Origin of the sequence: Phaeobacter sp., assembly GCF_022825805.1 — a bacterium.
Taxonomy (GTDB): domain Bacteria; phylum Pseudomonadota; class Alphaproteobacteria; order Rhodobacterales; family Rhodobacteraceae; genus Phaeobacter.
On sequence record NZ_JAJDWC010000046.1, the window covers coordinates 1 to 43,342 of the forward strand.

Sequence of the window (43,342 nt, forward strand, 5' to 3'; positions counted from 1 at the left end):
GGCAAGACTGCCTTGATGAACTCCCACTCCAGATCGCTCATGTCCGAACGCGCCATTTTCACACCCCAGCATGTTGTTTTGCTGGAAATGAAGCACAAGCCAATACGAATGATAAGGAATTTATAGGTGTGCTGCCTAGACGAAGAGATCGCCAACCACAGCCGAATGATCTCCAGCGCACCCAAAATCTCCCTCGGCGGCAAAGCCCTGGTGGTCGAAGACAGCCTGATCATCGCCATGGACGTCTCAGCCATGCTGGAAGATCTCGGATTTTTCGCGGTCAGCCGTGCGTCTTCGATCAAATCGGCCCTGACCCAACTGCAGACCGACACGTTTGAATATGCGGTTCTGGATGTAAATCTGGGTGCAGAACAATCGCTCGAGGTCGCCAAGGTGCTGGCGGAATTGGGCATTCCCTTTGTGCTGACCACGGGCTATGGCGCCTCACCGGATGTGATCGACGCATACCCTCCCTGCCCGGTGATCCAAAAACCCATCTCCGAGGAGAAACTGGCAGAGGCGCTGACCCAGTCGGCGGAACTGATCAAAGGAAACTGAGCGCGGTAAATACCGGCAGCTCGACGCACTTGGCAGCCTGTTGCCACGATCAGCAGGCTGTCATCCCCTGCGGCGCCGCACAGTCGGCTGGTCGCCGATACCGCACGCCCCCAGTGATCCTCTTTGCTGGGATCACAGAGCTGGGGTGACAGAGCTGGGATCACAGATCGACTTCGATCACACCGTCCTTTTGGGCCGCACGTGACTGGCACAGGATCACGGCATCCTGACGCTGGGATTTCGACAGCACAAAATCGCGGTGCTCCACCTCGCCCGAGACCAAGCCGCATTTGCACACGCCGCAGATGCCATCGGAACATTTCACATCAATATGTATGCCATGTTCCGCCAGCACATCCGTGGCGGTCTTGTCGGCAGGCACCTGCAGCTCTTTGCCAGACCGGGCCAGCTTCAGCGTGAAGTCGTGGTTTTCATATTCCGGCACCTCCGGCACCGAGAAATACTCCAGATGACGGGCCTCCTCCGGGAAGCCTTGACGCTCGGCCGCCTCCATCACCCCGCTCATGTAGCGATCCGGCCCACAGGTATAGACATGACACCCCGGCGCATAGCCTGCCAGGATCTGGTCCAAATCCGCGCGGCTGCCTTCGTCGGAGACATGCACCTGTACCTGCGCGGCCCAGGGCATCGCTGCCAGATCTGCCAGATATCCCGCATCTTCCCGGCTGGACACCGAGTAGTGCAATTCAAACGGCCGCCCCAAAGCATGCAGTCGATGCGCCATGGCAATCATCGGTGTCACCCCGATACCGCCGCCCATCAGGAAACTGCGGCTGGCCGTCTCCTCCAGCGGGAAGTGGTTGATCGGGCGCGAGATAAACACCTTGCGACCTTCGGTGAAGATCCGGTGCAACAGCTTTGAACCGCCCCGCCCGCTCTCTTCTCGCAGAACCCCGATCTGATAGGTCGACCGATCCGCCGGATCACCCGACATGGAATATTGGCGCAGGAACTCCGGCGCGACCACAATGTCCAGATGGGCCCCAGCCGTCCATTCCGGCAGCGGGCTGCCATCAAGGCTTTGAAATTCGTATTTCGTTACACCCCGGCTCATCACCTCGACCTTGGACACCACGACCCGCAGCACAGGGCTGTCTCCGTCGCTGGTGTAGATGTGATCCCAATCGCCAGTTTCGCCACGGGCGCGGCGGGCCTTGTATTCCTCCGCCGTGACCATCGCCTGATAGGCCTCGATCCCGGCCTCCCGGTCCATCGGGAAGGGATAAGGCCAGGGATGCGGTGCCAGATGCGCGGGATAGACGGCCAGCGTCTGATCCTCGTAGCGCAGATCCAGATCCTTCTGCAGCTTGCGGGCGTTGACCGGGTGGCGCGTCGGGCGATAGCCGCCGTCCTCTTCCAGTTCCAGATCCCACCACCATTTCTTGGCCGGGTTCATCTCGCCGTTGCCCGCCATATCATCCAGCCGCGCCAGCGCAGGCGCCGCCGATGGCATGTTCATCGCCGCCCAACGGAAGGGTTTTTCCTTGAAGATCCCCTCTAGGTTCCAAGGGCAGGTCTTCATGCAGCGCCCGCACATGGCACCACCGGGCGTGGTGATCCGATAGGTGGTGCATTTCTGACTGTCCGATTTCCAAATCTCATAGCCGTTGAACATCAGTTTCGGCCCTGCCGTGATGGCACCGGACGGGCATTCGCGCGCACATTTGTTGCAAGCCTCGCAAAACGCCTGCAGGCCAAAATCAATCGGCTTGTCATGCGCCATCGGCATATCAGTGGTCACAACCCCGGATTTCAGCCGCGGTCCCAGGAACGGGTTCAGGATCACCTCGCCAATGCGGCTCACTTCCCCCAGCCCCGACAACAACAAAAGCGGCGGCTGCAACACCTCGCCATCCATCACAGTGTGCGCCTTTGCCTTATAGCCGAGGTTGCGGATCTGCCGCGCAATAACCCCGCCCAGCAACGAAAACCGTAGATAGGCCCGCATCGATTGCGCCACAGCGATCCAATCATCGCCCGAGGTGCCTTCGGTGGTGTCAAAGCCCTGATCAACGATCATCGAAATGGCCTGATCATGCTCCGGATGGATTTCGGCCCCGGTGGCATCATGGCTGTACCAGCTCCACTCCGGGCAGCGGCTGATCCCAACCGCATCAATACCGAGCCAATAGCTGGTCGCCTTCACATTTGCCGCGTTGCGTTCCGCATCGCTTGGCCGCAGACCTGGCACCGCAGGCACACCATCCTGCAGCAGCACAAACGCCCCCAGCATCCGCCGTTGCGCCATCGAGGGTGCCGCCTTGCGCACGTAAAACCCGCCGGTCGAGGCCTTTTGGTTGGTCTTGCCCATATCGCCGAACTGACTGCGGGCGAACATGTCGGCGCGTTTGGGCACGCGCGCCACCCGCGGCTCGTCAATATAGGTGGTGGGATCTTCCACCCGTTTGAGCGTTTCAAACGGATGCGGCCCATCGCGGAAATCCCGGCTCGCGAAAGGATCACCATTCAGCGCCGACCGCTGCGAATCGAGACCGAGCCACCATTTCGGCCCTTTCACCTGCATCACCGGCTGCTGCGCCTGGGGCAGCAACGGCTGATCCTGCGCCAGATCGAAATCTGTCGTGACCACCGCAACCCCAAACCGCGTGCCCAGATAGGGATTGACCAGCTTGCCATCCTCCACCGTCGCAAGCCCTGCCGCCACGGTCAGTTGGTTCAGATCCACATCTGACGATGTGCCGGTATGTGCCTTTGCATCCCAACCGAGCAGTCGAATGTAGTTGGCCAACACCACGGCCGTTTCCGCCGCACGCAGGCAGGCGCGGTGGCGCTCTGCCCCCTCCAGCCACTCGCAGCCCGCTTCATCAGGGCGCGGATCCCGTGGCATTTCATATAGAAAGACAATCGAATGGGTGTGATCGCCGATGGTGGTGGGCGGTGCCTCCATCGCATCGCGCAGATCCGCCATGATCATGTCGATGCCAGAGGCCAGCGTCTTGGTCTGCCGCGTTTTCAGATCATGGGCCAACCGGTCGATATCCGGGTTGCGATAGGGCACATCCAGCCGGGCAGAGGCAGGCATCGGACCAATGCCAACCATGGCAGCATCACAAAAATAGCCAAAGGATTTGATATGCTGGGCGCGCTGCATCGGATCGCTGGGGCAATCGGCCTGCGCCTTGTTCACCAGCCCATCGCGGATCGCATCCATCATCGCCTGATACTCGCCCATCGCATTCACGATGGAGGCCGGCGCATCGGGCCGCGCAAAGGTCAGCGGTTGAAACCGCGGCACAGCTGTCAGATCCGGCAAAGCCCCCGGCTGCAACCGCTCCATCGGAAATGGCCCCATATGCATGGGCCGGGAGCGGGTGGAAAACAAACGAAGGGGCATGGCGAAGACCTGTCACAGGATATGGCTGGTACAGGTTCTATCGCAGAACGGCGATGTTGGAATAGGCTCCAACATCCAATTTTTCAGATATTCATTTAACTATATGTTTTTATTACATACAATCTTGCTGCGATCATCGCGGTAGGAAAGGCACTTCTTGAACTGCTCCCCCCTCGATGATCAACGCGTACCCCGGTTGCACCTCAACCCAATCATCGGTCTGGCTGTCCAGCGGCTCTGAGGTGACGATGACACCATCCTCGTAGCAGCGATAATAAAGACTGGGCGCATGACGATCAGAGGCATAGCGCGCGGCAAACAAACGCGCGCCATCCGACCAGCAGGCCCCGAAACGCATATGCGGCAGGCTGCCAGAGCTGCGCGACAGCGCCTCGACCTGCTGCACCGCCATGGCGACAGCACCGATAGGATCTCGATCCAGCCCCAGGCCCAGCGCGATCAGGAAAATTGCCTCGCTCTCGGTGCCACCCAAACGGCTGTCATAGATCTGATCGGGGATCAGCATATCCAGCTGTTTGCGAAACTGCATATGTCCGCCCGCCTGCCCGTTGTGCATAAAACTCCAGCGCCCGCAGGCAAACGGATGGCAATTGTTGCGCGACACCGCAGTGCCAGTGGAGGCGCGGACATGGGCCAGAAACAACCCCGTCTTGGTGTGCCGCGACAGCTGCGCCAGGTTTGGATCGGACCAGGCCGGATGCGTGTCCTTATAGAGGCACGGCTCAGCCCGCTCCGAATACCACGCCAGCCCGAACCCATCGGCATTGATCGGCGTTTTGCAAATCAGCGCGTGACGGCTTTGATGGACCAGCGAATGTTCTGGCACAAACACCAGATCCTCCAGATATCGCGGGCTGCCCTGCCAGGCCAACAGTCGGCACATCAGGCCACATTCCGCTGAAACCGCGCAGTCGCAGGATCGGCCTGATAGGCGCCACTGTGCTGGCCGGGATCCAGCGCCAGTGCGCGCACCGCATCAATGATCACATCCGCTTTCTCATCGCTCAACAACGCCGAGAAGTTGAGCCGGGTCCACCCCGGTTTCTCCATCTCCTGCCCCGCCAGAATGGCCGCCCGCATCTGGGCCGAACGCGGCGGTTCGATATCAAGCAGACGATGGGCATAAGGACCCGCACAGGCACAGCCCCCGCGGGCCTGCACGCCATAGACATCCGACAACATCCGGGTGACCAATTGCTGATGCACCAGCGCACCACTGTTTGGATCGCGCAGCTGCAGCGAGAAGATCGGCAAGCGCTCGGTCGCGTCGGGATTGCCCAGGATCTGCAGCGTCTCCAGACCACGCCACCCCCGCAACGCGCGCTGGCGCAGCTCTTCCTGACGGCGGCGCAGAAAATCAGCGCCCATCGCCTCTTTCACCAAAAGACACAGGGCCGCGCGAATATCCCCCACCACATTGGGGGTGCCCGCCTCTTCGCGCACCACCAGATCCGGGTTGTAGTCATGCTGCCATGGCGACACGAAGGTCACGGTGCCGCCTCCGGGCAAGGTCGGCCTGCTGCGCACCGCCGCGTCGCGGCGCAGGATCATCACACCGGACGCGCCAGGACCACCCAGGAATTTATGCGCCGAAAACACGATCGCATCTTTTTCCGCGTCCGTGCCCGCGGCCATATCCATCGGCAGATAGGGCCCACCACCGGCATAATCCCAGACCACCCGCGCCCCATAGCGGCGCAACAGACGGCTGACAGCATCGGTGTCGGTGACAATCCCGGTGACATTGGAGGCCGCAGAAAACGCCCCAACGATCAACCGATCCGGCGATGCCGCCTCTTGCAGCAACTGCTCCAGCGCATCCAGATCCGGCCCACCTGTGGCGGCCTCGGGGACTTCGACCACCTCCGCGCCGCTCTCGCGCCAGGGCAGAATGTTGGAGTGATGTTCGTAAGGGCCCAGAATGATCAGCGGGCGACGGCCCGCTGTCACCGCATCCGACACGCCCAAAAGATGCACCAACCGGTTGAGCCCAGCCGTGGCCCCAGACCCGGTGAACACCGTGGCAAAGCGGTCATCCGCGCCACAAATCCGGGCAATCGTCTGGCGCGCCGCCTTGCGCATCCGGGTCATGAAACTGCCGCAATAAGACGCCTCAGTGTGGCTGTTGGCGTAATAGGGCAGCACCTCATTCAGCACGAATTCCTCCACCTGACGCAGGGCGCGACCGGAGGCGACATAATCGGCATAGACCAGCGCCAAAGGGCCATTTGCCCCCGGCACAGGCGCCCCCTCGCCAATCACCCCCTGCCGCAATCGGTCCAGACAATCGGGGCCGGACAAGGACGCGGCAAAACGGTCAAGCAGATCATCAGCGGGGGAAAAAGTGGTCATTTGATCGGTTCCTTATCGTAGAACCCAAAAAATACCCCGTGAGAGATGCAAGTTTGCTTTCAAAAACCACATCAAACTCAGAAAAATTTCACATTATGACAACGAAGATATATCTTCCTGCGATCAAACCCTGCCAAAGCTGACATTCCCCCGCTCATATGAACACGAAATTCGGGGGAATGCCGTTAAACCCTTCCGCGATCAGACCCGCTCGGGCAGCACCTGCTCCATCGCCAGCACCAGCTTGTCGGTGATCTCGCCGATCTGATCCTCGCTGAGGATGAAGGGCGGGGCCAGCAGGATATGATCGCCCTGCCGCCCATCACGGGTGCCCGACATCGGGTAGCAGATCAGCCCCGCCTCGAACGCGGCCTTCTTCAGCTTGCCTGCTAGACCAAGCGCCGGATCAAACGGTGTCTTGCTTTCGCGGTCCGCCACCAGTTCGACGCCACGGAACAACCCACGCCCCCGCAGATCGCCCACATGCGGGTGCTGCCCGAACCGGGCCACCAATGCATCATGCAGTTTCGCCCCCATGTCCGCGCTGCGCTGCACCAGACCGCGCTCCAACAGCGCCCGGACCACCGCCAGCCCGGCAGCGGTTGCGACCGGATGGCCAATATAAGTGTGACCGTGCTGGAAAAATCCGCTGCCCGCTTCGATCACCTGATAGATCTCGCGACTGCACAGCATGGCGCCAATCGGCTGATAGCCTGCACCCAACCCTTTGGCGATACACAGGATATCCGGTGCTACCCCATCTGCCTCACAGGCATAAAGATGACCGGTGCGCCCCATGCCGCACATCACCTCATCCAGGATCAGCAAAACACCATATTGGTCACAGATCTCGCGAATGCGCTTGAAGTACCCTTCGACAGCAGGCACCGCCCCGGATGTCGCGCCGACAACCGGCTCCGCCATGAAGGCCATCACCGTTTCCGGCCCGAGGCGCAGGATCTCTGCCTCCAGCTCATTGGCGACCCGCTGACCGTAGTCATAGCTGCTCTCGCCATCGCCACGGTCGACATATTCATAGCAGGGCGCGATGTGCGAGATGTCGATCAGCAGCGGCGAAAACTGCTGCCGCCGCCATTCATTGCCACCAGCCGCCAGCGCCCCAAGCGTATTGCCATGGTAGCTCTGCCGCCGCGCGATCACATGGCGACGTGTCGTGTCGCCGCGTTCCAGATGATATTGCCGCGCCAGTTTGATCGCCGCTTCCGTCGCCTCTGATCCGCCCGACACGAAATACACCCGGTCCAGCTCTCCCGGCGCCTGCGAGATCAGCAGGTCCGCCAGCTCCTCTGCCGGATCGGAGGTCAGAAAACCGGTGTGGGCAAAGGCCAATTTGCCCACCTGTTCTTGCACTGCGGCGATCACCTCCGCATCAGAATGACCAAGGCAGGACACCGCCGCGCCGCCGGATCCATCGAAGTAGCGTTTGCCGTTTGCATCAATCAGGTAACACCCCTCGCCCGTAACGGCGGTGGGCAGATTGGCTTTTGTATGGCGGGGAAACACATGGCTCATGACAGAGCTCCTTCATCAGTAGAAACAGGACGGGGAGAGACAGAATCGGCAGAAACAGAACCGCCAGAAACAGACATCGGTCGCGGGCAATGCCCTGCGGCACGGGCCGCGGCCACAAACTCAGCGACCGAGGCCGCATTGTCAGCATAGGGCGACCCATCCGCCCGTTGGGTGTTGTTTTCAAACCCAATGCGCAGCTGGCCACCGGCCTCCAACGCTGCCAGCAGACAGGCGTGTTCGTCGCGCCCAAACGCGCACAGACCCCAGCGCAGGTCCAGATCTGCGGTCGCGGCCAAAAACGGGCGCAGCTCCTGCGGTCGTGCCAGACGGGGGGGATCATATTTGCCCAGAACAAAGATCGCCGACCGCATGGTGGTGGGAATATCACCGCGGGCATAGGCCGCGCGCAGCTCTGCAATACAGTCGGGGCCATATAGAATGTGCTGCACCTCGGTTCCCGCCTCGGCACATAGCGCATAGGCCCGCGCCGCCAGGTCCCAGTCGCGGGCCATTTCCCGCACCGACACCGAAGCCGCAGCCGGGCGCAGCGCCTCAAGGCAGGCCAGCTGATCTGCAACCCCAAACAGGCCCGCGCTTTCGGTGGTGATTTGGATCGCCATCTGCGGCGCAGCGTCTGCGACCGCCGCCATCGCCTCGCGGTAGCGGCCTGCATCCAGCGAATGCTGGCCGGTTTCATCGCGCACATGCATGTGAATCGCCTGCGCCCCGGCTGCAAAACACGCCGCCGCCGTCTGCCCCAGCGCCTCCGCCGTGACCGGCAGCCCGGCATAATCCTGCGCCATGCGCCGCGCCCCGTTGGGCGCCACCATCAAGTCAAAGTCTGCCAAATCAAAATCTGCCATTTCCAAGTTCGTCATGGAGTTCTGCTCCATCACACATCCATCGCAAGAATCACGCCCCGCCCCATGCAGGTTGGATCACGCCCGTCGCTGACCCTGCCCCAGCGGCAAGCCGCGCCACAATTCCCCAAAGACAGAACAAATGTTTTGTTGTCACGACCATGGCGCCACCTCCCGCACCAACGCCTAGATCAGCGCGTCACGGCCGCCTTCTGGACACAAAGCGCACCAGCAACTGGACCTAGAGCAATCGCCGTATTTAGCGTTTCGTAACCACAGGGCGAGTCTGACCGGCTGTTCGGTGACAGTTCGCATTTTCAAACAGGATAGAAAGGACATGTCATGGACGGCACGTTCAACGAAAACGATCTGAGCCGCGTCATCGCCGCCGACAAAGCCAACGTCTGGCACCACCTGATCCAGCACAAACCCTTTGAAGACAGTGATCCCCGCATCATCGTCGAAGGCAAAGGCATGCGCGTTTGGGATCAGAACGGCAAAGAATGGCTCGATGCGGTCTCTGGCGGCGTCTGGACCGTCAACGTCGGCTATGGCCGCGAAGAGATCTGCAAAGCGGTCTATGACCAGCTGATGAAGCTCTGCTATTTCGCGCAGTCCGCAGGTTCCATCCCCGGGGCACTTTTTGCCGAGAAGCTGATTGAAAAGATGCCAGGCATGAGCCGCGTCTACTACAACAACTCCGGCTCCGAGGCGAACGAGAAAGCCTTCAAGATGGTGCGCCAGATCGCGCACAAGAAATATGGCGGCAAGAAAACCAAGATCCTGTATCGCGACCGCGACTATCACGGCTCCACGCTGGCCACGATGTCGGCCGGTGGCCAGGACGAGCGCAACGCCCAGTATGGCCCCTTCGCGCCAGACTTCGTGCGCGTCCCCCACTGCATGGAGTACCGCAAGCATGAACTCGGCCTGGAGCATCTGTCCGGCGAAGAGTTCGGCGTTGCCGCCGCCAACCTGATCGAAGAGGTCATCCTGCGCGAAGGTCCTGAAACCGTTGGCGCGCTCTGCCTCGAGCCAGTGACCGCAGGCGGTGGCGTGATCGAAGCACCCGAAGGCTACTGGCCGCGCGTGCAGGAAATCTGCAAGAAATACGATATCCTGCTGCACATCGACGAAGTGGTCTGCGGCATTGGTCGCACCGGCACCTGGTTTGGCTATCAGCAGTATGGCATCCAGCCAGACTTCGTGACCATGGCCAAAGGTGTGGCCTCCGGCTACGCGGCGATTGCCTGCCTTGTGACCACCGAAGAAGTGTTCAACATGTTCAAGGACGACGCTAGCGATCCGATGAACTACTTCCGCGACATCTCCACCTTCGGGGGCTGCACCGCAGGCCCGGCGGCGGCTCTGGCCAACATGAAGATCATCGAGGACGAAAACCTGCTGGACAACTGCACCGCCATGGGCGCGCGGATGAAAGCAAACCTCGAAGCGCTGAAGGAAAAGCACGCGGTGATCGGCGACGTGCGCGGCAAGGGTCTGTTCCTCGGGGCGGAATTGGTCGCAGATCGCGAAACCAAAGAACCCGTGGCAGAGAAACTGGCGCAGGCCGTTGTGGCCGAATGTGGCAATCAGGCGGTGATCATCGGTGTCACCAACCGCTCCATTCCCGGCAAGAACAACACCCTGTGCTTCAGCCCGGCTCTGATCGTGACGCCAGAAGATGTCGACCGGATCACCGACGCAGTGGATGTCGCGCTGACCAAAGTCTTCGGCTGACGCGGCACCTGCCCACGTCCCGCAGCAAGACCCGGCAACGCCACCGCCGGGTCATCTCTGCCGGGACGCATCTGGCCTGATAAAAAATGCGGAGGGTGGCCCTGTCCAACGGGCCACCTTTCTTGCATCTCAGGGGTCTCAGATCACAGATCACATCCGATCGCAGACCAAAGGTGTTTTCCCATGTGGGCCTCTCCAACCAACCTGACAGGCAATCGCGTCGCACTCGCGCCATTGTCCCACGCACATGCCCCCGACCTCGCCGAAGCAGCCGCAGACGGGGACCTGCATCACCTGTGGTACACATTTGTTCCCGCACCACAGGACATCAGCGCCGAAATCGACCAACGCCTGGCGCAGCAGGCACAAGGGACCATGGCCCCTTTTGCCATTCTCACTCCCAACGGACAGGCCGTCGGCATGACCACCTATATGAACATTGACGCCACCAATCAGCGGCTGGAAATCGGCTCCACCTGGTATCGTAAAGCCGTGCAGCGCAGCGGGCTGAACACCGAATGCAAATGGCTGATGCTGCGCCATGCCTTTGAACAGCTGGAGGCCATCGCCGTGGAGTTCCGCACCCACCGCTTGAACCGCCAAAGCCGCGCAGCCATCGAACGTCTGGGCGCACAGCTCGATGGGATCCTGCGTGCCCATGCGGTGATGCCAAATGGCACGCTGCGCGACACTGCGGTCTATTCCATCACCGATGCCGAATGGCCGGTCATCAAGGCGCACCTGACCCACCTGATGAACCGCTGACCTCCGAGCCTGACCGGATCGGGGCCAGCCCCATTTCCATCCTGTTCGGTCCGGTTCGGTCCAGTTCAGCGCGTTTCAACCCAGCTTACCCAGTCCAACCCTGCAACAGCAGTATTCTGCCAGATCAATGTAAGTCCAGATTGCACCTGACTTATGTCCAGCTTAAAGTGCCCCCATGGCCATTTCTGTCGACACCTTCTTTCTCAACCCCGATGCCCAGGGCACGCTGCAGGCGCAGATCCAGGAAATGATCGCCGAAGGCATTCTTTCGGGCCGCCTGCGGGTCGGGGAAAAACTGCCCTCCTCGCGCAAGCTGGCAGCGCATCTGGGGATCAGCCGGATCACGGTGACGCTGGCCTATACCGAACTTCTGGCCAATGACTACCTGATCTCCAAAGGGCGCTCAGGATACTATGTGTCGGAGAACGCCCCTGTGCCGCCGACCTATGCACCTTCGGCAAAATCCATGGACACCGTGAACTGGTCCGAAGCGCTGGTTGGCGATTTCAGCAGCGGCGACACCCCTCGCAAACCACAGAACTGGCGCGATTTCCGGTATCCTTTCATCTACGGGCAGGCCGATGCCTCGCTGTTTGATCATGCGAATTGGCGGCTCTGCGCGCTGCGCGCCCTGGGGCAAAAGGATTTTGCCGCGCTCACCAACGATTATTTCGATCAGGATGATCCGCTGTTGATCGAATATATCGCCCGCCACACCCTGCCCCGCCGGGGCATTTCCGCCCGACCCGAGGAGATCCTGATCACCCTGGGGGCGCAAAACGCGCTTTGGCTGGCGGCGCAGCTGCTGCTGGCACCGGGGCGCAAGGCCGCGCTGGAGGATCCGACTTATTACACCCTGCGCGATCAGCTGGTCTATCGCGGCTGCGAGATCGAGTGCCTACCGGTGGACCATGACGGGCTGCCGCCCGAGACGGTCTCGGACGACACAGATGTGATTTTCACAACCCCCAGCCACCAGAGCCCAACCACCGCCACCATGCCGATGGCGCGCCGCAAACAGCTGCTCGACCGCGCGCGAGAGATCGATGCCGTGATCGTGGAGGATGATTACGAATTCGAGATGTCTTTCCTCGGGGCGCCGTCCCCGGCGCTCAAGTCGCTCGACACCGATGGGCGGGTTGTCTACGTCGGCAGCTTCTCCAAATCGCTCTTCCCCGGTCTGCGGCTGGGGTATCTGGTCGGATCAGAACCCTTCATCCGCCAGGCCCGTGCGTTGCGGGCCAATGTCCTGCGCCACCCGCCCGGACATGTGCAGCGGACCGTGGCCTATTTCCTGTCGCTCGGTCATTACGATGCCCAGATCCGCCGCATGGCAAAGGTGCTGCACGACCGCCGCTGCGTGATCGAAGAGGCCATCGACCAGCACGGTCTGACGGTGGCAGGCGTTGGCGTCTATGGCGGCTCTTCACTGTGGATGCGGGCCCCGGATGGCGTCGACACCGCTGTCGTCTCTGCCGCGCTGAAACAGAAAAGCGTGATCATCGAACCCGGCGCGCCGTTCTTTGCCGAGGCCCATCGCAAAGCGAATTACTATCGCCTTGGCTATTCATCGATCCCGGCCAATCGCATCGAACCCGGGCTGGCCTTGCTGGCGCAGGCCCTGCGCCCCTCCCGCGCCAAAGCGGGCTGATCCCACGCCAGATTGAGCCCCAAGTGCGAGGCGATGCACGCTGCGGCCACCCCAGCCGCGGCGCTTTCGTGCCTGTAACGCTCAGCCGTGCAGGCGGCTCCCCGACCGCGCTTGGCCCAAACCAGTTCCAAGCGTGACCCAAAACCAGAACCCGCCGCATATTGGCGCTACTGGCATTAAGCGGGTTGTAGAACTGGCCCTAACCCGGCTCCTCACGGCAGCATAAACCAAGTTATCCCGGCCGCAGTGCCGGCTCTTTTTGGCGTCTCACCAGGAGCACACGCAATGAAAATGACCACCGAAGAAGCATTTGTCAAAACGCTGCAAATGCATGGCATCCAACATGCGTTTGGCATCATCGGTTCGGCCATGATGCCAATTTCGGATATCTTCCCTGAAGCGGGCATCACCTTCTGGGACTGTGCCCACGAAGGGTCTGGCGGCATGATGGCCGATGGCTACACCCGCGCGACCGGCAAAATGTCGATGATGATCGCCCAGAACGGCCCCGGCATCACCAACTTCGTCACCGCCGTCAAAACCGCCTATTGGAACCACACACCGCTGCTGCTGGTGACACCGCAGGCAGCAAACAAGACCATCGGTCAGGGCGGTTTCCAGGAAATGGAACAGATGCGCATGTTCGCCGACTGCGTCGCCTATCAGGAAGAGGTCCGCGACCCCTCCCGCGTGGCCGAAGTGCTGAACCGCGTCATCATGAACGCAAAACGCGCCTCTGCACCTGCACAGCTGAACATCCCGCGTGACATGTGGACCCAGGTTGTCGACATCGAACTGCCCGCAATCGTCGAGTTCGAGCGCCCCGCCGGTGGCGAAACCGCAGTGGCCGACGCCGCCAAACTGCTGTCCGAAGCAAAGAACCCCGTGATCCTCAACGGCGCCGGTGTGGTTCTGTCCAAAGGCGGCATCGCAGCATCGCAAGAGCTGGCCGAACGTCTGGATGCACCAGTTTGCGTGGGCTACCAGCACAACGACGCCTTCCCCGGCAACCACCCGCTGTTTGCAGGCCCGCTGGGCTACAACGGCTCCAAGGCCGGTATGGAACTGATCAAAGAAGCAGACGTCGTGCTCTGCCTCGGCACCCGTCTGAACCCGTTCTCCACCCTGCCCGGCTACGGCATGGAGTACTGGCCCGCAGACGCCAAGATCATCCAGGTGGACATCAACCCCGACCGCATCGGCCTGACCAAGAAGGTGTCGGTCGGCATCATCGGTGACGCAGCCAAAGTGGCGCAGGGCATTCTCGCCCGTCTCAGCGAAACCGCAGGCGACGAAGGCCGCGACGCGCGCCGCAACCACATCGCGGAAACCAAATCCCGCTGGGCCCAGCAGCTCACCGAGATGACCCACGAAGACGACGATCCAGGCACCACCTGGAACGAACGTGCGCGTGCCGACAAACCGGACTGGATGTCCCCCCGTATGGCATGGCGTGCGATCCAGCAGGCGCTGCCGCGCGAGGCGATCATTTCCTCCGACATCGGCAACAACTGCGCCATCGGCAACGCCTACCCATCCTTCGATGAGGGCCGCAAATACCTCGCACCTGGCCTGTTCGGCCCCTGCGGCTACGGTCTGCCTGCCATCGTTGGCGCCAAGATCGGCCAGCCTGACGTGCCGGTTGTGGGTTTCTCCGGCGACGGTGCCTTCGGCATCGCGGTGACCGAGCTGACCGCCATTGGCCGCGGCGAATGGCCTGCCATCACCCACATCGTATTCCGCAACTACCAGTGGGGTGCGGAAAAGCGGAACTCCACCCTGTGGTTCGATGACAACTTCGTCGGCACTGAACTGGACGAGCAGGTCTCTTATGCTGGCATGGCCAAAGCCTGCGGTCTGCAAGGTGTGGTCGCTCGCACCATGGACGAGCTGACCTCCGCCCTGGCGCAGGCCATCGAAGACCAGAAAAACGGCAAGACCACATTGATCGAAGCGATGATCAACCAGGAACTCGGTGAGCCGTTCCGCCGCGACGCCATGAAGAAGCCGGTCCGCGTGGCTGGCATCAACAAGGCCGACATGCGCGAACAGCAGGTCTAACGCCTATGCCCCTGCCTTTTGATCTCTCAATTGGCGAGGGCGCCTTTTTGGCCGCCGCCCTGTTTGCGGCGGCCTTTATTCGCGGCTATTCCGGTTTTGGATTTTCCGCGATCTTTATCATTCTGGCGGCGTTGATCACCAATCCGCTGCCGCTTATTCCCGTCGTCTTTGCCTGCGAAATTGCGATGACAGCGTTTCAGGCGCGGGGCATCCGGCCCCATATCGACTGGCGCCGCACCCTGGCCCTGCTCGCCGGAGCCGCCATCGCCACCGTGCCCTCCGTGGCGCTGATGGCGCGGCTCGATCCGGAGCAGGCCCGACTGGTGATTTCCGCCCTGATCCTCGCCCTCAGCCTGCTGCTGCTCAGCGGTTGGAGCCTGTCGCGCCCCATCGGCACCGGTGGCCATGTGGCCGTGGGCATGGCCTCTGGCATGGCCAACAGTGCCGGGGTCGGCGGTCTGCCCGCTGCGGCTTTCCTGACCGCGCAACCCATCCCCCCCGCCGTGTTCCGGGCCACCATGGTGGTCTATCTGACCGGCATTGACGTTATGGCCCTGCCAGTGATGTCGGCCCACGGACTGGTTGGCCCCGACACGCTCTGGGGCGTGCTGCTGGCCTTTCCGGTTCTGGGCGCAGGCGTCTGGGTCGGCTCTCGCGGGTTTGCACTGGCCTCTCCCACTCTGTTCCGCCGCTATGTGGTCACGCTTCTGGCCGGGCTTGCGGTGCTCAACATCGCAAAGGTAGCGCTATGACCCAGAATGAGACCAAAGCCCCCGCTCAGGCGAAGAAAAGCCAGGAAATCCTGATCCTTAACTCCGGATCGTCCTCGATCAAATTTGCCGTCTTTGATGGCCAGATCGAAGAACGCATTGCCGGCATGGCCGAAGGCATCGGCACGCCGCAATCCCGCCTGACCATCGGGGCCGACAGCAAGGACAGCAAATTTGCCACCCATGCCGGGGCCCTCGCCGCGATCCTGGCGGCGCTGCCCGACTATGGGATCGATCCCGACACGCTGGCCGCCGCAGGGCACCGCGTGGTGCATGGTGGCCGCAGGTTGACCGCACCGGTGCGCATCAGCCCGGAAATCCGCGCCGCCATTGCCGATTGCACCCCACTGGCACCGCTGCACAACCCCCACAGTCTGGCCGCCATCGACACGCTGGCCTCGCTGAACCCGAAACTGCCGCAATTTGCCAGCTTCGACACCTCTTTCCACGCCAGCAACCCCGATGTTGCCACCCGCTATGCGATCCCGCGTGTGGAAGAGACCAAAGGCATCCGCCGCTACGGGTTTCACGGGCTGTCCTACGCCTCCATGGTGCGTTGCCTGCCAGAGGTCTCGGATGCGCCGCTGCCATCGCGGCTGCTGGCCTTTCACCTGGGCAATGGCGCCTCGCTTTGTGCCATCCACAACGGTCGCTCCATTGCCACCACCATGGGCTATTCCCCGCTCGATGGGCTGACCATGGGCACCCGCTCCGGCGGCATCGATGCAAATGCGGTTCTGCGGCTGGTCGAAGACAACGGGCTGGAACGGACCAAAGCGATTCTGAACAACGAAAGCGGCCTGCTGGGCCTGTCTGGTGGCAAGTCCGACATGCGCAATCTGATGCTGGACCCAAGCGCAGACAGCGCCTTTGCCATCGAACATTTCTGCTATTGGAGCCTGCGTCATGCCGGCAGTTTGATTGCCGCGATGGAGGGGTTGGACGCCATCGCTTTCACCGGCGGGATCGGCGAAAATGCGGTCGCCGTGCGCGCCCGGATCCTGCGTGGTCTGGAATGGATCGGCGCACGCATGGATATCGATGCGAATCACGCCCGAAAAACCCGGCTTCATGCGGCCACATCCAAGGTCTCGATCTGGGTGGTGAAAGCCGAGGAAGAGCGCCAGATCGCCATGGATGCGCGCTCTTTGTTGGGGGCGCCATGATCAGCGCCTCCCATGTTTTTGACGACCTGAAATCCGATCAGATCTGGGCCACCGTCAGCACTGTTGCCGCCACGATATCGGCAACAGACGCGCCCCGGCTGAGATCGCAAACCGGCTTGGCAAAGCCCTGCAAGAACGGTCCCAGCGCCTGCGCACCGCCCAGTTCCTGGCAGAGTTTATACCCGATATTGCCCGCATCCAGCGTCGGAAAAATCAGCACATTTGCCGCCAGCGGCGCGATGCCTTTCTTCTCCGCGATCACCGGATTGAGCGCCGCATCCGCCTGCACCGGCCCCGCAAAACCGGTCGCTTCTGCAGCCTCTCGCACCAGCGCAACACTGTCGCCATCGCCGGATGTGCCGGTGGAAAATGACAGCATCGCGACCTGCGAACGCCCCAAAAGCGCCTCTGCCGAACGCGAAGAAGCGCGTGCAATATCAGCAAGTTGGCTCGCATCCGGTGCGACGTTCACTGCGCAATCGGCAAACACAAATTCGCGCCCATCGGGAAACACCATCAAGAAGAACGACGAGGCTGTGCTGACGCCCGCATCCAACCCGATGCCGATGCTGGCCGCCTCGATCACCCGGCGGGTTGGCGCATCTGCGCCCGCCACCATCGCCTCTGCCTCACCAGCAGCCACCATCGCGGCGGCGCGGTACAGCGGCTTTGCCAGCATCCGTTTGGCGATCGCTTCCTTCATGCCACGCGCCGAGACCAAAACATCCACATGCGCCTGCGACACAGGCGCCAACGGCACCGCCTCCACCAGCCCCTCACGGGTCAGCTCGTCCACGGCGGCCGCCACTCTGGGATCATCAATTTCCGGGAACACAACCCGGGCTTTGCGGTCCCGGGCAAGCGCATATGCGTTTTCAAGTACAGTCATTTCAATCTCCAATTTGGAGAAAAGGAGCCAGCAATGAGCGATAACGTCAAGATCAACCGTGGCCTAAAAGGGATCTACTTTGAGCGCTCAGGTGTGTCGGATATTGATGGGGCCAAAGGAGAGCTGAGCTATCGTGGATATTCGATTCACGATCTCGCCACCCATGCCACCTTCGAGGAGGTCTGCTACCTTCTGATCCACGGCGACCTGCCCACTGCCGCCCAATTGGCCGCCTTCGATGGCGCGCTGAAATCCGCGCGCGTGCTGCCTGATGCGGTGATGGATATCATCCGCGCCACCAAAGACGGCCACCCGATGGATGTGCTGCGCACCGCCGTGTCCGCCCTCGCGGCCATGGAGCCCGACAGCCAGAACGTGGGCGAAGAGGCTTTTGTTGCCAACGGCATCCGCCTGATTTCACAGGTGCCGATCATCATCGCCGCCCATGATGCCATCCGCAACGGGCGCGATCCTGTGACCCCGGACCAGACGCTCAGCCACGCGGGCAACTGGCTGTGGATGCTGAAGGGTGAAAAACCCACCCCCGAAGCCACCCGCCTTGCGGATGTGGATTTCATCCTCCACGCAGAACATGGCGCCAATGCCTCCAGCTTTGCCGCGCGGGTCACCATTGGCACCGAAACCAACCTGCACGGCGGCATCGTCACGGCGCTCTCCACCCTGGCCGGTCCCGCCCATGGTGGCGCGGCCGAGGACGTCATGAAGATGGTCCACGACATCGGCACCCCCGATAACGCGGCCGCCTACGTCAAGGCAAAGCGCGCCGCCAAAGAAGCCGTCACCGGCTTTGGCCACCGGGTCTACCGCAAGGAAGACCCCCGCGCCCGCCACATGCGCGAGGGCGTGCGCCAGCTGGGCGAAGAAATGGGTGCGCCGGAGTGGTATGAAATCCTGCAAGCGGTTGTGGAGGCGATGCAGCCCTATGCCCGCCACGGTCTGAACGTGAACGTCGATTTCTATTCCGGCGTGATCTACCAGCTGCACGGCATCGCCATGGACCTCTATGTGCCGATCTTTGCCATCGGCCGCATGCCCGGCTGGATCATCCAATGCATCGAACAGCAGCGCGGCAATATCCTGATCCGTCCGCTGACGCTCTACAACGGGCCAGAGCCACGCGCCTACACGCCGCTGTCGGAACGCTAAGCCTCGCTTTTAATCACCAAAGGGGAGACCGTTCCGGTCTCTCCACACTCATGCGAAAATTTTCCTCGCGCCCGCCAGAAATCCCCCCTAGCCTGAGCGCACGACCCTTACAGGACAGTTGATGATCGGACGTCAAGACAAGATGCCAACATGGTTTACTGGCACAGGCTTTGCCACACTCAAGGAACAGGGGCGTATTCTATTTCCCGGCATCACCGTTTCCGTGATCGTTGCGGTGACGGCCCAGTTTCTGGCAGAACATTATGCCACCCCTGCGATGCTGATGGCCCTGTTGCTGGGCATCGCGGTCAGCTTCCTTGGCGAAGAGGGGCGCACGGTCCCCGGCGTGGCCTTCTCGGCGCGCACGTTGCTGCGCCTGGGCGTGGCGCTGCTGGGGGTGCGGGTGTCGATGATGCTGCTCGCGGATCTTGGCCTGCCGCTGATCGCGCTCACCGTGGCGGGCGTGGCGGCCACCATCGCGTTTGGTCTGCTGGTGGCGCGATTTTTTGGTCACAAATGGCGGTTTGCCCTGCTGACCGCGGGGTCTGTTGCCATCTGCGGGGCCTCTGCTGCCATGGCCATTGCCGCCATTCTGCCGCGTGATGAACGCTCCGAGCAGCGGCTGATCTTCACGGTGATGGGCGTCACCGTGCTGTCCACCGTTGCCATGATCGCCTATCCGATCCTGGCCCGTATGCTCGAATTCGATCCGATCCAGGCGGGCGTGTTCCTGGGCGGCACCATCCATGATGTGGCGCAGGTGGTTGGCGCGGGCTTTTCGATCTCCGAAGAAACCGGCGACACAGCCACATTGGTCAAACTGATCCGGGTGTCGATGCTGGCCCCTGTGGTGCTGATCGCCTCGCTCGCCATCCGCCGCTTTGCCGAACCGCCAAGCGATGGCAAACGCCCGCCGTTGCTGCCCGGTTTCGTCATCGCCTTTATCGTGCTCGCCGCGCTGAATTCGGCAGGCCTCATTCCAGCGGCCCTGGAAGAGCTGCTCAGCAGCCTGTCGCGCTGGCTCCTGCTGATCGCCATCGCGGCGGTGGGCATGAAAAGCAATCTCAAACAGGTGCTCTCCGTGGGCGGTGCCGCCATCGCGCTGCTGGTCACGGAAACCATCTTTATCGCCGCTGTCATCCTCGTGGGGATTTCGATCCTGACCTGACACACAACAAAAACTAGGGAGGCCAGATGACATTCCAGCAACCCGAGGTGAACACCTCTCCCCCGGTCTCGGAGGAAATCCGCCAGACCACCTGCTACATGTGCGCCTGTCGCTGTGGCATCAACGTCCACATGAAAACCGATGAGGCCGGCAAGAAACGCGTCGCCTACATCGAAGGCAACCGGGACCATCCGGTGAACAAGGGCGTGCTCTGTGCCAAAGGCTCTGCCGGCATCATGCAGCACAATGCGCCCTCGCGTCTGCGCGCGCCGATGAAGCGTGTGGGCCCGCGTGGCTCCGGCAAGTTCGAGGAAATCTCCTGGGATGAGGCGCTGGACATCGCGGCCGGCTGGCTGGAACCGATCCGCAAGGACAATCCAGAAAAGCTCGCGTTTTTCACTGGTCGCGACCAATCCCAGAGCTTCACCAGCTTCTGGGCGCAGAACTTCGGCACCTGCAACTATGCGGCGCACGGTGGCTTCTGCTCGGTGAATATGGCCACCGCTGGCATCTACACCATGGGTGGGGCGTTCTGGGAATTCGGCCAGCCCGACTGGGACCACACCAAGCTGTTCATGTTGTTTGGCGTCGCCGAAGACCACGATAGCAACCCCATCAAGATGGGCATCGGCAAGATCAAGGCCCGTGGCGCGCGCGTCATCGGCGTGAACCCGATCCGCTCGGGCTACAATGCTGTGGCGGATGATTGGGTCGGCATCACACCGGGCACCGATGGTCTGTTCATCCTGGCGCTGGTGCATGTGCTGATGAAAGCGGGCAAGATCGACCTGGAATATCTGGCGCAGTTCACCAACGCGCCCGTGCTGGTCAATCAGGACCCTGACAGCCCCGACTATGGCCTGTTCCTGCGCGACGATCATGGCGCGCCGCTGGTCATCAACCGCGCCACCGGCAAGCTGGCTCCCTTCGACATGAAAGGCGTGCGCCCCGATCTGGGCGGTGCCTTCCAGATGGGCGACATCACCCATGTCAGCGTCTTCCAACTGATGGCGCAACGCTATCTCAGCGACGAATACGCCCCCGAAGCCGTGGCCGAACGCTGCGGTGTGCCTGCCAAACGCATCCGCGCCATCGCCGCTGAACTGGCCCGAGTCGCCTTTGACGAAGCCTTTGAAATCGAACGCGAATGGACCGATTTCCGTGGCGAGACCCACAAAACCATGAAGGGCCGCCCGGTGGCGATGCACTCCATGCGTGGGGTTTCGGCCCATGCCAACGGGTTCCAGACCTGCCGCGCGCTGCATGTGCTGCAGATCCTTCTGGGCACAGTCGAGGCACCAGGCGGCTTCCACTTCAAACCGCCCTACCCCAAACCCGTCTCAGCCCACCCCGCGCCCCATTGCCGGGTGACCCCGAACAAACCGCTGGACGGCCCACATCTGGGGTTCGTGCACGGCCCCGAACATCTGGCGCTGAAAACCGATGGCAGCCCCGCGCGCATCGACAAGGCGTTCACCTGGGAAAACCCGATGTCCAGCCACGGGCTGATGCATATGGTGATCTCCAACGCCCACGCCGGTGATCCCTACAAGATCGACACGCTGTTCATGTATATGGCCAACATGTCGTGGAACTCCTCGATGAACACCCGCGGCGTGATGGAGATGCTCACCGACACCGATGACAACGGCGACTACGTGATCCCCCGGATCATCTATTCCGACGCTTATTCCTCGGAAATGGTGGCCTATGCGGATCTGATCCTGCCCGACACCACCTATCTGGAACGCCACGATTGCATTTCGCTGCTTGATCGCCCGATCTGCGAGGCCGATGGCGCCGCCGACGCAATCCGCTGGCCGGTTGTGGAACCCGACCGTGACGTGCGCGGTTTCCAGACGGTGCTGGTACAGCTGGCAAATAAAATGAAACTGCCCGGCTTCACCCATGAAGATGGCAGCGCCAAATGGCAGGACTACGCCGATTATATCGTGAACCACGAACGCAAGCCCGGCATCGGCCCGCTCGCAGGGTTCCGTGGCGAAGACGGCAGCAAGGTCGGCCGCGGTGAGGTCAACCCCAAGCAGCTGGACCAATACATCGAAAACGGCGGCTTCTTCGTCGAACATATCCCCGAAGAGGCCCAGTATTTCAAACCCTGGAACATGGCCTATCAGGACTGGGCGGTGAACCTTGGCCTCTATGACAGCCCGCAGCCCTATCTGTTCCAGCTCTATGTGGAGCCTTTGCGCAAATTCCAGCTCGCCGCCGAAGGCCATGGCGAACGTCAGCCACCTGAGCATCTGCGCGAGCGGATCAAGGAGACGATGGACCCGCTGCCGATCTGGTATGAAACCGACCAGCACGGCAACGAGGGCTACACTGTCAATGCGCTGACCCAGCGTCCGATGGCGATGTACCACTCCTGGGGTACGCAAAACGCCTGGCTGCGCCAGATCCACGGTCGTAACCCGCTTTATGTTCCGACCAAACTGATGCGTGAAAACGGCCTCAGCGACGGCGATTGGGCCCGCGTCACCTCCCCCCATGGCGAAATCACCGTCCCGGTGATGGAGATGGCCGCGCTCAATGACAACACGGTCTGGACCTGGAACGCGATCGGCAAACGCAAAGGCGCCTGGGCGCTGGAAGAGGATGCCCCCGAAGCCACCAAAGGCTTCCTGCTCAACCACCTCATCCACGAGCTGTTGCCCCCCAAAGGCGACGGTCTGCGTTGGGCCAACTCCGATCCGATCACCGGCCAGGCCGCCTGGTTCGATCTCAAGGTGAAGATCGAAAAAGCCGCCGCCCCGGACGATCTGGCGGAAAGCCAACCCGCCATGCCCGCGCAAACCTCGCCCGTCGGCACCGGCCCCAAAGACATGGCTTGGAAGGTTGGCAAATGACCCATCTTCCTCTTGCTTCAAATATCCCGGGGTCTGGGGCAGCGCCCCAGTCCGACCTGAACACGCACGCGGAGGCACGCTGAAATGACCCAGCTCCCCACACACACCGACCGCAAAATGGGTCTGGTCATTGACCTGGACACCTGCGTGGGCTGCCATGCCTGCGTGATTTCCTGCAAAGGGTGGAACACTGAAAACTACGGCGCGCCGCTGTCGGATCAAAACGCCTATGGCAGCGATCCGTCGGGGACGTTCCTCAACCGGGTGCACTCCTATGAGGTGCAGCCCAGCCCCTGTTCCAGCCAGCCCGATCCGGCGGCGCAGCTGGTGCATTTCCCCAAATCCTGCCTGCATTGCGAAGACGCCCCCTGCGTCACCGTCTGCCCCACGGGTGCCAGCTACAAACGGGTCGAAGACGGCATTGTTCTGGTCAACGAGGACCATTGCATCGGCTGCGGCCTTTGTGCCTGGTCCTGCCCCTATGGTGCGCGTGAATTGGATCAGGCCGCGGGGGTGATGAAAAAATGCACCCTCTGCGTGGACCGGATCTACAATGAAAACCTGCCCGAAGTGGACCGCGTGCCCTCCTGCGTGCGCACCTGCCCTGCTGGGGCCCGCCACTTTGGCGACCTGGGCGATCCGGACAGCGATGTCTCCAAACTGGTTGCAGAGCGCGGCGGCATGGATCTGATGCCGGAATTGGGCACCAAACCCGTGAACAAATATCTGCCGCCGCGGCCGAAGGACCAGATCGATGATCAGATCGATGTTCTGGCCCCGCTGCTGACCCCGGTCGCAGAAGAGCCCAAGGGCTTCCTGGGCTGGCTGGACAAGGCGCTCGACAAACTTCCCGGCCACTCCGAAGGGGGATCGAACTGATGCATCCCGCACCCTCTGTCATCATCTTCACAACCCTCTCCGGTCTGGGCTTTGGTCTCCTGACCTTCCTGGGGCTGGGCAAACCGGCGGTCACGGGCTGGGTCGCCTTTGTCTTCTACGCGCTGGCCTTCGGCTTTGCGGTGGGTGGGCTTTTGGCCTCCACCTTTCACCTGGGCCGACCAGAGCGCGCCTGGCGTGCCTTCACCCAGTGGAAAACCAGCTGGCTGTCGCGCGAAGGCATCTGCGCGGTGGCTGCGCTGCTGATCATGGGGCTCTTTGCCTTTGGCGCTGTGTTTCTGGACACGCACTGGTGGATCCTTGGCTGGATCGGTGCAGCGCTGTCGCTGGCGACAGTCTTCACCACCTCGATGATCTACACCCAGCTGAAGACCATCCCGCGCTGGAACATGCCACTGACGCCCGTGATGTTTCTGACCTTCAGCCTCACAGGCGGGGCGCTGCTGGCAGGGGCCGAGGCCCTGGCGCCGTGGTTCCTGGCCATCGCAGGCGCGGTGCAGCTGGCCTATTGGGCCAAGGGCGATCAGGCCTTCGCAGCCTCCGGCACCGATATCGGCACCGCCACGGGCCTGGGGGATCGCGGCAGCGTGCGCGCGTTTGAGCCGCCCCACACAGGCTCCAACTATCTGCTGCGCGAATTCGTCCATGAGGTTGGGCGCAAACATGTGATGAAGCTGCGGGCGATTGCCATCACGCTGGGCTTTGCCCTGCCGCTGATCTGCCTGATTCTCCCGGTCGAGGGCTTCATGGCGAAACATCTGCTCGCCGGGCTGGCGGTGCTGCTGCATATCGCAGGCGTCGCCGCCTCGCGGTGGCTGTTCTTTGCCCAGGCCGAACATGTGGTCGGGCTCTATTACGGCAAGCGCTGAGACACCAAACGGGGGCCAATCTGGCCCCTGTTTCCATTACTCTGCCCCGATATCGCGCCGCCCTTTCCCGGCGATTTCCCGCAGAACATACTCCCGAAAAAGACCAGCTGGAAAAACCACCATGCAACAGGCTGGCGCGTGCCAACCTGTTGAAGCGCGGGGTCTTTCAAACGCAAACCTTGGCCGTTGCCAGCGCAGCGCACGCCGGGGCCAGGTTTCCTTCATTTCCCTATGGCAGTCTGTAACAGATCGCGATCTTGGCCGGGTCTGGCACCCCGGCCCCCAAGGAGACCCTGCAGGCGCTTGTGCCTGCGGACATTGTGCAAGACGTTTCGCACGCCAGGGTGGTGACGCGCCCTGATCCTCCTGCTTTCCCGGGACGATACCGGGGCGGCGCCGCTCTTTTTCGCTGAAGCCCCAATCAAACAGCGACAGACGAGACTAAATCGCTGCATCGACACCGCAGACCTCTGAACCGCAGCCCCCTGAACCACAGGATCTGAAACGAAAAAGACCGGAACGCATCCCCTGCGTCCCGGCCCAAATGTCGTTCTTGGCGTGTGCCCTGCAGGTCAGAGCAGACCCGCATGCACCATCGCAGCATCAATCGCCGCTTTGGTTTCATCGGTCAGACCGGTCAACGGCAGCCGTACCTCTTCGCTGCACAGGCCCAGCTTCGACAGGCCGTATTTTGCACCCGCCAGACCCGGCTCGATGAAAATCGCCTCATGCAGCGGCATCAGCTTGTCCTGATACTCCAGCGCCTTGGCGTAATCGCCTGCCAGCGTCGCAGCCTGGAACTCCGCACAGAGCTTGGGCGCCACATTGGCGGTGACCGAAATGCAGCCCACGCCGCCATGGGCATTGAACCCCAGCGCGGTGGCGTCTTCGCCGGACAATTGCACGAAATCCGCGCCACAGCTTGCACGCTGCTGGGACACGCGGGCGATATCGCCAGTGGCGTCCTTCACCCCGATGATTCGCTCCAGTTTCGCCAGCTCGCCCATGGTGGCCGGGGTCATGTCCACAACGGACCGGCCCGGAATGTTGTAGATGATGATCGGGATATCCGCACAATTGTGCAGCTCGGTGAAATGCGCCAGCAGCCCCCGCTGGGTAGGCCGGTTGTAATAAGGCGTGACCACCAATGCAGCATCGGCACCGACCTCGGCAGCAAACTGCACAAAGCGCTTGCCCTCGACGGTGTTGTTGGAGCCTGCGCCCGCAATCACCGGCACCCGGCCTGCAGCGGTTTTCACCACTTCGGCAATCACCGTTTCATGCTCTTCGTGGGTCAGAGTCGGGCTTTCGCCGGTGGTGCCAACCGGCACCAGCGCGGTCGAGCCCTGCTCGATGTGCCACTCGACCAGACGTTTGAGCGTATCCAGATCCAGCGCACCGTTGGAAAACGGGGTGACGAGGGCTGGCATAGAGCCTGTGAACATGAGCACGCTCCCTTTAGCTGTTCGTGTGGGCGGGCAAGTCGCCGCCAATAGGATGGACATGCCGATGATTTGAGTTGATACCGGCACGCCACGGTTTATCGTACATGGCTCTATCCCCGCAACATTGGAAAAAGGCAAGAGATGACACGCATTCTGGCCCTGATTGTCTTCATTTCTGCGGGTCTGGGCGTCGCCCCGGCCCTCGCGGTCGATCTTGGTCGTGCGCTGGAACAGGTGCGGGCCGAAGACTGGCGCGCTGCGGGGCGCAGTGCCGGGCGTGAAACCACCATTGCCCGCGACGTTGTCGAATGGCACCGGCTGCGCGCAGGCGAAGGCAGTGCCGCCGATGTCATGGCCTTTCTCAACCGCCGTCCCAGCTGGCCCGGGCTGCCCCTGCTGCGCCGCCGCAGCGAAGCGGTGATCGCCACAGCCGACACCAGAACAATCCTAGCCTTCTACGAAAACAGCCGCCCACGCACGGCCCGTGGCGCGCTCAGCCTGGCGCAGGCCCTGCGCAGCAGCGGACGCAGCCAGGACGCCGACGCCACCCTGGTGAAGGCCTGGCGCAGCCTGCCAATGGGGGCGGAGACGCAGAGTGATTACCTGTCGCGTCACGCCCGGCTGCTGGCACCGCATCACGACGCCCGGATCGACCAGATGCTCTGGGACGGTCACGAAACCAGCGCCACGGGCATGCTGCCGCTGGTCTCCGACGGGCAGCGCAAACTGGCAGAGGCGCGCCTGGCGCTGCAGCAGGATGAACCCGGCGTCGATGGGCGCATCGCAGCCGTGCCGGTGTCGCTGCGCGACCACCCTGGCCTCGCCTATGACCGTTTTGCCTGGCGCGACCGCAAGCGCCGTCAGGATGATGCGATTGACCTGATGATGGACCGGAGCACCTCGGCCAAGGCTTTGGGTGATCCCGCCAAATGGCTGCGCCGCCGCCGTGACTTTGCCCGCCAATTGCTGCGCGACGGCAAATACGAACAGGCCTATCAACTGGCCGCGCATCACTTCGCTACGCCTGACATGGGCTATGGCTACGCCGACAGTGAATGGATCGCAGGCTATATCGCCCTGCGCAAACTGCAGGATCCCGAACTGGCGGTGTTTCACTTCGATCGGTTTATGGCTGCTGTCAGCTCACCCATTTCCATTGGCCGCGGCGGCTATTGGCTGGGGCGCGCCCATGCCGCGCTTGGCGATGCGGACAAAGCCTATGCCGCCTATGCCCGCGCGGCTGAATATCAAACGTCATTCTATGGCCTACTCGCTGCCGAGGCGGTGGGACGGCCCTTTGACCCCGATCTGGTGAGCCCTCCCAGCCTGCCGGATTGGCGCGGGGCCAGCTTCCTCAATTCCTCCGTGGCGCAGGCTGGTCTGATGCTCCTGGAGGCCGATGAGCTAAGCCTGGCGGAACGGTTTCTCACCCATCTGGTCGAACAGCTGGACCCCCAATCCGCGCGCCAGCTGGGCGCGATGGCCGTGGCGATGGAGCAACCCCATCTGGCGGTGATGATCGCCAAACGCGCTGCCGCCGACGGCGAAGAGCTGGAAGCCGCCTATTTCCCGCTGCATCCGGTGGCGCAACGCGATCTGCCGATGGCGCCGGAAATGACCCTCGCCATTGCCCGACGCGAGAGTGAGTTTGACCCCGTGGTGATCAGCCATGCTGGTGCGCGCGGTCTGATGCAGGTGATGCCCGCCACCGCCGATCTGGTGGCCCGCACCATCGGCACCACAGCGCAGCACAGCACCGGACGGCTGATTTCGGACTGGCCGTATAATGCGCTGCTGGGCAGCCATTATCTTGCCGGGTTGGCCGCGGATTTTGATGGCAATGTGGTGATGATGGCTGCGGGCTATAACGCGGGCCCTCACCGGCCCAAAGCCTGGATGGAACGCTATGGCGATCCGCGCACAAGCAGGCCCGATGTGATCGATTGGATCGAACACATCCCCTTCAACGAGACCCGCAATTACGTGATGCGGGTGACCGAGAGCCTGCCCGTCTATCGCGCCCGCCTGGGCCAGCCCGCGCTGCCCATCCCGTTCAGCCGCGAATTGACCGGATCAACCCTTCAGGCGTTCGCGCCAAAGGGTGAATAGCCCCGCCGCCACGATGATCGCCGCACCGATGGCCACATTGCTGCGGATTGTCTCGTCAAAGACGACAACGCCCAGGGCCGCGGCCCAGATCAGGTGGAAATAGGCAAAGGGCTGCACGGCACTGGCCTCGGCCATCTCGTAGCATTTGATCAGCAGCCAGTGGCCCAGAACGCCCGACAGGCAGAGCGCGCCCATCCAGCCCCAGTCCTGCTGGCTCATGGGTTGCCAGTGCCACATGCCCACGGCGGTCATGAACACCATGCCCGCAATTCCGGTCCAGAAGAAACTGGTCGCCGTGCTGTCGCGCCGGGCCGCGTAGCGCGTGATCAGCCCGTAAAAGGCAAACATCAGCGCCGACAGAAACGGGATGATCGCAAGCGGATCAAACACGCCCATGCCCGGTTGCAGGATAATCAGCACCCCGATCAGGCCGACGCCGATCGCCATCCAGCGCCGCCAGCCTACGACCTCACCCAGAACAGGCCCGCTCAGCGCAGCCACCAGAAGCGGATAACAGATGAACACCGCGATGCTTTCGACCAGCCCCAGAACCGTGAACGCATAGACCGCAACGCAGATTTCAGCAGCCAGCAGAACGCCGCGAAACACCTGCACGCCCAGTTGGCTGGTGCGCGCGGTGCCACGGATGCCGCCCGCAGACCGGGCCGCCAGCGCCAGCACAAACAGCGCAAAGAACCAGTAGCGCACCATGATCACCATGAAGGTGTTGTACTCTCCGGCCAGATGGCGCGAGATCCCATCCTGCAGGGCAAAGACCACCGTTGCGGCAATCATCAGCATGATACCTGCCGAGGCATTGTTGGTCTGCGCGGTGGGCCGAGCCAGATCAGTCATCGCAAAATCGCCTTTGTCATATGCCGCTTGCGCCCGAAACCGGGGCTGCGGGACACCTCAAATCCGGCGGCCGCCAATCCGCGACGGACAAAACCCGCCGCTGTATAGGTCGCCGCCGTGCCGCCGCTGGCGGTGTGGTTGGCAACCTGCTGCAGCAGATCCTCTTGCCACAGCTCCGGATTCTTGGCCGGTGAAAACCCGTCCAGAAACCAGGCATCCGCCCGACCTGTCCACTCAGGCAGCGACATTCGGGCGTCGCCCTTGATGACCGTGACCCGCGCTGTCCCCAAATCGACGTTGCCCAAATCGATGGTGCCCAAATCCACAGCCCCCAGATCTGATGTGTCCAAGTCTGAGGTGTCCAAATCAGGGGCACCAATCCCATTCCAAAGCGCCAGAAACCGCTCTGCCCAGGGCGCCACCTCGGGAAAGGCCTGCAAGGCGCGCGCCATATCCTCTGGCGCCATCGGGAAGGCTTCGAAACTGGTGAAATGCAACACGCCTGCGGGGCCACCTGCCCCATCAGCGTGATCACCCGCCGCCTGGCTTTGCTGTGCCTGCTCCCAGGCACGCCAGACCGCCAGCAGGTTCAACCCGGTGCCAAAGCCCAGTTCAGCGACATGAAAATCACCGCCCTGCTGCACAGCGCTGGTAAACCGCGCGGGCAGATCATTGCCCTGCAAAAACACATGTTCGGTCTCCGCCAACCCGTTCTGGAGCGAGAAATACGGATCGTCAAACTGCTGCGACACGGGAATGATCTCATCCCGCCAGCTGAGCTGCGCCTGCTGGTCTGCCATCGCTTTATCCCCTACATGATGCGGTGAGTAGCGCGACACTGGCGAAAGGGGGCCGAAATGGCAATGGCAGATATCACCATACGCGGGGCCGGGATCTTTGGCCTCTCCATCGCCTGGACCTGCGCGCGGCGCGGCGCACGGGTGCAGGTGGTCGACCCCGCCGGTCCCGGTGCCGGGTCCAGTGGCGGGCTGGTGGGCGCACTTGCCCCGCATGTGCCGGAGAATTGGAACCCGAAGAAGCAATATCAGCTGGAAAGCCTGCTGATGGCAGAGGCGTTCTGGTCGCAGGTCGAGGCCACTGGCGGGGTGTCGCCGGGCTATGGCCGCACCGGTCGCATCCAGCCGATCAACGACGACCGCACCCTAGAGCTGGCCCGCAACCGCGAAGACGGCGCAAGGAGCCATTGGCGCGGCGAAGCAGAATGGCGGGTCTGCCCGGTGTCAGAAATGGGTCCCTGGGTGCCGCCCAGTGCCACTGGTTTTGTCATTCACGACACGCTGAGTGCGCGAATGCACCCGCGCCGCGCCTGCGCCGCTTTGGTGGCAGCGCTCGCGGTCATGGGCATCGAGGTGCAGGCAGAGGCCCCGGATCAGGGTCTGGTGGTCCATGCCACCGGCTATGCCGGGCTGCTGGAACTGACGGAGAAATTGGCCGGGCCCGGCGGTGTCGCGGAGGGCAAAACCCTCGGCTCCGGCGTCAAGGGACAGGCCGCGCTGTTGCGGTTTGGCGATGGGGAGATGCCGCAGCTTTATGCCGATGCGCTCCACATCATCCCCCATGCTGATGGCACTTTGGCCGTGGGCTCCACCAGCGAACGTGAGTTTGACAGCATCGACACCACGGATGCGCTGCTGGATGATGTGATCGACCGCGCCTGCGCTGCGGTGCCGGTTCTGCATGGCGCCGAGGTGATTGACCGCTGGGCCGGGGTGCGCCCGCGTGCGCGCTCTCGGGCGCCAATGCTGGGGGCCTGGCCGGGCCGCGATCAGCATTTCATCGCCAACGGCGGGTTCAAGATCGGCTTTGGCATGGCACCCAAGGTCGCCAGCACCATGGCGGATCTGCTGCTGGACGGGCATGACACCATACCCGAGGGTTTCCGCGTCGAAGATAATTTCTGAGCCCCTCTGCGGTTCACAAAGGCAGCAAAGGCCAGCAACAGCGACCCCCAAACCGCAGATCGCGCTCCGGGGGTCTTGTTCGCTTGGGATGGGTGGGCGTTGCTGGTGGGCCGCCGATTTCCGGCGGCATAGCAGCCCGGTCAGCAGACCCTTGGGAGTATTGCCCCGCTCAGCGGTTCAATTCCGCCTTCAGCTTGTCCATCAGCGCCTGCAACGTCTCGGTGTATTGGGCGCTGGTCAACTGACCGTCCTCGCCGAATTCCTGATAGGACGCGGCCAGATGCACCTGCGGTCCGGTCAGCACGCGGGCCTGAAACGGCACCATGAAACTGCGCAACAGCATCTGCGCCTTTTCACCGCCCGACCGGCCAGCCGCCGCCGACATGATCGCAACCGGTTTGTCCTGCCAGGGCGCATCCGCCGTGCGGCTGACCCAGTCCAGCGCGTTCTTCAACACACCCGAGGGCGCGCCATTGTATTCCGGGGTGGAGATCAGCACCGCATCTGCGCCCTTGATCTGATCGGCCAGCTGCTGCACTGCCGCCGGAATGCCATCGGCGGCTTCGTCATCGCCGTTGTAGAGCGGCAGGTTCAGATCCGCCTCGATCACTTCGGCAGCGCCAAACAGGCGGGTGGCTTCCGCCAACAGCTTGCGGTTGGTGGCCTCGGCGCGCAGGGAGCCGGAGATGGTCAAAAGGGTCGGTGTGGACATCGGGGGCCTCTTTCTTGGGTTGCTCACGTTGTGGGTCGTCCGGAACTGTCTCTGGAACTGTCTCTGGGACGGTGTCCGTAACGGTGTCTGTCTGCCAGAGAACCTAACCCCTGCAGCGCCGCAGAAAAGGCCAGCCACCGCGCAACCAGTGTGTATCAAAACACACCACCACGACCGACAGCATGAAACGCGACAGTAATGCACATGACGGTAACTCCAGCAGGTCGCCCAAAGCCCGAGGCAAAGCCGAAGCAAAACTCGATTGGGCACGAAAAAGGCCGCCCCATCGCAAGGGCGGCCCTATTCAGAACCGGTGCAGATCGCCGCGGTTTAGGCCTGCGGGATCACCACGATATCAACGCGGCGGTTGCGGGCCTTGCCCTCTGGCGTGAGGTTGGAGGCAATCGGCTCGTCCTCGCCCCGACCGATGGTCACCAGACGGTTGTAGGGCACGCCGCCAGACTGGATCTGATCGGCAACTGCATTGGCGCGGCGCTCTGACAGGCCCTGGTTATAGGAGGCGCTGCCATCGCTGTCGGTGTGGCCGATCACCTGCACCAGACTATTGGGGTAGCGCACCAGGCTTGCCGCCACCTGATTGAGATCCCCGCGCATCGAAGGCGAGATCGCCGCACTGTCGGTGGCAAAGGTCAGATCGTTGGGCAGGGACACAATCAGCCGGTCACTGGTGTTGATGATGCTGATCCCGTCATTGGAGATGGAGGCGCGCAGCTCGCGCTCCTGCGCATCCAGTTGATTGCCGATCACACCACCTGCGGTCGCCCCGACCAGAGCCCCGGTCACCGCGCCAAGGCCACGGTTGGAATCATTGGTCAACGCGCCAACACCTGCGCCGATGATCCCGCCGAGAATGGCGCCTTGCTGGGTGTTGCTGCCCGGCGTTGTCACGGTGGCCGGATCCGTACAGGCCGACAGCCCAAGCGCGGCGACCAGGAGCGCGGCGGGAGTGAATTTCTTCTGCATCATCAAAATCTGCCTTGTATTGTGAGCGTGACGCGCACGGCGGTTGCCTGCGGCGTCTGTCTGCTGGGACTATCCTCCTCCGATCTGCGCTTCACAAGACAAGCCTGTTCACAATCGGCAAAAAGCTGCGCAGCACAGGAGCAGCGCAGGACAGGCACGGGACGGGCACAGGACGGGCACGGGAGCGACACGAGAACCTATGTGCGCCATGTAAGACCCAGCGTTAGCCCCGCGATTCAGCCCCACTTTTCAGTCTCACTTGTCAGGCCCCCTGCTGCAATCCAAACGCTTCGCTCTCCTGCTGCTGCCACAGGCCCCGCAGCACATCCGCCTCGCGCGCGAAACTATCCTCCAGCAATTCCGCGGCCACCATCCTGTCAGCCCGAAAATGGCGAAACCCGCCGCGCAGCTCACACCAGGCGGCCAGCAGGGTGCAATCGATGTGATAGACCAGCGCCAAAGGCCGCACCACGCGGTCGCTCTGCCCTTTGTCCGGATGCAGATAGGACAGCCGCAGGCGGCGACTGCTGCGGATCGCCTCTCGCAGGTCCGCCAAAGACACGCACCCCAGCGCAGCGTCATCTCGCGGCGCGCCCCAGGGGGCCACTTGCAACCAATCGGCAGAACCATGCACATCGTTGATCTTGCGGCTGACCCGTTCTGCGGCCTGCTGCAAGCGGCCATCACCCGTGCGCAACAGCATCCGCAGCCCCACATGCAGCGCTTCCAGCTCTTCGGTATCGAAATTCAACGGCGGCAGATCATAGCTGCCGCGCAGCACATAGCCGACGCCTGCCTCCCCTTCGATCGGGGTGCGCATCATCTGAAGGGTGGCAATATCGCGGTACACGGTCCGTTTGGACACCTCCAGCTCTGCAGCCAGATCCTCGGCCCGCAGCGGCGCATCGGCGCGGCGCAGGATCTGGATGATTTCGAACAGACGACCGGAACGGGGCATCGATAAAATCCTTTGCAAAATCGGGCGCATAAGTCGCCCGGCAGAAAAATACATGGGCCAGGATCATGCCTGGCAAGAAACCCACCGCCAAAGGACCCCCGGACAGGTGTTAGTCCCAGGCATCAAACGCTTGGATCGAACGCGGCGGTTAGCACCTGCCATTCATCCCTGGCGGCTGCTGACACTCTACCACAGCCCACTGACAGCAGGGTGTCAGCAGTGTTGTGGTGTCCTGTTGGCACCTCTTGCGGATGTGTGACGCAGATGACGCGCACCATCGCCCATATAGAAAGGCTCTCGCGATGCTGAGTTATGATTGGATCACCCTCATGGCCCTTGGTCTGTGTGACTGGGCCCGGCCAGATCGGCCAGATCGGCCCAAACGCCCACATGAGATTGAGCGTGACGCGGCGCAGCAGCGCCATCAGGCGCAAATCGCCCGCCGCAAGCAGCAAAGCCGCCAAAATCAACACAACCAAAATCAAAGCGACCAGGATCAAAATAGGCAGAATCAAAATAGCCTGGATCAAAACAGCGATCACGACGCGGGATCACGCAACCAGCCATATCGGAACGGGAAAACCCGCAAATCCGGCCAAACTGATAAGTCCGGTCAGCCCGCAGCCGCCAGCGCGGCCTGATTGCGCGCGCCATCTTTGCCAGATGCGGCGTCTTCGCGCAGTGTTTCATAGGCCAGCATGGCCCGTTTCACCGGCAGACCCCAATGATACCCGCCCAGCGCCCCGGATTTGCGCAGCGCCCGGTGGCAGGGAATAAGCCAGCTGACAGGGTTGCGCCCAACAGCCGTGCCCACAGCGCGCACCGCACGCGGGCTGCCAACGGACTGGGCGATTTCGGAGTAGGTGCTGACATGGCCGGACGGGATGCGCAGCAGCGCCTCCCACACTTTGATCTGCAAGGGCGCGCCGATCATATGCAACGCGGTCTCGCCGCGCTGTTCAAAGGCCGCGTCCACCATCGAGCGCAGGGCCATCGGATCCTCGACATATTCGGCATCGGGCCAGCGGCTGCGCATGTCGGCCATCGCCGGTTCAGCGCCGGTTTCAGCGGCAAACGCCATGCCACAGATCCCTTTTTCCGTGCCCATGACCAGCGCCAAACCAAAGGGGCTGTCAAACCACCCCCAGTGGATGCGCAGACCTGCGCCTTTGCGGGCAAATTCGCCCGGACTCATCGCCTCCCAGCGCAGAAACAGATCATGCAGCCGCCCCGATCCGGACAGCCCTACGGCATGGGCGGCCTCAAGCGTGGTGAACCGCTCCGCCAGCAGGCTCTTGGCGTGACCCAGTCGCAGATACTGCTGATAGCGTTTGGGCGAAACCCCGACCCAGGCGGAAAACAGGCGTTGAAAATGCGCCGTACTCATGCCCATGGCAGCCGCCAGATCATCAAGGCTGAGCGGCTGGTCGCTTTGATCGATCAGCGCGATCGCGCGGGCAATGACGCTGTAATGATAGCTCTGTTCCTGATCGCTCATGCTGTGTTCCGTCATCTGATCTGTTCTTTACCTGCCCTGAGGCGCCGTCCCTAACACCCTAGGCCAAGCGTACGGACAGAGCGACCCGAAACCTGCGGTTTCGCTGCGCTGAGCGCGACAGCTGGATTTGAGGTGGGCGTGGGCTGGGTATGACGACGGGTGCGATATTAGGGCGCTCAACAGGCATGGACCAGCCTGCCCCCATTGAAGCCCAGCAAACGAACGCCTGAGCCAGGCCTGAGACAGACCTGTGACAGAAATACACGCATCGCGGGAATTACCTTCCGTCACAATCCTATCATGTTATGAGGTTGTTAAACCCTCTCGAGTCACAGCTTTTATTTGCGGCTCTCGGTATTAATACTGATAGGGTCAGATGAAGCTGCGTGTGATGCAGCCGGGTATTTGATTGCGCCAGTATGGCAAATTCGTTTTCTGCCACGGGCTATTGATACAGATGCAAATTGAAACCACCCGACAGAAGTGGCTGTTTATCGCTGCTGTGACCTTGGTATCGGTGATCGCCTCGCTGATACTGACGTCTGTTCTGTCGCCAACTGGGCTGTCGCCACAGGCGCTGCTGCCATCCCTAACAGTGCCGCTGATCGTGGCCCCCTGTGCCAGCTACAGCGTCGTGACGCTGATGATGCGCATTGCCCAGCTGAAGAAACAGGCCGAGGCCGCACAGGAGGCACAAGCGCGGTTCTTTGCCAATATGAGCCATGAAATCCGCACCCCCATTAACGGGATCATGGGGCTGGCGGATCTGCTGGCAGAGGCGGACCTGCCCGCCGAACAGAACGAAGCCGCGCGGACCATTCTGGCGTCTTCCGAGGCGCTGTTGGCGATCATCAATGACATTCTGGACCACGCCAAACAGGAAGCCGACGCGATGGAGCTGGCAAGCCAGCCTTTCGATCTGGCGACGCTGCTGCGGGACAGCGCCAATCTGCTAGAGCCTCTGGCGGCGCAAAAGGGCCTGGAGCTGGTCATAGACTACCCCTGCGCCCTGCCGATCACATTCAACGGGGATGCCCACCGCGTGCGACAGGTGGTGCTGAACCTTCTGGGAAATGCGGTGAAATTCTCCACCCAGGGCACTGTGGGCATTCGGGTGCGGTTTGACCCGGCACTGGTTGGCTCGGAACTGGCTGACACGGAACTGGCGCGAGCCTTGACAATCACCGTCTGGGACGAAGGGATCGGGATCGCACCCGATCAGCTGCGCCATATTTTTGAGCCGTTTCAACAGGTCGAATGCAAACGCAACCGCCGCTACCAGGGCACCGGGCTAGGTCTGGCCATCGCGCAGGGTCTGGTGGAACTGATGGAGGGCGAGATCACGGTTGTCTCTGTCCCCGATAAAGGCTCTGAATTCACGCTGCACCTGCCGTTGCCGCCGGTTGCGGCACAGGCTGAGGCGACGGATGATGCCGCAGCGACCCCTGCCGCGCTGCCCGGCCAGCCCATCTTTCCATTGCAGGGCACCAGCGTCGCCGTTATCGCCCGCGACGGTGCGGCACGGCAGATCCTGGCGGATCGGCTGGGCCTTTGGGGCGCAACGGTCAGCTGCCATGCGAGCCCAGCGCTGGCGCGGCAGCAGCTGGGCCAGACGGCCATCGCTGGCGATCAGAGCGGCCCCTATGATCCGGCCAATCCTGATCTGATCCTGGTGGATCTTCCGCCCATGGCCCTGGACTGCGACGAACAGCAGGCAGACCTGCAGCCCTGGCTTGATCTGCATGCCGATTTTACCGAAACAGGCCACGCCACAGTGTTTCTCGGAAACAGCGTTCACAAACGCCACATCCGCCAGAGCCGAGCGGAAACCGGCGGCCCACTCTGCCTGACGAAACTGACGGCTCCGGCAATGCTGGCAGACCAGTTGACTACGCTTTTGCGTAACCCAACGCCTCAGATCCATCATGTCGATCAGGCAGATCAGGCCGCACCGGTCGCAGTAGCCCACCAAGAGGGCAGCACAGACACCAAGCCGACCGATGCGCCAAGTCACCCGGATCTGAGCGGGCAGCGCATTCTGATCGCGGATGATACCCGCACCAACCGGATGATCCTGACCCGGATGCTGGGGGACACCGGCGCTGAACTGACGCTGTGTGAAAATGGTCGTGAAGCGCTGGATGCTTTCGTTGCGCAGGCGCCAGACCGGCCGTTTGATCTGGTGCTGCTGGATATGTCGATGCCGGTGATGGACGGGTTGCAGGCCTGTGAGCAGATGCGCGCGCATGAAAGCCGCGAAAACCGCCCGGCCGTGCCGATTGTGGCCCTGACGGCCAATGCGATGGCTGAAGATCGCGACCGCTGTCTGGCGGCGGGGATGAATGCGTTTTTGACCAAACCGATCCGCAAGGCGCAGCTGCTGGAGGGTCTGGCGACGGTCTGCCGCGCTGCAGCCTGATTGGGCGCTTGTGCTCCACTCTCGCCACCAGATGCGGGCCGAGCTGCGGTTTTGGGTCGGGCTGATTGTCAGAGTTCATTAGGCTTGATCCGCCTTCCCGCTTGATTGCGGGGGGCCACACGGGCATAGGGGGGCATGGCAAAGCAACTCGACTATCAAACCATGCGTGAGATCTTCACGCGGTTTCAGGCAGCGGATCCAGAACCCAAAGGCGAGCTGGAGCACGTCAATGTTTACACGCTCGTGGTGGCTGTGGCGCTCTCGGCGCAGGCCACGGATGCGGGCGTGAACCGCGCCACCCGCGAATTGTTCAAAATCGCAGACACCCCGCAGAAAATGCTGGATCTGGGCGAAGAACAGCTGATTGAGCACATCAAGACCATTGGCCTTTATCGCAACAAGGCCAAAAACGTCATCAAGCTTTCGCGCATTCTGGTGGAGCAATATGGCGGCGAGGTCCCCAATTCCCGCGCAGCCCTGCAATCGCTGCCTGGTGTCGGCCGCAAGACCGCCAATGTGGTGCTGAACATGTGGTGGCGCCAGCCCGCCCAGGCCGTGGACACCCATATCTTTCGCGTCGGCAACCGTGCAGGCATCGCCCCGGGCAAAGATGTCGACACGGTCGAACGCGCCATCGAAGACCATGTCCCCGCAGATTTTCAGCTCCACGCCCACCATTGGCTGATCCTGCATGGACGCTATCATTGCAAAGCACGCAAACCGATGTGCCCAACCTGCATCATCCGCGACCTTTGCCAATTTGAGGAAAAAACCGAATGAAAACCTACCAACTCGTCGGGATCGGCAATGCTGTCGTCGACGTGATCAGCCAGTGTGACGACAACTTCCTGGATCACATGGGCATCGAAAAAGGCATCATGCAGCTGATCGAACGCGACCGCGCCGAAGTGCTCTATGCCGCGATGCAGGCGCGGGTGCAGACCCCGGGCGGGTCCGTTGCCAACACCATTGCAGGCGCGGGTGCGCTGGGCCTGGAGGCGGCCTTCATCGGCCGGGTGCATGATGACGCGCTGGGCCGGTTCTATGCCGATGCAATGGCAAAAGACGGCGTTGATTTTGTGAACCCCCCGGTCGAAGGTGGGGAATTGCCAACCTCGCGGTCGATGATCTTTGTGTCGGAAGACGGCGAGCGGTCGATGAACACCTATCTGGGGATCTCGTCAGAGCTGTCATCGGAAGATGTGGCCTCCGACGTGGCGGGTCAGGCGCAGATCATGTTCCTGGAAGGCTACTTGTTTGACAAGGACAAGGGCAAAACCGCCTTTATGGAAGCTGCGCGGGACTGCCGCCAAAGTGGTGGCAAACCGGGGATTTCGCTGTCCGATCCGTTCTGCGTCGAACGCCATCGTGCGGATTTTCTGACCTTGATCGAAAACGAACTGGCCTTTGTCATCGGCAACGAAGACGAGGTGAAGTCTCTGTTTGAAACGGACGATCTGGATCACGCATTGGACCAGTTGTCTGCGATTTGCCCGCTGGTGGTTTGCACCCGCTCCGGCGATGGGGTGAGCGTTGTCAGCCCCGATGGCCGCATCAATGTTCCGGTTGAAACCGTGGTGCCTGTGGATGCAACAGGCGCAGGCGATCAATTCGCCGCCGGGTTCCTGTTTGGCCTGTCCAAAGGTCTCGACATGGAGCGCTGCGCCAAGATCGGCAACATCTGCGCCGCAGAGGTGATCAGCCACATCGGCCCACGCCCGCAAAAAGACATGCGCGCGCTCTTGGGCACCGCTGGCCTGATCTGACCCCAGCGCGCCCCGGAACCGGGGCAGCTGCGCACAGCGACATCATTTGGGTCACCCCTGTGGGTGGCCCTTTTTCATAAGCGCTTACTCATAGGCGCTTCTTCATGAGCAAATCTTTATAAAAGCCTGGGCATTGGCGCCGCTTGCAGGGAGCAGACAGCCGAAGTGCCATCAATCCGCAGTCACTCAGACAGTTGATCCACAAGCGGCACGCAGGGACCACCCTGATGGCAGGTCAACACCTCTGCCGCGGCAGTGCCCTCCGGGTCAGCAAACCCCGCCCCACCGCAGGGCCGCATGTCCAGCACCAGCCCAGTGGGCCGCTGTTCGACAAAAGCCAGATAGCTCTGCCCATCCTCGGCAGATCCGCACCAGGGGCCAAGGCAGCGAATGTTCAGCGTCAGCGCCAGATCAACCGGCTGCGAAAACCCCTTTGACGTCAGCTGCGCCCCCGCCAGCCGCGCCGCGATGGCCGTTTCGGGCGGCACGTTGTTTGGATCCTGTGCTGGTGCCTGCGGCAGCGCGCTCTGATCGAAGTGCAAGGTCCCGGCGACCACCAGAAAGGCGCGGTCAGAGGCCTCGGCCTGCAGATACCCATCGCTTGCCCCCCAGGGCAAACAGCTGAGCGCAGCCGCAGGCCCCGCCGCCATCAGCGCGCAGACCAACGGAATGATGGCGCGCGCACCAACCGGTCGCAGCGCAGCAAACAGGGGCCATAGGGGCCGCGCGGACCCCGCGGACCGTGCAAGGGCGCTCAGGGTCGTGACCACCACGCGCCTCCCCTACAGATGGTCCCGGAATTCTTCGATCACGCGGGCATAGACCTCGCGCTTGAAGGGCACGATTTTCTCCACCAGCTGATCCACCGGCAGCCAGCACCATTGCGAAAATTCGGGATGATCGGTTTCGATGTTGATCTGGTCATCGCGCCCCAGGAACCGCAGCAGATACCATTTCTGCTCTTGCCCGCGATATTTGCCGCCCCAGAATTGCGGCACCAGCTCCAGCGGCAGATCATAGGGCAGCCAACCCGCGCTTTCGGCCATCACCTCCACCAGATCGGCGGTGACGCCCGTTTCCTCTTCCAGCTCCCGCAGCGCTGCCAGCTGCGGATCTTCGCCCGCGTCGATCCCACCCTGTGGCATTTGCCAGGCGTCGCGGTGGCGGTCCACGCGCTGTCCGACCCAGACCGCGCCGCTGGCATTGATCATCATCACCCCTACATTTGGGCGATACGGCAGGGCGGCGATGTCTTCGGCGGTCAAACCGGTCGGCGAACTGGCCGATGAGCTGGCTGGGGTCTTAGAGGTGGACTCTGGGGGGGACTCGGGGGCGGACATGGCAGGCTCCAAACAATGTGTTGCCCCTTGTGTAACGCTGCCCCTGCGTCGCGCAAGAGGGTGACGCCGCGTCCGAAGTGACAATGGGGCAACGGGCAGGCAGTTTTGCCGGGGATTTATAAGACCAAATGATACCGGTAAACGATCCGGGCACATGATCAGAACAATCGATCAGGCAATGGATCAGGACAATCGATCGAGCAATGGATCAGGGAGAGTGTGATGACTGAGTACCCAAACCTGCTGGCACCGCTGGATCTCGGCTTTACCACGCTGAAGAACCGCGTGTTGATGGGATCAATGCACACCGGCCTGGAGGAAACCAAGGATTGGAACCGGGTTGCCGAATTCTATGCCGATCGCGCCCGCGGTGGTGTGGCACTCATGGTCACCGGCGGGATTGGCCCCAATCTGGAGGGCTCGGTGCTGCCTGGGGCTGCCATGATGACCACCGATCAGGATGTGCAGAACCACCGCGTTGTCACTGACCGCGTCCACGAGGCGGGGGGCAAGATCGCGATGCAGATCCTGCACGCCGGGCGCTATGCCTATGGGCCGCAATGCGTGGCGCCCAGCCCGATCAAATCGCCAATCTCGCCGTTCCGCCCAACCGAACTGGACGAAGACGGCATCGAAAAGCAGATCTCTGACATCGTGAACGCCGCCCGCCTGGCGCAGGACGCGGGCTATGACGGGGTCGAGATCATGGGCAGCGAAGGCTATTTCCTCAATCAGTTCCTGGTCACCCACACCAACAAACGCGAAGACCGCTGGGGCGGATCCTATGAAAACCGGATGCGCCTGCCGATTGAGGTGGTGCGCCGCACCCGCGAGGCGGTCGGGCGCGATTTCATCATCATCTATCGCCTGTCGATGATCGATCTGGTGCCCAATGGCTCCACCCATGACGAAGTGGTGCAGCTGGCGCAGGAGATCGAAAAGGCCGGTGCCACCATTCTCAACACCGGGATTGGCTGGCATGAGGCCCGGATCCCGACCATCGCCACCTCGGTGCCGCGCGCGGCCTTTGCCTGGGTCACACAAAAGCTGATGGGCAAAGTGTCGATCCCGGTAATCACATCAAACCGGATCAACACGCCAGAGATTGCAGAACAGGTCCTGTCTGAGGGCTGCGCGGACATGGTGTCCATGGCGCGTCCGATGCTGGCGGATCCCGATTTTGTCGCCAAGGCCGCAGCGGGCAAGGCCGATCAGATCGCCCCCTGCATCGCCTGCAATCAGGCCTGTCTCGACCACACTTTTGGCGGCAAGCTGACGTCCTGTCTGGTGAACCCGCGGGCCTGCCATGAAACCGAATTGGTGCTGACACCTGCTGAGGCGCGCAAATCCATCGCCATTGTCGGCGCGGGCCCCGCCGGTCTGTCCACGGCGCTTGCGGCGGCGGAACGGGGTCATCAGGTGGCGCTGTTTGACCGCGCGGCAGAGATTGGCGGACAATTGAACATGGCCAAACAGGTGCCCGGCAAGGAAGAGTTCTGGGGCCTGGTGGATTGGTATCGCACCATGCTGGCGCAGAGCGACATCAGCCTGCATCTCAACCAAGAGGTCAGCGCTGCGGATCTGGCCGGGTTTGACGAGGTGGTCATTGCCACTGGCGTCGTGCCGCGTGATCCGCAGATCCCCGGTCAGGAGCGCGCCAATGTGGTCGATTACATCGATGTGCTGCGCCACAAGGTCGAGGTTGGCCAGCGCGTGGCGGTGATTGGTGCGGGCGGCATCGGCTTTGATGTGTCGGAGTTCCTGCTGCACAAAGGCGACAGCCCGGCGGAAAATCTGCCGCTGTGGATGCGCGAATGGGGCGTTGCCGATCCGGCAGAACACCGCTCTGGTCTGGCCCCTGACGGGCCCCAGCCCGAGGCCCCTGCCCGCCAGGTCACGCTGCTGCAGCGCAAGGCGGAACGCCATGGCAAACGTCTGGGCAAGACCACCGGTTGGATCCACCGGGCCGCGCTGAAGATGAAAGACGTTAACTTTGTGGGCGGCGTCAATTACGAGCGCATCGATGACGACGGGCTGCATGTCAGCTTTGGTGAGGCGCGCGAAAACCCGACCGTGATCGAGGCCGACACTGTGGTCCTCTGCGCAGGCCAGCTGTCCGAGCGTTCGCTGGCCGATGCTCTGGCGGACCAGGGCACGCCCTGCCATGTGATTGGTGGCGCGGATCTTGCTGCAGAACTGGATGCCAAACGCGCCATTGATCAGGGCACCCGGCTTGCGGCCACGCTGTAGGCCGGCGTGTAACACGCGGTCGTCTGGCGCGTGTTGTCTGTTGTATTGCTGTGTCCGGCCCCACATGGCCGACCATCCGCCGCTGTTTCACGTGGGGCAACGGCAGATGCGTTGCGGTTGATCCCCTGATTCAGACACTCTGGCCCCAACACTCTGGCACCAACACCTTGACCCAGACCACGGCGCCTAAAAATTAGGCAGGCACTGCCAGAGATCACAAAACCGTGAGATCCCCTCTGTCGAGAACATTCTGAATTGTCCGGTGTAGGTAACATGCCAATTGTCCGCTTCAGTTAGTACCGCAGCAGCCCAAATCGGAACGAGCCGTAGGCGACTGGAGATTTGGGCTGCTGCGTTCGCACGCGTCGAAGCGG

34 protein-coding genes are annotated in these 43,342 nt (G+C 62.1%); 18 read left to right on the plus strand and 16 right to left on the minus strand.

Annotated elements, in window-relative coordinates:
• Positions 1-126 precede the first annotated feature (126 nt).
• The gene (locus Q0C28_RS05070) at positions 127-558 is read left to right on the plus strand and encodes a response regulator (protein ID WP_293573566.1); all 432 of its coding nucleotides are present in this window, start codon (positions 127-129) and stop codon (positions 556-558) included.
• Between the two features lie 160 nt (positions 559-718).
• Here the strand turns inward: Q0C28_RS05070 and Q0C28_RS05075 are convergent, their stop codons facing one another.
• From Q0C28_RS05075 to Q0C28_RS05095, 5 genes are all read right to left on the minus strand, one after another.
• Complete coding sequence (locus tag Q0C28_RS05075; RefSeq protein WP_293573567.1) at positions 719-3,934, minus strand: 2Fe-2S iron-sulfur cluster-binding protein; 3,216 nt, start codon at positions 3,932-3,934, stop codon at positions 719-721.
• 133 nt (positions 3,935-4,067) lie between these two features.
• On the minus strand, positions 4,068-4,838 hold the full coding sequence (locus Q0C28_RS05080; RefSeq protein WP_293573568.1) for a class II glutamine amidotransferase: 771 nt from the start codon (positions 4,836-4,838) through the stop codon (positions 4,068-4,070).
• Positions 4,838-6,307 carry an aminotransferase class V-fold PLP-dependent enzyme gene (locus Q0C28_RS05085; protein WP_293573569.1) on the minus strand — a complete coding sequence of 490 codons (1,470 nt, stop codon included), beginning with the start codon at positions 6,305-6,307 and terminating at the stop codon, positions 4,838-4,840. Before Q0C28_RS05085 ends, Q0C28_RS05080 begins: the two co-directional genes overlap by 1 nt.
• A gap of 201 nt (positions 6,308-6,508) precedes the next feature.
• On the minus strand, positions 6,509-7,840 hold the full coding sequence (locus Q0C28_RS05090; protein ID WP_293573570.1) for an aspartate aminotransferase family protein: 1,332 nt from the start codon (positions 7,838-7,840) through the stop codon (positions 6,509-6,511).
• Positions 7,837-8,688 carry a 3-keto-5-aminohexanoate cleavage protein gene (locus Q0C28_RS05095; RefSeq protein ID WP_293573597.1) on the minus strand — a complete coding sequence of 284 codons (852 nt, stop codon included), beginning with the start codon at positions 8,686-8,688 and terminating at the stop codon, positions 7,837-7,839. The genes Q0C28_RS05090 and Q0C28_RS05095 overlap by 4 nt, the downstream gene beginning before the upstream one ends.
• 354 nt (positions 8,689-9,042) lie before the next feature.
• Here Q0C28_RS05095 and Q0C28_RS05100 point away from each other — a divergent pair, with 354 nt between their 5' ends.
• The 6 genes from Q0C28_RS05100 to Q0C28_RS05125 all read left to right on the plus strand — a co-directional run bounded on the left by Q0C28_RS05100 (position 9,043) and on the right by Q0C28_RS05125 (position 16,853).
• Positions 9,043-10,440, plus strand: coding sequence for an aminotransferase class III-fold pyridoxal phosphate-dependent enzyme (locus Q0C28_RS05100; protein WP_293573571.1), 1,398 nt, complete (start codon positions 9,043-9,045; stop codon positions 10,438-10,440).
• A 183-nt stretch (positions 10,441-10,623) separates the two neighbouring features.
• Complete coding sequence (locus tag Q0C28_RS05105) at positions 10,624-11,205, plus strand: GNAT family protein (RefSeq protein WP_293573572.1); 582 nt, start codon at positions 10,624-10,626, stop codon at positions 11,203-11,205.
• A gap of 175 nt (positions 11,206-11,380) precedes the next feature.
• Positions 11,381-12,856, plus strand: coding sequence for a PLP-dependent aminotransferase family protein (locus Q0C28_RS05110; protein WP_293573573.1), 1,476 nt, complete (start codon positions 11,381-11,383; stop codon positions 12,854-12,856).
• A gap of 285 nt (positions 12,857-13,141) precedes the next feature.
• Positions 13,142-14,917, plus strand: coding sequence for a sulfoacetaldehyde acetyltransferase (gene xsc / locus Q0C28_RS05115; protein ID WP_293573574.1), 1,776 nt, complete (start codon positions 13,142-13,144; stop codon positions 14,915-14,917).
• 5 nt (positions 14,918-14,922) lie between these two features.
• Complete coding sequence (locus tag Q0C28_RS05120; protein ID WP_293573575.1) at positions 14,923-15,669, plus strand: TSUP family transporter; 747 nt, start codon at positions 14,923-14,925, stop codon at positions 15,667-15,669.
• Positions 15,666-16,853, plus strand: a complete 1,188-nt coding sequence (locus Q0C28_RS05125; protein ID WP_293573576.1) for an acetate/propionate family kinase — start codon at positions 15,666-15,668, stop codon at positions 16,851-16,853. Before Q0C28_RS05120 ends, Q0C28_RS05125 begins: the two co-directional genes overlap by 4 nt.
• 37 nt (positions 16,854-16,890) lie before the next feature.
• Here Q0C28_RS05125 and Q0C28_RS05130 read toward each other — a convergent pair whose 3' ends face one another.
• Complete coding sequence (locus Q0C28_RS05130; RefSeq protein ID WP_293573577.1) at positions 16,891-17,742, minus strand: phosphate acyltransferase; 852 nt, start codon at positions 17,740-17,742, stop codon at positions 16,891-16,893.
• Positions 17,743-17,775: 33 nt separating this feature from the next.
• On the opposite strand from Q0C28_RS05130, the gene Q0C28_RS05135 reads away from it, so the two are divergent.
• From Q0C28_RS05135 to Q0C28_RS05155, 5 genes are all read left to right on the plus strand, one after another.
• The gene (locus tag Q0C28_RS05135; RefSeq protein ID WP_293573578.1) at positions 17,776-18,909 is read left to right on the plus strand and encodes a citrate synthase; all 1,134 of its coding nucleotides are present in this window, start codon (positions 17,776-17,778) and stop codon (positions 18,907-18,909) included.
• 142 nt (positions 18,910-19,051) lie between these two features.
• On the plus strand, positions 19,052-20,077 hold the full coding sequence (locus Q0C28_RS05140) for a putative sulfate exporter family transporter (protein ID WP_293573598.1): 1,026 nt from the start codon (positions 19,052-19,054) through the stop codon (positions 20,075-20,077).
• A gap of 26 nt (positions 20,078-20,103) precedes the next feature.
• A complete protein-coding gene (locus tag Q0C28_RS05145; RefSeq protein ID WP_293573579.1) occupies positions 20,104-22,944 on the plus strand; it encodes a molybdopterin oxidoreductase family protein in 2,841 nt (946 codons plus the stop codon).
• Between the two features lie 84 nt (positions 22,945-23,028).
• A complete protein-coding gene (locus Q0C28_RS05150; protein WP_293573580.1) occupies positions 23,029-23,823 on the plus strand; it encodes a 4Fe-4S dicluster domain-containing protein in 795 nt (264 codons plus the stop codon).
• Complete coding sequence (locus tag Q0C28_RS05155) at positions 23,823-24,710, plus strand: DmsC/YnfH family molybdoenzyme membrane anchor subunit (protein ID WP_293573581.1); 888 nt, start codon at positions 23,823-23,825, stop codon at positions 24,708-24,710. The genes Q0C28_RS05150 and Q0C28_RS05155 overlap by 1 nt, the downstream gene beginning before the upstream one ends.
• Positions 24,711-25,282: 572 nt before the next feature.
• Here the strand turns inward: Q0C28_RS05155 and dapA are convergent.
• Positions 25,283-26,155 carry a 4-hydroxy-tetrahydrodipicolinate synthase gene (gene dapA, locus Q0C28_RS05160; protein WP_293573582.1) on the minus strand — a complete coding sequence of 291 codons (873 nt, stop codon included), beginning with the start codon at positions 26,153-26,155 and terminating at the stop codon, positions 25,283-25,285.
• Positions 26,156-26,296: 141 nt separating this feature from the next.
• Between dapA and Q0C28_RS05165 the strand changes: the two genes are divergently transcribed.
• Positions 26,297-28,264 (plus strand): lytic transglycosylase domain-containing protein, encoded by a 1,968-nt coding sequence (locus Q0C28_RS05165; RefSeq protein ID WP_293573583.1) that lies wholly within the window; start codon positions 26,297-26,299, stop codon positions 28,262-28,264.
• Here the strand turns inward: Q0C28_RS05165 and Q0C28_RS05170 are convergent.
• On the minus strand, positions 28,229-29,119 hold the full coding sequence (locus Q0C28_RS05170; protein WP_293573584.1) for a DMT family transporter: 891 nt from the start codon (positions 29,117-29,119) through the stop codon (positions 28,229-28,231). The genes Q0C28_RS05165 and Q0C28_RS05170 overlap by 36 nt on opposite strands.
• Positions 29,116-29,919, minus strand: a complete 804-nt coding sequence (gene mnmD, locus Q0C28_RS05175; RefSeq protein ID WP_293573585.1) for a tRNA (5-methylaminomethyl-2-thiouridine)(34)-methyltransferase MnmD — start codon at positions 29,917-29,919, stop codon at positions 29,116-29,118. Before mnmD ends, Q0C28_RS05170 begins: the two co-directional genes overlap by 4 nt.
• A gap of 57 nt (positions 29,920-29,976) precedes the next feature.
• Here mnmD and Q0C28_RS05180 point away from each other — a divergent pair, with 57 nt between their 5' ends.
• A complete protein-coding gene (locus Q0C28_RS05180) occupies positions 29,977-31,041 on the plus strand; it encodes an FAD-binding oxidoreductase (RefSeq protein WP_293573586.1) in 1,065 nt (354 codons plus the stop codon).
• Positions 31,042-31,210: 169 nt separating this feature from the next.
• Here the strand turns inward: Q0C28_RS05180 and Q0C28_RS05185 are convergent, their stop codons facing one another.
• The 5 genes from Q0C28_RS05185 to Q0C28_RS05205 form a co-directional block, all read right to left on the minus strand.
• Positions 31,211-31,753: an NADPH-dependent FMN reductase gene (locus Q0C28_RS05185; protein ID WP_293573587.1), complete on the minus strand. Its 543-nt coding sequence runs from the start codon at positions 31,751-31,753 to the stop codon at positions 31,211-31,213.
• A gap of 330 nt (positions 31,754-32,083) precedes the next feature.
• Positions 32,084-32,740: an OmpA family protein gene (locus tag Q0C28_RS05190; protein ID WP_293573588.1), complete on the minus strand. Its 657-nt coding sequence runs from the start codon at positions 32,738-32,740 to the stop codon at positions 32,084-32,086.
• 259 nt (positions 32,741-32,999) lie between these two features.
• Positions 33,000-33,695, minus strand: coding sequence for a YafY family protein (locus Q0C28_RS05195; protein WP_293573589.1), 696 nt, complete (start codon positions 33,693-33,695; stop codon positions 33,000-33,002).
• Between the two features lie 122 nt (positions 33,696-33,817).
• A complete protein-coding gene (locus Q0C28_RS05200) occupies positions 33,818-34,210 on the minus strand; it encodes a hypothetical protein (protein WP_293573590.1) in 393 nt (130 codons plus the stop codon).
• Positions 34,211-34,308: 98 nt separating this feature from the next.
• Positions 34,309-35,208, minus strand: a complete 900-nt coding sequence (locus Q0C28_RS05205) for a bifunctional helix-turn-helix domain-containing protein/methylated-DNA--[protein]-cysteine S-methyltransferase (RefSeq protein WP_293573591.1) — start codon at positions 35,206-35,208, stop codon at positions 34,309-34,311.
• 442 nt (positions 35,209-35,650) lie between these two features.
• Between Q0C28_RS05205 and Q0C28_RS05210 the strand changes: the two genes are divergently transcribed.
• The 3 genes from Q0C28_RS05210 (at position 35,651) to Q0C28_RS05220 (ending at position 39,378) form a co-directional block, all read left to right on the plus strand.
• Positions 35,651-37,612, plus strand: coding sequence for an ATP-binding protein (locus Q0C28_RS05210; RefSeq protein ID WP_293573592.1), 1,962 nt, complete (start codon positions 35,651-35,653; stop codon positions 37,610-37,612).
• A gap of 135 nt (positions 37,613-37,747) precedes the next feature.
• Positions 37,748-38,392 (plus strand): endonuclease III, encoded by a 645-nt coding sequence (nth, locus tag Q0C28_RS05215; protein ID WP_293573593.1) that lies wholly within the window; start codon positions 37,748-37,750, stop codon positions 38,390-38,392.
• A complete protein-coding gene (locus Q0C28_RS05220; RefSeq protein WP_293573594.1) occupies positions 38,389-39,378 on the plus strand; it encodes an adenosine kinase in 990 nt (329 codons plus the stop codon). Before nth ends, Q0C28_RS05220 begins: the two co-directional genes overlap by 4 nt.
• A gap of 182 nt (positions 39,379-39,560) precedes the next feature.
• On the opposite strand, the gene Q0C28_RS05225 is transcribed toward Q0C28_RS05220, so the two are convergent.
• Together Q0C28_RS05225 and Q0C28_RS05230 are read right to left on the minus strand one after the other, a co-directional pair.
• Positions 39,561-40,148 (minus strand): hypothetical protein, encoded by a 588-nt coding sequence (locus Q0C28_RS05225; RefSeq protein WP_293573595.1) that lies wholly within the window; start codon positions 40,146-40,148, stop codon positions 39,561-39,563.
• Positions 40,149-40,160: 12 nt separating this feature from the next.
• Positions 40,161-40,643 (minus strand): RNA pyrophosphohydrolase, encoded by a 483-nt coding sequence (locus Q0C28_RS05230; protein ID WP_293573599.1) that lies wholly within the window; start codon positions 40,641-40,643, stop codon positions 40,161-40,163.
• A gap of 297 nt (positions 40,644-40,940) precedes the next feature.
• Between Q0C28_RS05230 and Q0C28_RS05235 the strand changes: the two genes are divergently transcribed.
• Positions 40,941-42,968, plus strand: a complete 2,028-nt coding sequence (locus Q0C28_RS05235; RefSeq protein ID WP_293573596.1) for an NADPH-dependent 2,4-dienoyl-CoA reductase — start codon at positions 40,941-40,943, stop codon at positions 42,966-42,968.
• Positions 42,969-43,342 lie beyond the last annotated feature (374 nt).

Bases quoted from the DNA above. Each gene is read 5' to 3' on its own strand.
- Q0C28_RS05075 (WP_293573567.1), bottom strand. From the start codon at position 3,934: ATGCCCCTTCGTTTGTTTTCCACCCGCTCCCGGCCCATGCATATGGGG.
- Q0C28_RS05080 (WP_293573568.1), bottom strand. From the start codon at position 4,838: ATGTGCCGACTGTTGGCCTGGCAGGGCAGCCCGCGATATCTGGAGGAT.
- Q0C28_RS05085 (WP_293573569.1), bottom strand. From the start codon at position 6,307: ATGACCACTTTTTCCCCCGCTGATGATCTGCTTGACCGTTTTGCCGCG.
- Q0C28_RS05090 (WP_293573570.1), bottom strand. From the start codon at position 7,840: ATGAGCCATGTGTTTCCCCGCCATACAAAAGCCAATCTGCCCACCGCC.
- Q0C28_RS05100 (WP_293573571.1), top strand. From the start codon at position 9,043: ATGGACGGCACGTTCAACGAAAACGATCTGAGCCGCGTCATCGCCGCC.
- Q0C28_RS05105 (WP_293573572.1), top strand. From the start codon at position 10,624: ATGTGGGCCTCTCCAACCAACCTGACAGGCAATCGCGTCGCACTCGCG.
- Q0C28_RS05110 (WP_293573573.1), top strand. From the start codon at position 11,381: ATGGCCATTTCTGTCGACACCTTCTTTCTCAACCCCGATGCCCAGGGC.
- xsc (WP_293573574.1), top strand. From the start codon at position 13,142: ATGAAAATGACCACCGAAGAAGCATTTGTCAAAACGCTGCAAATGCAT.
- Q0C28_RS05120 (WP_293573575.1), top strand. From the start codon at position 14,923: ATGCCCCTGCCTTTTGATCTCTCAATTGGCGAGGGCGCCTTTTTGGCC.
- Q0C28_RS05125 (WP_293573576.1), top strand. From the start codon at position 15,666: ATGACCCAGAATGAGACCAAAGCCCCCGCTCAGGCGAAGAAAAGCCAG.
- Q0C28_RS05130 (WP_293573577.1), bottom strand. From the start codon at position 17,742: ATGACTGTACTTGAAAACGCATATGCGCTTGCCCGGGACCGCAAAGCC.
- Q0C28_RS05135 (WP_293573578.1), top strand. From the start codon at position 17,776: ATGAGCGATAACGTCAAGATCAACCGTGGCCTAAAAGGGATCTACTTT.
- Q0C28_RS05140 (WP_293573598.1), top strand. From the start codon at position 19,052: ATGCCAACATGGTTTACTGGCACAGGCTTTGCCACACTCAAGGAACAG.
- Q0C28_RS05145 (WP_293573579.1), top strand. From the start codon at position 20,104: ATGACATTCCAGCAACCCGAGGTGAACACCTCTCCCCCGGTCTCGGAG.
- Q0C28_RS05150 (WP_293573580.1), top strand. From the start codon at position 23,029: ATGACCCAGCTCCCCACACACACCGACCGCAAAATGGGTCTGGTCATT.
- Q0C28_RS05155 (WP_293573581.1), top strand. From the start codon at position 23,823: ATGCATCCCGCACCCTCTGTCATCATCTTCACAACCCTCTCCGGTCTG.
- dapA (WP_293573582.1), bottom strand. From the start codon at position 26,155: ATGTTCACAGGCTCTATGCCAGCCCTCGTCACCCCGTTTTCCAACGGT.
- Q0C28_RS05165 (WP_293573583.1), top strand. From the start codon at position 26,297: ATGACACGCATTCTGGCCCTGATTGTCTTCATTTCTGCGGGTCTGGGC.
- Q0C28_RS05170 (WP_293573584.1), bottom strand. From the start codon at position 29,119: ATGACTGATCTGGCTCGGCCCACCGCGCAGACCAACAATGCCTCGGCA.
- mnmD (WP_293573585.1), bottom strand. From the start codon at position 29,919: ATGGCAGACCAGCAGGCGCAGCTCAGCTGGCGGGATGAGATCATTCCC.
- Q0C28_RS05180 (WP_293573586.1), top strand. From the start codon at position 29,977: ATGGCAATGGCAGATATCACCATACGCGGGGCCGGGATCTTTGGCCTC.
- Q0C28_RS05185 (WP_293573587.1), bottom strand. From the start codon at position 31,753: ATGTCCACACCGACCCTTTTGACCATCTCCGGCTCCCTGCGCGCCGAG.
- Q0C28_RS05190 (WP_293573588.1), bottom strand. From the start codon at position 32,740: ATGATGCAGAAGAAATTCACTCCCGCCGCGCTCCTGGTCGCCGCGCTT.
- Q0C28_RS05195 (WP_293573589.1), bottom strand. From the start codon at position 33,695: ATGCCCCGTTCCGGTCGTCTGTTCGAAATCATCCAGATCCTGCGCCGC.
- Q0C28_RS05205 (WP_293573591.1), bottom strand. From the start codon at position 35,208: ATGACGGAACACAGCATGAGCGATCAGGAACAGAGCTATCATTACAGC.
- Q0C28_RS05210 (WP_293573592.1), top strand. From the start codon at position 35,651: ATGCAAATTGAAACCACCCGACAGAAGTGGCTGTTTATCGCTGCTGTG.
- nth (WP_293573593.1), top strand. From the start codon at position 37,748: ATGGCAAAGCAACTCGACTATCAAACCATGCGTGAGATCTTCACGCGG.
- Q0C28_RS05220 (WP_293573594.1), top strand. From the start codon at position 38,389: ATGAAAACCTACCAACTCGTCGGGATCGGCAATGCTGTCGTCGACGTG.
- Q0C28_RS05235 (WP_293573596.1), top strand. From the start codon at position 40,941: ATGACTGAGTACCCAAACCTGCTGGCACCGCTGGATCTCGGCTTTACC.